Raw genomic sequence first — 57,671 nt, forward strand, 5'->3', positions numbered from 1 at the left:
AGTTCCCGTTTCGGTCCGCGCACCACCCGCGCGCCGCGGGCGAGCCTGCTGCCGATGGCGAGGTCGGAATGCCCGGACAGCAGCGGTGCGACAAGGGGACCGAGGGCGGCCAGATCGGTCGAGAGGTCGACGTCCATGTAGGCCAGCACCGGAGCGTCCGAAGTGGACCAAACGGCGCGAAGCGCGCGGCCGCGCCCCTTTTCGTCCAGGTGGCGGACTTCGACGTCGTCGAACTCGCGGCTCAGCCGTTCGGCGACGCGCAGGGTGCCGTCGGTGCTGGCGTTGTCGGCGACGGTGATCCGGAACGGGTACGGGAACTGCTCCACGAGGTGGTCGTGCAGTCGCCGGACGCACGGTTCGAGGTCGGTTTCCTCGTTGTAGACCGGGATGACGACGTCGAGAACGGGGGAGCCGGTCGGGGCGATGGCGGGGCGGCGGCCGGTGTCGGCGCCGGGGAGGATCGCGGCTGTCATACCGTCAATCTCGGCCATCGCGCTGAGTCCGCCTTGTGCCCCGCCTGTGCCGTCGCTGTGTTCCGTCACGGGATTCACCGGCTCAGGTCGTAGACGGTGACACCGTCCACAGTGGTCGGTGAGTAGGTCTCCACGACCCAGGCGGCGATGCGTTCGGCGGCATCGCTACCGGTCTCACCGCGCATCATCATGCCCTCGCCGAGGAAGTAGTGTATCTGTCCACTTCGGACATACTCCTGGAACCGTTCCAGCGTGGGAGCCGGATCCGTGCCGTTGAACCCACCGACGGCCATCACCGGCGCCCCGCCGCCGAGCTGATGGCCCGCCGCGTTGTTGGAGCCCACCGTCGCGGCCGTCCACCTGTAGTTCGCGCTGTCCTGCCGCAAGAGTGCGGCGAGGTTCTCACCGGGCGGGCTCGTCCCCAGCAGGCCGCCCGGGCCGCCCATGCGTACTCCCCGGCCCGTCTCGGGGCCCGCCGACGGGAGCGCGCCGGTATGCGGGGTGGCCGCGGTCGCGACCGTGTACGCGCCGGTGCCGGTGAGAACGGTGATCAGCGCGCCGACGGCGACCGGACGCCGCACGGCACCAGGTAGCCGTGCGGCGAAGAAGACCAGGATCGCGCACAGGAGACCGGCCACGAGGATCGCGATCGACAGTCCCGGCAGCCAGTCGGATTGCCGTGACAGCAGGAGATACGCGGTCAGGGCGGTCAGGCCGATCCCCGCGCTCAAGGTGCCCGCGGCGGCCGGATTCCCCCTGGCACGCCACAACTGGGTACCCGCGATCCCGACGAGTGCGGCGATCGCCGGGGCCAGCGCGATCAGGTAGTAGGCGTGGATGATGCCGCCCATGTAGCTGAACACCACGGCGGTCACGAGGAACCAGCCGCCCCAGACGATCAGTGCCGCACGGCCGCGATCGGTGCGCGGGGCACGGCGGGTGAACCACAGCCCGGCGGCCAGCGCGACGACGGCGGCCGGGAGCAGCCAGGCGATCCCGCCCGCCATTTCGCCGCCGAACAACCGGTCCCAGCCCGTGCCGCCCCAGCCACCGTTGGGGCTTCCGCCGACACTGCCGACCTCGTCGCCGGTGAGGCGGCCGAAACCGTTGTAGCCGAAGGCGAGTTCCCACAGGCTGTTCTCCTGCGAGCCGCCGATGTACGGCCGGTCGGCGGCGGGCCACCAGGCGACGACGGCGAGGTACCAGCCCGCCGCGACGATCGTCGCGATCAAAGCGCCGCACAGGTGCGACAGGCGTTTGCCCAGCGACGTCGGCGCGGCGATCAGGTAGGCGAGCCCGAACGCGGGCAGCACCAGGAACGCTTGCAGCATCTTGGCGAGGAAGCCGAACCCGACGGCGACCCCGGCCAGTGCCAGCCAGCGCGGACTCGCCTTCTCCAGCGCGCGGACGACGCAGTACGCGCCCGCGACCAGGAGGAGGACGAGCAGGGAGTCGGGGTTGTTGAACCGGAACATCAGCGCGGCGGCGGGGGTGAGCGCGAGGACGGCGCCCGCCAGCAGGCCCGCGGCCGGGCCGGACGTCCGGCGCACCGCGGCGTACAGCAGGGCCACCGAGCCGACGCCCATCAGCGCCTGTGGAACGAGGATGCTCCAGGCGTTGACGCCGAACAGGCGCGCGGAAAGACTCATCACCCACAACGCGGCCGGTGTCTTGTCGACGGTGATCGCGTTCGCGGCGTCGCTCGATCCGAAGAACAACGCCTTCCAGCTCAGCGATCCGGCCTGCGCCGCCGCCGAGTAGAAAGCGTTGGCCCAGCCGGATTCGCCGAGGTTCCAGAGATACAGGACGGCGGTCGCGAGCAGGAGCGCGGCGACGGAAGGCCGGACCCAGCGTGGGTCGGACGGCTGTTTCGCCGTCGCGGCGTCTTCGGTGTCTTCGGTGTCTGCTGTGTATTCGGCGCCATCGCGAGAGGCGAGGAGGATCATGGGTTCAGGGTCGAGTGCCGACCTGGGGGGTGGTTGTGCCGAAGCTGTGCACCCGCTGTGAGGACTCGATCACCGGCAGGGATACGGCGAATTCGGTGCGCCCCGGACGGCTGTGCGCCTCGATGGTGCCGCGGTGGGCCACCACGATCGCCGACGCGATGGCCATCCCGAGACCGGTGCTGCCCGCGGTGCGGGACCGCGAGGAGTCGCCGCGGGCGAAGCGTTCGAAGACGCTCGGCAGGAGTTCCGGCGCGATGCCGGGGCCGTTGTCGGTCACGGTCAGCACCGCGGCCCCGGTGTGGGAGCGGCTCAGCGCGGTGATCACCGTGGTGCCCGGCGGGGTGTGCGTGCGCGCGTTGGACAGCAGGTTCGCCAGGACCTGGTGCAGGCGCCGGACGTCGCCGGGGACGGTCAGCGGCCCGTCCGGGAGCCGCAGTTCCCAGCGGTGGTCCGGACCCGCGACATGCGCGTCGCCGACGGCGTCCGCGGTCAGCCGGGTGAGGTCGGCGACACCCGCTTCGAGCGGCCATCCGGCGTCGAGCCTCGCCAGCAGCAGGAGATCCTCGACCAGCGTCGTCATCCGGGCGGCCTCGGACTGGATGCGGTACATCGAACGCGCGACGTCCGGCGGCACCAGCGCGCTGCCGCGGCCGGCGAGTTCGGCGTACCCGCGGATCGCCGCGAGCGGGGTGCGGAGTTCGTGGCTGGCGTCCGCGACGAACCGGCGGACGCGGGTTTCACTGGTGTGCCGGGCTTCCAGCGCCTGCGCGATATGGCCGAGCATGAGGTTCAGCGCCGAACCGACCTGGCCGACCTCGGTGCGCGGATCGGTGTCGGCCTCGGGCACCCGCACGGAAAGCGCGACGTGCCCGCGGTCAAGCCGCATCGCCGACACCCGCCCCGCGGTCGCCGCGACCCGGTCGAGCGGCCGCAAGGTGCGCCGGACCGCGAACGCGCCGAGGAACCCCGCGCCCGCGACGCCTGCCGCCGCGACCCCGAAAAGGATCCACCCGACCGTCGTCAGCGTGTCCTGCACCGGCTCGAGAGGGAGACCCGTGACGACGACCCCGCCGGGGATCGAGACGGCCTGCACCCGGTAGTCGCCAAGACCGCCCAGCTTCATCGTCATCGGCCGCCGGTCCGCCGGGATGGCGAGCAGGCCGGACTCCTGTTCGGACGACAGCTCCTGGGGAAGACCTTGAACCGTGAGGACTCCCGCGTAGAGCACTCGTTCCCCGGAGAAGCGCATGCTCAACGTCCCCGACGCCTGGCCCGGCGCGTTGAGCGGATCGGGACCGAAGCCGGGCGAGTCGTCCGGCGGCCGGTTCGCGAAATCGTGGGCGCGGTCCGACGCGGCCGAGAGCTGGCCGTCGATCCGGTCGGTGAGGAACGACCGCAGCGCGCTCTCGCTGGCGACGCCGATCACCAGGCAGACGAAAGCGAGCAACAGCACCATCGAGCCGGTCAGCCTGGTGCGCAGGGAAAGCCGCCCGGGCCGGTACCACCGGCGCGGGCCGGTGGTCGGGACCGATCCGGATGCCATGCCGTCGAGCGTGCGCCGCGGTCGTAGGCGCGCGTTGTGTCCCGCCTGTGAGCCCGCTGTGCACGTGGGTCACAGAAACGTCTGACGCGCGGCACAGGCGGGATGCCGACGGTGGGGTCAACGACGAACCGGCAAGGTCTACACGATCGACTCGTCGAGACCCATTGGCCGCGCGAAGGGCTTCAGCGGTCGTAATCCACCGAAAGTTCGGGCGAGGTCGCCACCGCCCGGCACGTCAGGATCTGCCCCGCCGAGACCTCCTCGTCCCCGAGCGCGTAGTGCACGTCCATCCGCGCGCTGCCTCGCACCACCGTCGCCCGGCACGTCCCGCAAGCCCCGCCGACGCACGCGTACGGCGCGTCGACGCCATGCCGCAGCGCGGCGCTGAGCACCGTTTCGCCCACTGTCGCGGGGATTTGGGCGGTCTTGCCACCGGCGGTCACCGTCAGCACCGGGCCCGGTCGCCTCGAGGGGCGGACGGGAAGCGCGCCCTGGAACAGTTCGAAGTGGACGTTCTCCTCGGGGACGTCCTTGTCCGCCAGCGTCCGGCGGGCCATGTCGACCAGTTCACGCGGGCCGCACAGGAACCAGTCGTTCACCTTCGCCGGGTGCAGCCGCGCCTGGAGCAGCGCGCGGAGGCGGGTGCCGTCGAGGCGGCCGCGCTGGTAGCGCTCGTGCGAGATCGCCAGCGCTTCGCCGACGGTGTCGAACGGCTTCTCGGTCCGTTGCGGGCGCAGGTCCGGGTCGCGTTCGTCGGTGCGGTAGTGCACGACGTGCAACCGTCCGCCCAGTTTCGCGGCGAGCGCGCCGAGTTCGGTGGCGAACATCGTGCCGGCGCCGGAGGTGTTGACGTACAGCAAGGTCGCCTTGCTGTTCGGCTCGTTCAGCAGCGTCGTGGTCAGGATCGACAGGATCGGCGTGATCCCGCTGCCCGCGGCGAGCGCGACGTACCGGCCGCCGCGGCCTCGCGCCGGGGCCAGGGTGAACGCGCCGTCGGGCGGCAGTACCTCCAGTACGTCGCCCGCCGCCAGTTCGGTGGTCGCGAACGTCGAGAACGCGCCGCCGATCTGGTGCTTGATCGCGATCCGCAGCTGCCCGGAGTCCGGCGTCGAGCAGATCGAGTAGGCCCGCCGCACCTCTTCACCGTCGACTTCGGCGCGGATCACGAGGTGCTGGCCGGGAGTGAACCGGAAGGTCTCCCGCAGCCGCTCCGGCACGTCGAACGTCACGGTGACGGCGCCCTCGCACAACGGCCGGACCTCGGCGACCCGCAGCGAGTGGAACAGGCTCGGCTGCCGGGGAAGGGGAGCGGGCGGCTCCTCGTCGAACGCGCCGGTGAGCTGACGCCATTCGCGGTACTCCGAAGATGTCAGTTCACGGCCCCACGCGGTCGCGATCGGGACGTCCCTGGCGAGATAGGCGTCGCGATTGTCCTTCCAAGCACGCAAGTACCGGTAGAACGGGATCGCCGGGTGGAGATGGTGCACCAGATGATAGTTCTGGCACAGCATGATCGGCGTCATCAGCCATTCGAGCCCGACGCGGACGCGGGTGGCGCCGAACCGGTTCTGCCGCCGCGCGCCGAGGTCGTGATGCGGGAGCCAGTCGAACCACCAGGCCAGCACGGCAAGGCCGAGGCGCTGCGGGATCAGGTAGACCACCAGCGGTTCCCAGCCGTGACCGGACGCGATCAGCCAGGCGAACGCGGCGAGGGTCAGCGCGACCACGGCCGCGGTCTCGATCCGTTCCGACGGCGGCCGCGTGCGCTGCCGAGCCACGTAGAACCGGGCGTACCAGAAGTCGATGGTCAGCCACCGCAGCGGCAGTTGCCACCACGGGCCGTGCGCGGTCCAGGCGTCGGGATCGGTGTAGGCGTCCTCGTTGGTGTTGCGGTGGTGCTCCAGATGGATGTAGCGCACCAGGGGAAAGGAGCCGTAGGCGGCCACGAACGGCATCGCGAGCCTGCCGAGCAGTTCGTTGACCCAGGTGAGCTGTCCGGCCGCGTGATGCGTCGACTCGTGCAGCACGGTGAACATCGTGAAGGTGACCAGCGCGTGCAGCGGGATGGTCAGCCACAGCGGCCCCGCGTCGTCGACGACCAGCCAGGTGGCGCCCACCCAGACCATGACCCCGCCGAGGAACAGCAGGATCGCCGGCACCGAGACCACCGGAAGCGGGATCCTCGGATTGGGCAGACCACGTCCCGCCGGTCTTCCGGCCAGATCCCCCGTGCCCTCGGACCGGGTGGCGGCGACGGTCATCGATCGGTCCCCTCCGGCGATGGCTACCGGGACAAGCTGTCACACCGTAGACAACTGGTACTGGTTTGTAAACTTCAACGACCTGCTGAAAGGCCTCGTCACGGCGCCCGATGGTGAAGCGTGGCACGCATCCGTGTCCAGGACTGGGCGGCTTCGTGACAGAGAAGCACCGAAAACTGGTCCGATCGGGTGACCCGCGTGCTGTTCACCGGACGGCTCCCGAAACCGGTCTGCGAGCCTGTTCGCGGTCTGCGCGTCCAGGCGGTCCTTGACGGCACGGGCGGACGCGCCCGAGTGCGACCCCGGCCGGACGGCGATCCGCCCGCACCGCCAGGAACCACCTGGATCACGAACCCCATCGAACAGACCCACAGGACACGGCCTAGACTCGGACGGCCCGGTCTGCAAGCTGGCCAGGGCACATCCGCTGTCGACCGCATGCGGATGCTCAATCACATCGTTTACCGCTCGAGGAGAATACGTTGAAGAGCACCGTCGAGCAGCTCAGCCCGACGCGAGTCAAGATCAATGTCGAGGTGCCGTTCGACGAGCTCAAGCCGAACTTCGACCGCGCCTACCGCAAGATCGCCCAGCAGGTGCGCATCCCCGGCTTCCGTCCGGGCAAGGCGCCGGCTCGCGTGCTGGAAAGCCGGATCGGGCGAGCCCCGGTGCTCGACGAGGTCGTCAACGAGGTCATTCCGGCCAAGTACATGGAGGCCGTGCGCGCGGGCGAGGTCCGCACGCTGGGCCAGCCCGAGTTCGAGGTGACCAAGCTCGAGGACCGTGAGATCCTGGAGTTCACCGCCGAAGTCGACATCCGCCCGGAGATCTCGCTGCCCGACCTCGAGGGCTTCGCGGTCAGCGTCGACGACGTCGACCTGACCGACGCCGAGATCGACGAGCAGCTCGACGAGCTGCGTGCCCGCTTCGGCACCCTGACCGGTGTCGAGCGCGCGGCCGAGAACGGCGACTTCGTCTCGATCGACCTCGCGGCCACCGTCGACGGCCAGGAGGTCGAGGACGCCTCGACCACCGGCCTGTCCTACGAGATCGGCTCCGGCCAGCTCGTCGACGGAATCGACGAGGCGATCATCGGCGCGAACGCGGGCGAGACCAAGACCTTCACCACGAAGCTGGTCGCCGGCGAGCACGCGGGCAAGGACGCCGACGTCACCGTCACCGTGCAGACCATCAAGCAGCGTGAGCTGCCCGAGGCGGACGACGAGTTCGCCCAGATGGCGAGCGAGTTCGACACGATCGACGAGCTGAAGGGCGACCTTCGCGAGCGCCTCGGCCGCGTCAAGAAGATGCAGCAGGGCGTCCAGGCCCGCGACAAGGTCCTCGAGGAGCTGCTCGAGCGCACCGAGGTCGCGATCCCGGAGAAGGTCCTCGAAGCCGAGATCGAGAACCGCAAGCACGACGCGATCCACCCGTTCGACCACGACGAGGCGCAGTTCGCCAAGGCGCTCGAGGCCGAGGGCAAGTCTCTCGAAGAGTTCGACACCGAGGTCCGCGAGGAAGCGGAGAAGGCGGTCCGCACCCAGCTGCTGCTGGACAGCATCGCCGACGCCGAGCAGACGTCGGTCAACGACGGCGAGCTCACCGAGCGGATCATCTACCAGGCGCAGCGCTTCGGCGTCAGCCCGGACGAGTACGTCCAGCGGGCGCAGCAGTCCGGTCAGCTGACCGCGATCTACGCCGACGTCCGCCGCGGCAAGGCGCTGGCCACCGTGGTCCGCAAGACCACCGTGACCGACGCGTCCGGCACCGCCGTCGACCTCGAGGAGCTTTTCGGCCCCGCACCCGAGGAGACGCAGGTCACCGAGGAGACCGCGAAGACTGCGGCCGAGTAGGGAATACGCGGCCCGCTCGAAGCGGACCGTAAAGCTGTAAGCGAACTTGGGCGGTGTCAGGCATTCTGCACCGCCCAAGTTCGTTAGGGTCGGTTGCAAGATCTTCAGCATCTGGACACAGCACAGCATCTGGACATAGAGCGGCGGCCGAGGTACGGCAGGCCGTCGTCGGCGGAAAAGGCAGGCAGACGTGACGCAGCACACGCCCGAGGCGCGGACCGGTACCGCAGGGCTCAACCTCACCGACTCGGTCTTCGAGCGGTTGCTCCAGGAGCGCATCGTCGTCCTCGGCTCCGAGGTCAACGACGAGGTCGCGAACCGGATCACCGCCCAGTTGTTGCTGCTCGACGCAGACGACTCCGAGTCGGACATCCGCTTCTACATCAACTCGCCGGGTGGCTCGGTCACCGCGGGCTTCGCCATCTACGACACCATGCAGCTGATCCGCCCGGACGTCGCGACCTACGCGATGGGCCTGGCGGCGTCGATGGGGCAGTTCCTGCTGTCTTCCGGCACGCCCGGCAAGCGGTACGCGCTGCAGCACGCGCGCATCCTCATGCACCAGCCCTCGGCGGGTGTCGGCGGCACGGCCTCCGACATCGCGATCCAGGCCGAGGTGTTCGGCAAGTGGAAGCAGGAGCTGGCCAAGATCACGGCCGAGCAGACCGGCCAGACCGTCGAGCAGATCGTCAAGGACGGCGACCGTGACCGCTGGTTCACCGCGCAGGAGGCGAAGGACTACGGCTTCGTGGACCAGGTCCTCACGCGCGAGAACCCGCTTCCCAACAGCTGATCCGCGCCGGCACACAGGAGAATTCCCATGAGCAACTTCCAGCTTCCGATCGGGTCGCAGGCGCCGGGGACGCAGTCGCGGCTCCAGCTGCCGCAGTCGCGGTACGTCCTGCCCTCCTATGTCGAGCGCACGAGCTACGGCATCAAGGAATCGAACCCGTACAACAAGCTCTACGAAGAGCGTCAGATCATGCTCGGCGTGCAGATCGACGACGCGTCGGCGAACGACGTGATGGTCCAGCTGCTGCACCTCGAGCACGAGGACCCGGACCGCGACATCATGATCCTGATCAACTCGCCCGGTGGCTCGTTCACCGCGCTGATGGCGATCTACGACACGATGCAGTACGTCCGCCCCGACATCGTCACCATGTGCATCGGCCAGGCCGCTTCGGCCGCCGCGGTACTGCTGGCGGCCGGTACCCCCGGCAAGCGGTTCACCCTGCCGAACTCGCGTGTGCTGATCCACCAGCCCGCCACCGAGGGCACCTACGGCCAGGTGTCGGACCTGGAGATCCAGGCCAACGAGATCCAGCGGGTGCGGCGCCAGATGGAGGTCATCCTGGCGAAGCACACGAACAAGGACGCCGACGAGGTCAAGAAGGACATCGAGCGCGACAAGATCCTGACGGCCGACGAGGCCAAGGCGTACGGGATCGTCGACGAGGTCCTCGAGTACCGCAAGGCGTCGAGTAGCTGATCGTGGCCGGACCGGTGCGTGTCGGGAGACGACACGCACCGGACCCCTGGTCTATGGTCAGCTTCTGGCGTGCTCAGATGTGACGTTGGTTCTCCCGTCGGCGGCATCGGGCGGGTACCGTCAGTGGCAGTGTGTGAGGCTCCGAGCGGTCATCCGTGACCGGGGCGGTAAGACAGTCAGGCGCGACATCGCGCCGGAGGGGACGAGGTCAACGGCCATGGCACGGATCGGTGACGGCGGCGACCTGCTGAAATGTTCTTTCTGCGGCAAGAGCCAAAAGCAGGTGAAGAAGCTCATTGCCGGCCCCGGGGTCTACATCTGCGATGAGTGCATCGATCTCTGCAACGAGATCATCGAGGAAGAACTGGCCGAAGCCGGTGAGGTCAAGCTCGACGAGCTGCCCAAACCCGCCGAGATCCACGAATTCCTCGAGCAGTACATCATCGGTCAGGACGACGCGAAGCGTTCGCTGGCCGTGGCGGTGTACAACCACTACAAGCGTGTGCAGTCCGACGACAAGGCCGGGCCGAAGGACTCCAAGGACGAAACCGTCGAACTGGCGAAGTCCAACATCCTGATGCTGGGCCCGACGGGCTGCGGCAAGACCTACCTCGCGCAGACCCTGGCGAAGATGCTGAACGTCCCGTTCGCGATCGCGGACGCCACGGCGCTCACCGAGGCCGGGTACGTCGGCGAGGACGTCGAGAACATCCTGCTCAAGCTGATCCAGGCGGCGGACTACGACGTCAAGCGGGCCGAGACGGGCATCATCTACATCGACGAGGTCGACAAGATCGCCCGGAAGTCGGAAAACCCGTCGATCACCCGTGACGTGTCCGGCGAGGGTGTGCAGCAGGCGCTGCTGAAGATCCTCGAGGGCACCACGGCGTCGGTGCCGCCGCAGGGCGGCCGCAAGCATCCGCACCAGGAGTTCATCCAGATCGACACGACGAACGTGCTGTTCATCGTGGCCGGCGCGTTCGCCGGGCTGGAGAAGATCATCAACGAGCGGGTCGGCAAGCGCGGCCTCGGTTTCGGCGCGGAGATCCGCACCAAGGCCGAGATCGACGAGAGCGACATCTTCTCCGACACCATGCCGGAGGACCTGATCAAGTTCGGGTTGATCCCCGAGTTCATCGGCCGCCTCCCGGTCGTGGCGACGGTGACCCACCTGGACAAGGACTCGCTGGTCAGCATCCTCACCACGCCGCGCAACGCGCTGGTGAAGCAGTACAAGAAGCTCTTCGAGATGGACAACGTCGAGCTGGAGTTCACCAAGACCGCGCTCGAGGCCATCGCCGACCAGGCCGTGCTCCGCGGCACCGGCGCCCGTGGCCTGCGCGCGATCATGGAAGAGGTCCTGCAGCCGGTCATGTACGACATCCCCAGCCGCGACGACGTCGCGAAGGTCGTCATCACCGAGCAGACCGTCCGCGAGAACGTGAACCCGACGATCGTGGCGCGTCAGCCGTCACGCCGTCGCAGCAGCGAGCGAGGCGAGAAGTCCGCCTGAGCGGCTCATGCGAAAAGCGATGCCCCGGCCGGAAGTTTCCGGCCGGGGCATCGCTTTCTCCGGTCCGCGGCGTGTCTCTCGACCGGAGGTCGACCGGTGGGCGAGACCGGTTGATGCCGCGGCGCGGCTGCGGAAATCCGATAGCGCGCTTTGAGAAACACAGTCCGGTCCGGCCGGGGACCGGACCGAGATAGGATGTGACGGTGCCGCTGACTCCCACGAAGGACGAGAACGAGGCTCCCGAACTGGCGGCCGCGAGTCCACGCGAGGTCAGGGGACTCGTCGAACTCACCGAGCGCATCGTCATCGGGGCCTATCGCCGTCATGCGTGGCTTCCGCGCGCGCTGACGATCGCGCTGGGCGTGCTGGTGGCGACCTGCCTGGTGGCCGGGGTGGTCCGGTTGTCGCCGCTGCCGCTGATCCCGCTGCCGTTGTTCGCCGTTTCGGCGTACGCGCTCATCCGGATCAAGGCGGCGCGAGGCGCGGACGCGAACAACGCGCTCGTCAGGTGGACCGGGTTGTTCACCGGTGCGACGCTTGTCGGCTTCTGGTTGATCTCGATGGCGGGACGCTGGCTCAGCTGATCGGCCCGGGACCGTTTTCGGATTTTCCTCCGTTAGCAGGGTTTCAGAATCGCCAAGACGGGGTAAGACGAGTCCGTGACAGTCACCCCTGGGCTCTTCTCCCATGTGGGCCTGCTCTACTCCGGTGACTCCGAGTACCTGGACGGTACGATTCCGTACATCCTGGAGGGCCTGAAGCTCGACGAGTCCGTCGCGGTGGCCGTGCCGGGCCGGAACCTGACGCTCATCGAAGAAGCCCTGGGCGATTCGGCCGCCGAGGTCGAACTCATCGACATGTCCGAAGCGGGCCGCAACCCGGGCCGCATCCTTCCCTGCGTGCTTCTCGCGTTCGCGGACAGCCGTCCCGGACCGGCCCGGATCATCGGCGAGCCGATCTGGGCGGAGCGCTCGGCCATCGAGTACCCGGCGTGCGCGCAGCACGAGGCATTGATCAACTTCGCTTTCGGTGACCGCGACCTCGGCATCCTGTGCCCATACGACCGGGCCCGGCTCGAAGACGACGTCCTCGCCGACGCCGAGCGGACCCACCCGACCCTCTCCGGCGCCGGCGGCGACCACCGAAGCGAGGACTACGCACCCGACGCCGTGGTCGAGAAGTACAACCTGCCGCTACCTGAACCGCGGGCGGCCGACGCGTTCCGTTTCGATCTCTCCAGGCTCGCCGCGGTGCGCCAGTTCGCGCAGGAACGGGCCGAGGAGTGCGGGCTCGTCCCGGACCGCGTCGAAGATCTCGTGCTCGCCGTGGCGGAACTGTCCGCCAACAGCGTGCTGCACGGTTCGGGCCACGGTGTCGTCCGTGTCTGGCGCGACGAGGACCACGTGCTCTGCGAAGTCATCGACGAAGGGACGCTGAGCGATCCGCTCGCGGGCCGCCGTCCCGCGTCGCCAGGGCAGATCGGCGGCCGTGGCCTGGTGCTGGTGAACCAGGTCGCCGACCTGGTCCGTCAGTACCGGAGGCCGGGCTCGACCGTCACCAGGATCTACTTCCGCGTCTGACCCCGGGCGTGCGGCCTCGGGACTTGCGCCGGACCGGCCCGAGAGTCGCGAAATCGTGCGGTCTCGGATCTTGATCAACGGAGGATCGGGGACACTCGACGTCCCGAATCTCCCCGCCGGACCGAGGATACTCACGAGACCGGACCGACCCGGGGTCAGGCGTTCTTCGGGACGTGCTTGCCGAGAAAAGCGATCAGGCTCGGCACCACCGTGCGGTTGAAGGTGTCGCCGTGTTTGCCGCGCGCGGTGTGCGCGACCATCGGCCGCGCTTCGGAGATGAATTTCCGCACCCCGCCGATGAACGGGTCTTCGGTCCCGCACCAGACCCCGGTCGGCACGCTCTTGGTGACATCTATGTGGCGCAGCGGGTCCAGTGCGCCCCAGTCGGCGGCGTCGCGGAACGCGCGCCGCTTGCTCATCTCCGTCCACGACGTGATCAGCGCCGGCGCGAGCGCCGCGACCGCGGCGGGCGGGCGGCGGCGTTCCAGGCGTCGCCGGGTGTAGAGCAGCGCGCCGAAGCCGCCCATCGAAAGCCCGGTGGCGGCGAACGGCAGTCCGTCCCGGCCGCCGAGGCCGCGGGCGGCCAGCCAGCGGGGGACCTCTTCGAGGAGCATCGCCATCGGGTTGTCGCCGGGCTGGTTCTCGTGCCAGTAGTGGTCGCCGCCGTCGACCGCGACGAACCCGAACGGGGGCACCGCCTTGCGGGCGACGTCGCTGCCGAGTTGCTTGAGCAGTCCGCTGGGGGCCGCGTGCCGCGCGGTGCCGTGGAGGCCGTGCAGCATCAACGACATCGGCAGGCCCTTGGGCGGCGCCTTGGTCGGCAGCATCAGCACGAGGTCGACCTCGCGGCCGCGGGCTTCGGAGTAGACGCGTTCGACACGCGGGCTGCCCAGTTGAGTGGCCGGAGTCGGCGACGCGACGCCGAGTGCCCGCTGGAGGGCTTCGCTGAACGGCAGGGCACCGGAGGCCGTTCCGGCGGCGAGTCCCGCGACGCCGAGACCGGAGGCGCCGGCGATCAGCACGGAACGACGGCTCAGCCAGCGGCGGGCGCCATGCACCCCCGGCAGCGTCGACTGCCCCTGGTCGTCGTCGTTCACCCGTCCCCGTTCCCCCGGTCGATCTTCTACCAGGTCAGACGTGCGCTCCCGCCCGAAGGTTGCACGATTCACCGACCTGTGACCGGGGTATCGCCGGATCAGGTGCCGATGTTTCCCTCTTTCGCGCGCCATGCCTCGATCGAGACCTGGGCAGACCTGGTCGCGGCCTCGAGAGCGTCGCCGAGGCCGACCCCGAGGGCGGTGGCCAAGGGAACCAAGATGTGGTCCACACCATTCTCGCCGTCGCCGAAGTGGCCGGCGACCTCCAGCGTGATGTAGCCGTGCACGGCGCTCCAGAGCTGGGCGGCGACGGAGAACTCCGGGGCCGGGCGGAACCGGCCCGCTTCGATCACCCGCTTCGCGCCGCGGACGAGGTAATCGAAGGCCTCGATGCCCTCATCGCTGAGGTTCTGGCGGGTCTCCTCGTTGGTCATGTCGCCCAGCGCGGCCTTCTGCCCGTCGGGCTGGCTCTGGCCGAAGGTCACCGCGTAGAGATTCGGGTTGTCCACCACGGTCCGCCGGTACGCCAGCGCCAGGGTGAGGATGTCGGCCGCCGGGTCGTCGGTCTCCTCGACCTCGCCCAGATTCGCCGACAGGCGCCGGAATCCCTCGCGCGCGACCTCGTCCACCAGCGCGCTCATCCCGCCGAAATGGGTGTAGACGGCCATGGTCGACGCGCCGATCTCGGCCGCCAGCTTGCGGGCCTGGAGCGCCTCCGGGCCGCCGTCGGAGAGCAGCCGGATCGCCGCCTCGATCAGGTTGGCCTTGACCTCGGCGGCGGTGGGTTTCGGTGTCATGCTTGCCAGTATTCCATAACCCTGTTATAAATGTAGTCATAACCACGTTATGGTCACTGTAGTCATCAGATCCAGGGGGCCTGTGATGGGCAACAAGTTCCTCGAAGGCAACTTCGCTCCGGTCCGCCGTGAGCACACGAGCACCGAACTGGAGGTCACCGGGCACGTCCCGGAGTACCTGGACGGGCGCTATCTCCGGAACGGGCCGAACCCGCTGTCCGAAGTGGACCCCGCGACCTTCCACTGGTTCATGGGCGACGGCATGGTGCACGGCGTCCGGCTGCGCGACGGCCGCGCCGAGTGGTACCGCAACCGCTGGGTGCGCAACCCCGGGTTGTCGCGAAAGCTCGGAGAGCGCTGGGAAGGCGGATCGGCCGGGACCGCGTCCATGGGCGCCAACACGAACGTGATCGGCCACGCCGGCAAGACGCTCGCCCTGATCGAGGGTGGCTCCTCGAGTTTCGAACTGACCGACGAACTCGACACCGTCGGCGCCTGCGATTTCGACGGCACCCTGCCCGGCGGCTACACCGCGCACCCGAAACGCGACCCGGAGACCGGCGAACTGCACGCCGTGTCGTACTTCTTCGGCTGGGGCAACAAGGTCCAGTACTCGGTGATCGACGCGCGGGGCCACGCGCGGCGCAAGGTCGACATCGAGGTCACCGGTTCGCCGATGATGCACGACTTCTCCCTGACCGAGAAGCACGTCGTCTTCTACGACCTCCCGGTCACCTTCGACGCCGGACAGGCCGTCTCCGCGTCCGTGCCGCCATTCCTGCGCACACCCGCCCGGCTGGTGTTGTCCGCGCTGGTGGGCAAGGTGAGGGTGCCGGATCCGTTCAGCGCGAAGCTGCGCGAGCGGATGTCGGGCAACGCGGGCCTGCCGTACCGCTGGAACCCGAAGTACCCGGCGCGGATCGGCGTCATGCCGCGGGAGGGCGGCAACGGCGACGTCCGGTGGTTCGAGGTCGAGCCGTGCTACGTGTTCCACCCGATGAACGCCTACGACGACGGCGACGGCATCGTGCTGGACGTCGTCCGGCATCCGAAGATGTTCGACAGCGAACTGCGCGGCCCGGCCGAGGGACCGGCGACCCTGGACCGCTGGACCGTCGACCTCTCCGCGGGCAAGGTCATCGAGGAACGCCTCGACGACCAGGGCCAGGAGTTCCCGCGCGTCGACGAGCGGCTGGTCGGGCGACGGCACCGCTTCGGCTACTCGATATCCACCAGGGACGGAGCGGCGTCCTCGGGCGCTCTGTACAAGCACGACCTGGGGAAGGGGACCGTCGCGTCGAGAGAATTCGGTCAGGGCGGTCAAGTCGGGGAGTTCGTGTTCGTCCCGTCCTCTGTGGACGCGGCCGAGGACGAGGGCGTGCTGATGGGGTTCGTCTACGACGCCGCTACGCAGAAGAGCGATCTGACCATTTTGGACGCCGAGACGCTGGAGACCGTCGGTGCCGTGCACCTGCCGGACCGAGTCCCGAACGGCTTCCACGGGAACTGGGTGGCGAGCTGAGGGGATTTTCCCCGCCTAGGACGCAGCGTCCCGGCGAAGTCGAGGTCTTGCAGGTCAGGCAGCTATTCGTCACGGGGACATACCGGTTGCGGAGCCCCTCGAGCGGGGAGGATTTCGGACGTTCACCGTCCGGAATCCTCCCCGCTCGACCGTTGCGGGCAGCTTTGCCGGGACCCGGCATAAGACGCGGGGAAAGCCCCTTCAGCTCCCGAGCCCCAGGACTCGCTGCTCGCCGGTGTAGAGGTTCATGCTGTCGCCCCGCAGGAAGCCGATGAGGGTCATGCCGTTCTCCTCGGCCAGTTCCGCGGCCAGCGACGACGGCGCGGAAACAGCGGCCAGCAGGCCGATCCCGGCCATGGCGGCCTTCTGCACCAGTTCGAACGAGGCGCGGCCGGACACCAGCAGACCGGCGTCCGCCGCGGGGATCCGGCCCTCCTGCAACGCCCAGCCGAGGACCTTGTCGACGGCGTTGTGCCTGCCGACGTCCTCCCGGACGACGGCGAGGCCCCCCTCGGCGTCGAACAGGGCGGCCGCGTGCAGCCCGCCGGTGCTGGCGAAGACCTTCTGGTGGGCGCGCAGCGTGTCCGGGAGCTTCGCCAGCACGTCGGTGTGCACCGCGAACTCGGACTTCTCCGGTGAAAACCGGCTTTTCAGCTTGACCGCGTCGAGCGCGGCCTTGCCGCAGACACCGCACGAGGACGTCGTGTAGAAGTTCCGCTCGACGCCCGTCTCCGGCGGCGCGACGCCCTCGGCCAGCGCGATGTCCAGCACGTTGTAGGTGTTGCGGCCCTGGTCGTCGACGCCGTCGCAGTACCGGGCGACCGCGACGTCCTCGCGGGAGGCGAGCACGCCTTCGGACAACAAGAACCCGTGCGCCAGTTCGACGTCGTTGCCGGGTGTCCGCATGGTGACCGCGAGCGCCTTGCCGCCGACGCGGATCTCCAGCGGCTCTTCGGCCGCCAGCGCGTCGGGCCGTCGCACGTCCCGGGTCGCGGAGATCTTCCGCACCGGACGGCGCACTGTCACCCTGCCCACTTGTCCACCCTTCTGACCCGTCCTTCGACAGGCGAATACTGCAACGCCGGGTATTAAGTAATACATTCCCAGTGCCCACCCCCAGAGTACGGAGGCGCCGGATGGCCATCGGCTTCCTGGACCGTTCACGCATTGTCGCCCCGCCGGGCTGGAGCCGCTGGCTGGTGCCGCCCGCCGCGCTGGCGGTCCACCTGTCGATCGGGCAGGCGTACGCGTGGAGTGTCTTCAAACTCCCGCTGGAGAAGACCCTCGGGCTCACCGGCACGCAGAGCGCGCTCCCGTTCCAGCTCGGCATCGTGATGCTCGGGCTGTCGGCGGCGTTCGGCGGCACGCTGGTCGAGCGCAACGGGCCACGCTGGGCGATGTTCGTCTCGATGGTCTGCTTCAGCTCCGGCTTCCTGCTCTCCGCGCTCGGCGTGGCGACGTCGCAGTATTGGCTCGTCGTCCTCGGCTGGGGCGGGATCGGCGGCATCGGGCTCGGGATCGGCTACATCTCGCCGGTGTCGACGCTGATCAAATGGTTCCCGGACCGGCCGGGGATGGCCACCGGTATCGCGATCATGGGCTTCGGCGGCGGCGCGCTGATCGCCTCGCCGTGGTCGACGCAGATGCTGGGCGCGTCGCCGTGGACGATCGGGACGGTCGCCACGGCGTTCCTCGTGCACGGCCTGGTCTACGCGGTCTTCATGACACTCGGCATCCTGCTGATCCGGGTGCCCGCCGACGGCTGGAAGCCGAAGGGCTGGGAACCGAAGACCGACCACGGCAACGCGATGATCACCACCGCGAACGTGTCGGCGCGCAACGCCATCAGGACACCGCAGTTCTGGTGTCTCTGGGTGGTCCTGTGCTTCAACGTGACCGCGGGCATCGGCATCCTGGAGAAGGCGTCGCCGATGATCGCGGACTTCTTCCGCGAGACCTCGACCCCGGTCGGCACCGCCGCCGCGGCCGGGTTCGTCGCGCTGCTCTCGCTCACCAACATGCTCGGCCGATTCGTCTGGTCGTCCACTTCGGACCTGGTGGGGCGCAAGAACATCTACCGGCTCTACCTTGGCGCCGGCGCACTGCTGTACCTCGTGATCGCGCTGACCACCAACGCCTCGAAGCTCGTGTTCGTCCTGTGCGCCATGCTGATCCTGTCCTTCTACGGCGGCGGCTTCGCGACGATCCCGGCCTATCTGAAGGACCTCTTCGGCACCTACCAGGTGGGCGCGATCCACGGCAGGCTGCTGACCGCGTGGTCGATGGCGGGAGTGCTCGGGCCGCTGATCGTCAACGCCATCGCCGACAGCCAGAAGTCGGCGGGCAAGGTCGGCCCCGACCTCTACACGACGTCGCTGTTCATCATGATCGGCCTGCTGGTCGTCGGCTTCGTGGCCAACGAACTGGTACGGCCGGTCAACCCGAAGTTCCACGAGCCGGCGTCGTCCGGCGAGCCCGCGAGGAGTGAGGCCCGATGACCGAACAGGCTCCCGAACGCCGTCGCACCGGGCTGATGGTCTTCGCGTGGCTGTGGGTCGCGCTCCCGTTCGCGTACGGCGTCTACGAACTGTTCCGGAAGGTGGTTCAGCTCTTCGGTGGCTGACCCGCGTAGGGTCGGGCCGTGGGTGTCTTGGTGACCGGGGCGTCGCGCGGTATCGGCCGCGCGATCGCCCGCGCTTTCGCGGAAAAGGGCGACCGAGTCGCCGTCCACTACGCCTCGAACCAGGAGGACGCCGAGCGGACGTTCGGCGGGCTTCCGGGTTCCGGCCACGGTCTCGTCCGGGGCGATCTCTCCGATCCCGAAGTGGCACAACGGATCGCGGAGGAGGCCGAGGACCTGGTCGGCGGGGTCGACGTCCTGGTGAACAACGCCGCCTTCGCGCCGTCGCCCGCGTCGGCACATCCCGTCGCCGAAGTGTCCTATGCGGACTGGCAGCGGCTCTGGCGGCGGATGGTCGACGTCAACGTGCTCGGCACGGCGAACGTGACCTACTGCGTGGCACGGCACATGATCGACCGCGGCGTGCCCGGCCGCGTGGTCAACATCGGCTCGCGGGGCGCCTTCAAGGGCGAGCCCGAGTTCCCGGCGTACGGTGCGAGCAAGGCCGCGCTGCACTCGTTCGGGCAGTCGCTCGCCGTCGCTCTTGCCCCGCACGGGATCGCGGTGACCTCGGTCGCGCCCGGTTTCACCGCCACGGACCGGGTCGCGATCAAGCTCGAAGGCGAGAGCGGCGAGGCCCTGCGCGGGCAGAGCCCGTTCGGCCGGGTCGGCACGCCGGAAGAGGTCGCGGCGGCGGTGCTCTACCTCGCCTCGGCCGAGGCCGCGTGGGCGTCCGGCGCGATCCTCGACCTGAACGGGGCCTCGCATCTGCGGATGTGAAGTGGATCACTCATGCAGCAATGACGGTCTCCCGTGCGTCACAGGAGCGTGCACAAGCTGGGGAAGGTCCTCGTCGCCGCGCTCGCGGTGGCCGTGTTCAGCGGGACCGCGTATGGGTACTCGACGGTGAGTTCGCTGGACGGCATCACCCGCGAGGACGTGATCGAGTCGCCGGATCCGGGAGAACGGCCCGCCGACGGTTCGCTGGACATCCTGCTGGTCGGGCGCGATTCGCGGACCGACGACAACGGCAACCCGCTGTCCCCGGAGATGCTGCGTGAGCTGCGCGTCGGCGCGAACGGCGACGACTTGACCGACACGCTCATCGTGCTTCGCATCCCCAATGGCCAGAAGGCGGTGAAGGCCTTCTCGATTCCGCGCGACTCCTGGGTCGCGGAGCCGGGGACAAAGGACAAGACCAAGATCAACGGGATCTTCGGGCACGCCAAGTTCGCTTCGGCGAGTGCGCAGCGCGAGGCGGGCAAGACCGACAAGGCGGAGATCGACAAGGTGGCGATCACGGCCGCGCGGAAGGCGACCTTGAAGGCGGTCGAGGACCTCACCGGCGTCAAGATCGACCACTTCGCCGAGGTCAACCTGCAGAGTTTCTACGACATCAGCAAGGCCGTCGGCGGGGTCGAGGTGTGCTTGAACAGGGCGACCAAGGACCGCAAGTCCGGGGCGGACTTCCCGGCGGGCAAGCAGACGATCCAGGGCGCCGACGCGCTGGCCTTCGTCCGCCAGCGGGAGGATCTGCCTCGCAGCGACCTCGACCGGGTGCGCCGTCAGCAGGTGTTCCTCGCGGGGCTGGCGAAGCAGGTGCTCTCCGCCGGGACGCTCGCCAACCCGGCTCGCGTCTCCGAACTGATCGACGCGGTGAAACGTTCTGTCGTGCTCGACGGTTCGTGGGACCTGTTCGACTTCGTCCGGCAGATGCAGGGTGTCAGCGGCGGCGGCATCGCCTTCGACACGATCCCGGTGGTCAACCCCGACTACCGCTACAACCCCAAGCAGCCGACCGCGACCGCCGTGCAGGTCGATCCCGCGCAGGTGCGCGCCTTCGCCGCGTCGCTGATCGGCGCCCAGCCCACGACACCGCAGGCGCCGCCCGCCGGGCCGAAGGTCGACGTCGTCAACGCGAGCGGCAAGGACGGTCTCGCCGCTCGCGTCTCGGATGTCTTGGCGGAGAAGGGATTCGGCAAGGGCGAGATGACGGCCGAGGCCGGACGGCGGACCTCCGTCGTCCGGTTCAGCGACGCGTCCGGGCCCGCCACGGAGATCGCGAAACTGCTCGGCGGGCTGGAAACCCAGAAGGCCGATTCCGTCGCGGCGGGCCATGTCCAGGTCGTCCTCGGACAGGTCTACAAGGGACCGGGTGTCTCCGCGGGTGGCGGGGCGGCCGGGGTCCGGACCGACCAGCCCATCACCTCCGACGACACCGGGTGCATCAACTGACAGCTATTCCCCCGGCGGCATCTTGCCGTTCTTGGCGACAGGAAGACCGAGCTGGGTCGGCTCGGTGATGACGACCTCCTCGCGGATCAGCACGGTCCGAAACCGCCAAGCGGGCAGCCTAAGGTGCGGTCAACCTTCCTGACGCTTCGACGACTTCGGGCGCGGGGCCGTCCGGGCGAAGCTTTCGGCGCAACCGCACTATTTCCGCGATCGGGGCGCCGCCGGTGATCTCGATCGCGGCCAGCGACGGCAACGTGACCCCGGCGTCCAGCAGGCGCCGCACCTGTCCGTCGTCCAGCGTGAGCACGCGCAACGACGTCAGTTCGCCGACGCGTTCCAAATCCGGCACATCGAGACCGGCCAAATTCAGTCTGGTCAACGCGGGGAGTTCGGTCAGCGGCCCGAAATCGATCGGATGTGTCACCTTGGCGAGCGAAAGGCTCCACAGGGCCGGATGCCCGGCGAGCCCGGTGAGGTCCACCTTCGAGGCTTCGATGCTCGCCGCTTCGAGCACCGGGAACCCGGCGAGGTTCGTGACGACGGAATCGGCGCGGTTGACGCGAAGATGACGCAGCGAAGACAGCGGGTTCAGGACCGCCAGATCCACCGACCCGGGGTCGTTGAGATACAGCTCCTGGACGAGTCCGGGATCGGCGACGTCGCCGAGGTCCGTCGTCTCGGTCAGCACCTGGTCGTGCTCGCGGGCGGACTCGCGGTGGAAGGCGGCGTCGGCGACGAGATAGGGCGAGTCGGGCTTGTCGTCGTACTCGCCCGCTCGCAGCGCGCGGAGGACCTCTTCGATCATCTCGGTGATCGAGGCCGCGACGTACCGGATCGGGCCCCAGACGTTCCGTCCGTACTCCAGAACCTGGCCGCTCTGGCCGCTTTCCGCCGGATCGAGATCCACGGCGACGTAGTCACCGGCGTGATCACTGCCGAAGGTGATCCACCAGTCGTCGCGGGACAACCGTTTCACCCGGCCCGCGGGCGGGGTCTCGAAGACGACGCCTTCGTCGAGAACACGGTCTTGCCAGCCACCGGAACCGGGATCGCCGCCGAAGTACTGTTCGACGAGCCGGTGCAGCGGATCGTGGGAGTACCGGCCCAGCAGTCCGGATTCGTTGTCCCAGCCCGTCACGCGGTACAGCGCGCGAAGATCTTCGGGCAGCCGCGCGCCGATCCGTTCCTCGGCTTCGGCGAGTTCGGCTTCCGTGCGGCCGGGCTCCCACTTCGGCGCGTGCCCCTTGATCTCCTTGTACAGCCCGGAGAATTCGTCGGCGAGCGCGGTGACCCGCGCGAGCACGGCCGGGTCGGTCGGCGCGCCGGTCGGCCGTGACCGCTCCGGCAGCGGGAGACCGGGCAGCGGATGCCCCGGATAGCGGAAGTCCTGATCGAAGACGAGCCACGCGGGCGACATGCGGCCCACGTCGGGCGTCGCGATGAAGGTGTAGTCGCCGGTGCGGCTCAGCCGGAGTTCGTAGACCGACGCAGGCAACGGACGGACCAGGTCCGACAGCGCCATCATGTCGGGATTCAGGTACCGGCCGCTCCCCGTCTCCGCCTGCAGCGAGAACCCGCCGCCGGTGTGGTCGATCCGCAGTACCGCGGTGGTCCAGTCCGATTTGATGCACGCGTACAGCACTCTCGCCATTTCGCGGGCGACGTCCCCAGGAATCATGGGGTGGAATGTAGCGGCTCCAGCCGGACCACGATCGCCTTCGACACCGGGGTGTTCGACTTGTCGGCCACCGAATCCAGCGGCACCAAGGCGTTCGCCTCGGGGAAGTACGCCGCGGCGCAGCCTCGTGCCGTGGGATACGAGACCACGCGGAAGCCCGGGGCCCGGCGGTCGCCGTCCCGCCACTCCGAGACGAGGTCGACCATCGCGCCGTCGGCCAGTCCGAGCGAGACCAGGTCGTCGGGGCTGACCAGCACCACGCGCCGGGCGTCCTCGATCCCGCGGTAGCGGTCGGAAAGGCCGTAGATCGTGGTGTTGTACTGGTCGTGGCTGCGTATCGTCTGCAGCAGCAGCCTGCCCTCGGGCACCTTGGGGTACTCGAGTTCGGAGACGGTGAAGTTCGCCTTGCCGTTGGCGGTTCCGTTGAACTGCCGGGAGTCGCGCGGCGCGTTCGGGAGGACGAATCCGTCGGGCTCGCGGACACGGGCGTTGTAGTCGTGGCAGCCGGGGACCACGCGCGCGATCCGGTCGCGGACGAGGTCGTAGTCGGCGTGGAAATCCCGCCACGGCACGGCGTGCCCGGGACCGAAGAGCGCTTCCGCGAGGTGGCAGATGATCGCGACCTCCGAAAGCAGGTGCTCACTGGCGGGGGTCAGCCTGCCGCGTGAGGTGTGGACCTGCGACATGGAGTCCTCGACGGTGACGAACTGCTCGCCGCCGGCCTGGGTGTCGCGTTCGGTGCGGCCGAGGGTCGGCAGGATCAGCGCGGTCTCGCCGGGGACGACGTGCGAACGGTTCAGCTTGGTCGACACGTGCGCTGTCAGCGAGCACGACTTGAGCGCCTTCTCGGTCAGCTCGGTGTCCGGTGTGGCGGAGGCGAAGTTGCCGCCGACGGCGAAGAAGACCTTGCCCTTGCCGTCCCGCATCGCGCGGATCGCGGCGACGGTGTCGTAGCCGTGCTCGCGCGGGACCTCGATGCCGAACTCTTCGTCGAGGCTGTCCATGAACGACTCCGGCATCTTCTCCCAGATGCCCATCGTCCGGTCGCCCTGGACGTTGGAGTGCCCGCGCACCGGGCACAGGCCAGCGCCCGGCTCGCCGATCATGCCGCGCACCAGCGCCAGGTTCGCGACCTCGGAGATGGTCTGCACCGCGTGCTTGTGCTGGGTCAGGCCCATCGCCCAGCAGTAGATGGTCCGCCGCGACGTCGCGATCATCCGCGCCAGCCGCTCGATCTGCGCACGCGGCAGCCCGGTCGCGGTACCGACCTCGGTCCAGTCGATCTCCCGCAGATGCTCCGCGTAGTCCTCGAACCCTTCGGTGGACGACTCGACGAACGCGCGGTCGACGATCGTGCCGGGCGTCTCCTGCTCCCATTTCAGCAGAAGATGTCCGATCGCCTGGAACAGCGCGAGATCGCCGCCGAGCCGGATCTGCGCGAACTCGTCGGCCAGCGGGGTGCCCTTGCCGATCACGCCCCGGACGTTCTGCGGGTTCTTGAACCGCATCAGACCGGCTTCGGGCAGCGGGTTGACCGCCATGATCTTCGCGCCGTTGCCCTTGGCCTCTTCCAGGGCGGACAGCATGCGCGGATGGTTGGTGCCCGGATTCTGGCCGACCACCACGATCAGGTCCGCCTTGTGGATGTCGGCGAGCGTGACCGAGCCCTTGCCGATCCCGGTCGTGGCCGCGAGCGCGGCGCCGGAGGACTCATGGCACATGTTGGAGCAGTCGGGGAGGTTGTTCGTGCCGTAGGAGCGCACGAGCAACTGGTAGAGGAACGCGGCCTCGTTGCTGGTGCGGCCGGAGGTGTAGAAGATCGCCTCGTTCGGGTCCTGGAGCGCGCGGAGTTCGTCCGCGACCAGGGTGAAGGCGTCGTCCCAGGAGATCGGTTCGTAGTGCGAAGCCCCTTCGCGCAGCACGAACGGCTCGGTGATCCGGCCCTGCTGGCCGAGCCAGAAGTCGGTCTTCTCCGCCAGGTCCTGGATGGAGTGCTCGGCGAAGAACTCGCGGCCGACCCGGCGTTTGGTCGCCTCCTCGGCGACCGCCTTGGCGCCGTTCTCGCAGAACTCCGCGAGCTTGCGGTGCTCGCCGTCGACCTCGCGCGGCTCCGGCCAGGCACAGCCCGGACAGTCGAAGCCGTCGCGCTGGTTCAGCAGGCGCAGCGTCTTGACCGTGCGCGCGGCGCCCATCTGCTCCACGCCGCGCTTCAGGGAGACGGCGACCCCAGGTATCCCGGCCGCCCAGCCCTTCGGTTTCCCGACTTCGAGCTGGGTCTCGTCAACGTCGTTCGCGGGTGCTTCGCGGGTCATGCCCCCATCGTGCGCCTTACCGCTCCCGCGCGCGACCGAGGGGTGTCGTCCGTCCAAGCACGCGTGTTTGCCATTCAGGCACGCGTGATCGCCGTCCAAGCACGGGTGATCGCCGCTAGGCGTCCGTGACGCTCCGTGTGATCTGCGATTCGTCCAGCGGGAACCAAGGCGTGTCGTTGACGCCGCGCTCCTGCACCGCGTTCACCGTCACCGCGGCCGCGACCAGCACGACGAGGCCGACGATCGCGGCGATCCCCGGCCACCGGTTCGAACCCGGCTCCCGGTAACCGCCACCGGATACCCCGGCCACCTTGCGCTGCTTACGGCGCTTCTTCTTGAGTTCCTTCTTCGCGCCGAGCCAGGCGTCCAGTTCGGCGTGCTTCTGCCAATTCGGGTCGACCAGGTCCGGATGGGTCTCGATGCGCCGGTCTTCTTCGTCCATCTCGGTCCTCTTCCCCCGGTTCGGCTACTCGCAGTCGCCCGTCGACGGGTTTGCTCTTGTCAGCGTACTGGGGCGCGAGGATGCCGGCCTTGATCGCGTCACACGCCATGTTCGAGGCCCTGTTCGTCGCGAAGGAACGGGACGATGTCCGACGGCGTCCGGGCTTCGCTCGGAAGGGCGTCGAAGGCGTAGGCGCGGTCGTGTAGCTGGCGTGGACGATCAGCTCGCCCTCCCCTCATCGGCTGGGAAGGGCGAGCGTTACGGCCGGTGAGGAACTCGCCAGTGAGGGTTCGTAGACTTGACAATGTGACCGAGAACGCCCAGCCGCAGCAGACCGACCTACCGGGTGCCTGGAACCCGGCCGACGAAGAAGCCTCGCTCTACCAGCGTTGGGTGGACGCCGGGTACTTCACGGCCGACCCCACGTCGGACAAGCCGCCGTTCACGGTAGTCATCCCGCCCCCGAACGTGACCGGCTCGCTGCACATCGGGCACGCGTTCGAGCACACGCTCATCGACGCCATCACCCGCTACCACCGCATGCTCGGGGACGAGACGCTCTACCTGCCGGGCATGGACCACGCGAGCATCGCGGTCCACGCGCTGGTCGAGAAGCAGCTCCGCGCCGAAGGCACCAGCCGCCGCGAGCTCGGCCGCGAGGCCTTCGTCAAGCGCGTCTGGCAGTGGAAGCAGGAGCACGGCGGCCGGATCCTCGCCCAGATGAAACGCCTCGGCGAGGGCGTCGACTGGACCCGCGAGCGGTTCACCATGGACGACGGCCTGTCCAAGGCCGTCAACACGATTTTCAAGAAGCTCTTCGACGACGGCCTGATCTACCGCGCCGAGCGGCTGGTCAACTGGTCGCCGGAGCTGCGGTCGGTGCTGTCCGACGCCGAGGTGAAGCACGAGGAGGTCGAGGGCGAACTCGTCTCCATGCGCTACGGCGACGGGGACGACGCGATCGTCGTGGCCACCACCCGGATAGAGACGATGCTCGGCGACACCGCCGTCGCGGTCCACCCGGACGACGAGCGCTACACGCGTCTCGTCGGCACCGAGGTCGAGCTGCCGCTGACGGGGCGCAAGATCCCGATCGTCGCGGACAAGCACGTCGACCCGGAGTTCGGCACCGGCGCGGTCAAGGTGACCCCCGCGCACGACCCGAACGACTTCGAGATCGGCCAGCGCCACGACCTGCCGATGATCACGATCATGGACGAGCAGGGCCGCATCGACGGCACCGGCACCGAGTTCGACGGCATGGACCGCTTCGAGGCCCGTGTCGCGGTGCGGGAGAAGCTGCGCGAGCAGGGCCGCATCGTCGCCGAAAAGCGTCCGTACCTGCACAGTGTCGGGCACTCGGAGCGGTCGAAGGAACCGATCGAGCCGCGGCTTTCGCTCCAGTGGTTCGTCAAGGTCGGCCCGCTCGCGAAGGCCGCCGGCGACGCGGTGCGCGACGGCCGGGTGAACGTCCACCCGCCGGAGATGGAGAAGCGTTACTTCGACTGGGTCGACAACCTGCACGACTGGTGCATCTCGCGCCAGCTCTGGTGGGGCCACCGCATCCCGGTCTGGTACGGCCCGAACGACGAGGTCGTCTGCGTCGGACCGGACGAGGAGCCGCCCTCGGGCGAGGGCTGGATCCAGGACCCCGACGTCCTCGACACCTGGTTCTCGTCGGGCCTGTGGCCGTTCTCCACCCTCGGCTGGCCGGAGAAGACCCCGGATCTGAACAAGTTCTATCCGACGTCCGTGCTGGTCACCGGCTACGACATCCTGTTCTTCTGGGTCGTGCGGATGATGATGTTCGGTCTCTACGCCACCGGCGAGGCGCCGTTCAAGACCATCGCGCTGCACGGCATGGTCCGCGACCAATTCGGCAAGAAGATGTCGAAGACCGCGGGCAACGGCGTCGACCCCATCGAGTGGATGGACCGCTACGGCACCGACGCCCTGCGCTTCACCCTGACGCGTGGCGCCAACCCGGGCACCGACGTGCCGATCGGCGAGGAATGGGTCGCCGGTTCCCGGAACTTCACCACGAAGCTCTGGAACGCCACCAAGTTCGCCATGATGAACGGCGCCGACGCGAACGCCCCGCTGCCCGCGCCCGCCGAGCTCACCGAGGCCGACCGCTGGATCCTCGGCAGGCTCGGCAGCGTGGTCGAGGACGTCACCGGCTACCTGGCGGACTACCAGTTCGCGAAGGCCACCGACACGCTCTACCAGTTCACCTGGACGGAGCTGTGCGACTGGTACCTGGAGCTGTCGAAGGTCCAGGTCTTCCAGGGTGACGAGGCCCGCGTGACGGCGACGCGCGCGGTGCTGGGGCACGTGTTCGACACGGTGCTGAAGCTGCTGCACCCGTTCATCCCGTTCATCACCGAGAAGCTGTGGACGGCGCTGACCGGCCGCGAGTCGCTGGTCGTCGCCCCGTGGCCGGTGGCGGACGGCTCCTACGCCGACGAGGTGGCCGGCAAGCGGATCGCGGACGTCCAGAAGCTGGTCACCGAGGTCCGCCGGTTCCGCGCGGACCAGGGGCTCAAGCCCAGCCAGAAGGTGGCCGCGCGGCTGTCCGGCGACGGCTTCGCCGAGATCACCGGGCACGACGAGCCGATCCGCGCGCTCGTGCGGCTCACCCAGCCGGAGGACGGCTTCGCGCCGAGCGCGTCGCTGGAGGTCGGGCTGTCGGCCGGCGTCGTCACCGTCGAACTGGACCTGTCCGGCACGATCGACGTCGCCGCGGAGCGCAAGCGTTTGCGGAAGGATCTCGGCGCGGCGGAGAAGGAATTGGCGCAGGCCGAGGCCAAACTCGGCAACCAGGCCTTCATCGACAAGGCGCCGGAGCCGGTGATCGGCAAGATCCGGGCCCGCAAGGAGACCGCGGTCGCCGACATCGAGCGCATCAACGCCCGGTTGGCGACGCTGTCCGCCTCCTGACCCGTGTTATGAACGGACCTTTCATAACAGAATTTGTTATGAAAGGTCCGTTCATAACATTCAGCGAAGGTGGCGAAGGATCACCGTGGCCACGCCCGCCATCCCGGTCCGATACGGATGATACGCCGCCGCGGCGAGCAGCTTCGTGTGCTGCCCGTTGATCCACGCGGCCCCGTTGGGCGCACAGGCGTCATGTCCGGCCGACGGGCCGAAAGTGTCCACGAAGGAAGCCTTGCCGTCGGCCGCGACGGCCTTCTCGATCGCCGAGTTCAACGCCTTTTCGACGTCGTTGAGCCACGCGTAGTCGCCCTCGGCGAAGGGCAGGATCTTCGGGCAGTAGCCGGATTGCGGCGCGATCCGCGGGTAACCGATGACGAGCACGTCGGCGCGCGGCGAACGGGCGTGGATCCCGGCCAGCACCTTCTCGACGTTCTTGCCGGTGTCGGCGATCTTGGCCTTCACGGTGTCGACGCCGCCGACGGTGAACTTGTCCTGGCAGGGGTTCCCGGTGGGGTCGCTCGCCCGCAGCGACGGGCAGGTGCCGACCAGGGTGCCGAAGACGCCGTAGTCGTTGCCGCCGATGCCGACGGTGATCAGGTCGGTGTTCGCGCGCAGGGCGCTGAACTGCGGTAAATTGCCGCCGAGGAACACGCTCTGCGGTTGCGTCATGTTGGTGGTGTCCGCGCCACCGCAGCTGATGTCGGTGTAGGAGCGGACCCGCAGCGCCGCGGCGAGGATCGACGGATAGTTCTGCGTCGATTTCCCGCAGAAGAGTGGATCGAGCCGGGGGAGCGGGATGAGCGGTCCGGACGTGTAGGAATCACCCAGCGCGACGTAATTCCGGTAGGACCGCTCGGCGGCGGTGGCCGCCGTGGTGGAGGCGATCAGCAGGACGATGGTCGAGACGGCCGCGAACAGGACGCGTCTGAAGCGCATGAGGACCCCGATCTCCGGACTGGATGACCCTTCCAAAATGAACCGGATCCAGCCGGGCGGGTGCCTCCGATCGGGTAGTCGCACGTGAGCTTCACCCGCTTGGGGTGTGTCACATCGAGAGCTCATCTTCCGGTCGGCGGTAGACCAGCAGATAGCGATAAAAGAGCAGGTTCCGGATCCTGCTCCCCGGCAGCAGCCTGGCCGCGTCGCGCCGGATCCGGTGCATCGGCGGGAACGTCTCCACGACCGGCGCCGTCGGCAGCGGATCGATCCCGCCGTTGAGCCGCTCGCCCGCGTACACGATCACCCTGGCCAGCGCGTTGATCGGCGAGGCGATGAGAGCGCGGGCGTAGTCGGCGGGAGAGCTGGGTTTGCCGAGCCCCAGCACGACCAGGACACCGCCGGGGACCAGTGCGTCCCGCAGCTTCGTGACCGTGTCGAACGGCACATGATGCAGGGAAGCGAGGCAGGAAACGTAGTCGTAGGCCTCCGTCGGCAGTTTCTCGGTGAGGACGTCGGCCTGCCGGTAGGAGATCGTGCCGGGACCCGGCGAGCCCGCCGCTCGGGCGACGTCGATCATCGGGCCGGACCGGTCGATGGCCTCGACGTGCATCCCCGTCGCGGCGAGCCGCCGGGCGAACCGGCCACCGCCGCAGCCGACGTCCAGCGCCACGCCGGGACCGGGAGGGAGCTGGTCGAGCAGCAGCGGGTGGTAGTGGTCGTTGTGGTTGAACCCCATGCGTCGAGAGTGCCAGCAAAAGCCGCACGTAGACTCGGAACGACAAGCAAGGGTTAGAGGAGAGTTCGTGCCGCGAGGTGACGGCCGGGATTCCGAAGAATTCGCAGAATCCCCGGACCTGGCAGATCTGGACAGTTTCGCCGGTGTGGACGAATTGGGGGCGCGTGCCCACGATCCGTCCGACGACACCGACCCGGATCTGGACGCACCCGACGCCGCCTATCAGGCGGGCGGCGGTGCGGGCGGTGGCATCGGCGGGATCGGGCAGCTGGGGGACAACCTCGCGCTCGGCCCGGTGCCGGACCTCGTCGCCCCCGAGGACCTGGAACTGCACGAACTGGACGACCAGGGCGCCGAGTTCGCCCCGGCCGACCCGGACGGGCAGCAGGCACGCCGCGAACTGCTCGCGGTGGAGGCCGAGCTGAACCTGCGCTGGCCCGAGACCAAGATCGAGCCCTCCCTCGCCCGGATCGCGGCACTGGTCAACCTCATGGGTGAACCGCACCGCGGCTACCCGGTGGTGCACGTCGCCGGGACCAACGGCAAGGGCTCGACCACGCGGATGATCGACGCGCTGCTGACCCGGATGGGTCTCCGCGTCGGCCGGTACACGAGTCCTCACCTGCAGTTGGTCACCGAGCGGATCGCGCTCGACGGCGTCCCGATCTCCGCCGCCGCGTACGTCGACCTGTACCGCGACGTCGCGCCGTACGTGACCATGGTGGACAACGCGGGCGGGCCCGACGCGGTGCCGATGAGCAAGTTCGAGGTGCTCACCGGGATGGCGTTCGCGGCGTTCGCCGACGCGCCCGTCGAGGCCGCGGTCGTCGAAACCGGGCTCGGTGGCTCGTGGGACGCCACCAACGTCGTGGACGGCGACGTCGCCGTCATCACGCCGATCGGCGTCGACCACGTCGAGTACTTCGGCGGCGATCCGGCCAAGGCCGCGGTGGAGAAGTCCGGGATCATCAAGCCCGGCAGTGTCGCGGTCATCGCCGAGCAGGACCCCGAAGTGCAGAAGATCCTGCTGGAACGCGCCGTCGAGGTCGACGCCAGCGTCGCCCGCGCGGGCAGCGAGTTCGGCGTGCTGGAACGGGAGGTCGCCGTCGGCGGGCAGATGCTGAAGCTGCAAGGCCTCGGCGGCGTCTACGACGATATCTTCCTGCCGCTGCACGGCGCGCACCAGGCGGCCAACGCCGCGCTCGCGCTGGCCGCCGTCGAAGCGTTCTTCGGCGCTGGCAAAGACCGGAAGCTGGTCGTCGAAGCCGTCCGCGAGGCCTTCGCCGAGGTCGAGACCCCCGGCAGGCTGGAGCGGGTCCGCGCCGCACCGACCGTACTGCTGGACGCGGCCCACAACCCGCACGGCGCCAAGGCGCTCGCCGCCACCGTCGCCGAGGAGTTCGCCTTCCGCCGCCTCGTCGCCGTGGTCGGCGTCATGGCCGAGAAGGACGCGCGAGGCATCCTGGACGCCCTCGAACCCGTCGTCTCCGAGATCGTCGTCACCAAGAACTCGTCACCGCGCGCGATGCCGCTCGACGAACTGAACGACATCGCCATCTCGATCTTCGGCGAGGACAGGGTGGTCGCTGAAGGCAGCCTGGACACCGCGCTCGAAACCGCCATCGGCCTCGTCGAGCAGAGCGACGACCCCGAAGAACCACTGGCGGGCGGAGGCGTGCTGGTCACCGGCTCGGTCGTCACCGCGGGCGAGGCGAGGACCCTGTTCGGTAAGGAGCCGGCGTGACCGACGAGGCCCCGAAGCCGCCCGCGAAGGACCCGATGAAGTCCTTCCGCGGGGTGATGGCAGGCTCGCTGATCATGGAGGGCATCACCGTCGCGCTCGCGCTGCCGGTGGTGGCGAAACTCGGCGGCGGTGTCGGTTCGTTCACCGGCTGGTCGGTGATCGTGCTCGCGGTCGCGCTGATCGCGCTGTGCGGTTTCCTGAAGAAGCCTTGGGCGGTGCCCGCGGTGCTCGTCCTCCAGGTCGCGCTGATCGCGTTCTTCGTCGCGCTGCCCGCCGTGGCGATCCTCGGGGCGGTCTTCCTCGCGTTCTGGCTGTGGCTGCTGTGGCTGCGGCGGGACGTGGCGCGGCGGATGGCGGCCGGAACACTCCCGAGTCAGCAACAGCAACCGCAGCCGTAGGACAGCGAACTCCTCAGCCAGTCAGCCGTTCCATCTCCTCGTGGCTGATCGCGAGGTAGCGACTGTTGTCGAAGCCGGTCAGCGTCCGCTCCGCCGGTATCCAGCCGACGGACCGGACGAACTTCTCCTCGACATCGCCCCTGCGCCGCAGCACCAGTTGTGCCTTGGCGAGGTCGAAGGCGGCCGACTGGGTCGGGAAGATCGCGAAGTACTGGATCTCGTCGTTCCGGTGTGCGACGCCTCGCGTGAGCCTGGCGGACCAGAACCTGCGGGCGACCATGCCGATCTCGTCCACTTCGCCGACGTACCATGTCAGCTCGTTGGGCAGCCGGGCGAGCTGGTCGGACGGCTCCCAGCCGAGATCGCGGGCGGATTCTTCGGTGGTCGCGGTGAGCCGGACCAACGCGACAGGTCCCCGCTCGCGGCAGCGGAACTCGAGGTAGCGGGGCTCGACGGCGGCGAGTCGTCCGGTGATCCGGTCCAGGTCGGCCTCGCCGATCGCCAGCGTGTGCTTGTCCCGAGGGCCCCCCGACGGCAACCATTCCCCAGAGCGCAGGAACATCTCCCACCGCTCCGGCTCGTCCGCCGTCCGGCGGATCACCATGTACGCGTTGTTCACGTCCGTCGTGGCTCCGATGTTCTCGAAGACCGCGAAATAGTGGTGTTCACCTACAGCGGCGGCGTGTCGCTTCGCATCCCTGACGTGGAGGCGGGACGCGAGACGTGCTGACTCCATCGAGGACAGCGGCAGGACCACCTCGTGCTCGGGCCCCGGCTCCCGGACGATCGCGTACGCCGAGTCGGGATCGAGCACGTCGGTCGGGTGGTGGAACACCGCGTAGCCGCCTGGCGCCTCCCGGTCGACCCTCCGCCGCCGGACCAACTCCGCCATGATCCGCAGGGCGGTGCCGAAGTCGGTTTCCTGGAAGCTCGACGCCGATAGCTTGCCCAGCAGCTCGGTCTGCCGGAACAGTCCCTCACCGGTGAACTCTCGCGGCTGCGCCCGCGACTCCGGGTTCTTCGCCACCACAACCACGGCGTACGGCGTGCCGTCGGCGAAGGAGACGACGTGATGGCGCCACAGATTCGCCCACCCCGCGTCGATCTTCCGCCTGAGGAGCCGTGTCCCGGCCTCGCTGATCGCGATGTACTCCTCGGTCCAGTCCCGGCCGCTGTCGAGCCGGTAGAGCTTGTCGGTGTACTCCCACAGGTTGTGCCCGGCGTACGCCTCCTCGCGGTGGGCCTCCGGTCGCCGGACAAGCATGTAGGCCTTGTCGAGGTCGACCACGTCCGCGGCGTTCTTGAAGACCGCGTAGTACTTGTAGACGCTCAGTTCCGACTCGTGCCTGGCCGCGCCGACTTCACGCACCATCTGGACCAGGAAACCGTTGGCGTACCCGGTGTTGGCTTCACGGGCGGTCCACCGTGGTTCGCCCGGCAGGCGGCTCAGGAGGTCGGACGGTTCCCACGTCAGGTTGTGGGTGAAGGCTTCTTCGGTGGTACCGGTCAGCCTGACCACGGCGTGCGGTAGCCGTTCTCCTTCAACGAGAATCACGAGGTAGCGGACGTTCGGATCTTCGTCGCCCGCGTAGTAGTCGCGCAGGCCCCAATCGGTACTACTCATGCGATCGCCCCCAGTTGATCTTTTCGCGAGCCTACTTCAACCGGGCTCTCACGAGACGCGCCTCACTCGTTCACCACCGCGCAAGCCGCAGTTGGCCCACCGGCCGTGGCCGCGGGATAGAACCACGCCATGACCGCAACCCACCACAACCGCCGCACGCTGCTCAAAGCCGGTCTCACCGGTGCCGGGGCCGTCGCGGGCGGACTGCTCCTCCCCGGAACCGCGACCGCGGCGCCGGGCGCTGTCCCGCTGCTCCGCGGCGACCGCCCGGTGCTCACCCACGGTGTCCAGTCCGGCGACGTCACCACCGGCTCCGGCATCGTCTGGTCGCGCGCCGACCGGCCTTCGCGGCTGATCGTGGAGGTCTCCAGGGACCCTTCGTTCCGCCACGCGCGCCGCGTGCGCGGACCGGTGATGAGCCCGGAGACCGGCGGCACCGGCAAGGTCCGCGTCGCGGGTCTCCTGCCGGGGACCGAGATCCACTACCGCGTGACCGCCGAATCCCTCGACGGCCGTGTCCGCGGCGAGCCCGTCACCGGCCGGTTCGCCACCGCCCCGTTCGGCCGCTCGGACGTCCGCCTGGTGTGGTCCGGTGACGTCGCCGGGCAGAACTGGGGCATCAACCCCGAACGCGGCGGGATGACGATCTACCGCGCGATGGCCGACCGCCGCCCGGATCTGTTCCTCCACTGTGGAGACACGGTCTACGCCGACGCGCCGCTCACCGAGACCGTCGCGCTGCCCGGCGGGCGGGTGTGGCGCAACATCGTCACCCCGGAGAAGTCGAAGGTCGCCGAGACGCTCGACGAGTACCGCGGCCAGTTCGCGTACAACCTCCTCGACGACAACCTCAAGCGCTTCACCGCGAACGTGCCGTCCTACGTGCAGTGGGACGACCACGAAGTCGTGAACAACTGGTACCCGGGCGAGATCCTCGACGATCGCCCCGAATACACCGAAAAGCGCGTCGACGTGCTCGCCGCCCGCGCGTTCCAGGCGTTCCACGAATGGCACCCGATCGACCGTCGCCAGGCCGTCGACGGCCGCGTGTACCGCAACTTCCGGCACGGCTCGCGCGCCGAGGTCTTCGTGCTGGACATGCGGACCTACAAGGACGCCAACACCGCGGACCAGAGCAAACCGGGCCGGATCCTCGGCGACCGCCAGGCGCGCTGGCTCGTCGACGCGCTCGACCGCAGCACCGCCACCTGGAAGATCGTCCAGGCCGACCTCCCGATCGGGCTCACTGTCCCGGACGGCAAGAACATCGAGGGCGTCGCGAACGGCCTGCCCGGCGCGCCCGGCGGCCGTGAGACCGAACTCGCCTGGGTGCTGCGGGAGATCTCGCGGCGCCGCGTGCGCAACGTCGTCTGGCTGACCGCGGACGTGCACTACACCGCGGCACACCACTACTCGCCGGATCGCGCGTCGTTCACCGACTTCGACCCGTTCTGGGAGTTCGTCTCCGGCCCGCTCAACGCCGGCGCGTTCGGGCCGAACACGCTCGACCCGACCTTCGGGCCGGAAGCGGTGTTCGTGCACGCCCCGCCCGCCGCGAACACCTCGCCCGCGGACGGGTTCCAGCACTTCGGAGAGGTGAACATCGACGGACGGAGCGGTGCGCTCACGGTCGATCTGCGCGACGCGACGGGTGCTTCGCTGTGGTCGAAGACCCTGTGGCCCCAACGCTGAGCAGTTCGGTCAGGACCGCGATGCTGCGGTCGCCGTGCCCGGCCTCGGCGGCCCGCCGCACGAGGTCGTGCATCGGCAGCTGCCACCCGACGTCGACGCCTTCCCCGGCCAGTTCGAGGTCGGCGGCGGCGCCGGCGTGGAAGATGTCCACCGAGGCGGCGGGACCGGAGTAGTCGCCGCTGTCGATTTCCTTGGTGTACATCGGAAGCACCGAGATGATCATCTCGAACCACTTGGTGGCGTAGGGCAGCAGCGTTTCCGCTTCGAGCCCGCGTGACCGGAGCAGGGCGGCACCCTGGAAGAACCCGATCAGCGCGGGCAGCAGGGTGCCGCCGACGGCCGTTTCGTACAGCGCCGCCAAATCGGTGTCCTCGCCGAGGTGGACGGTGTCGCCGCCCAAGACCCGCAACGTGTCCAGGTGCTCGTCGAAGACGGTCTTGTCGCCGCCGTAGTACAGCAACGTGTCCGGTGCGCCGACGGCCGACGGCACGTTCTTGATCGCGCCGTCGAGGAACCTCGCGCCGCGCTCATCCGCCCAGGCGGCCATCCGGCGCGCTCCCGCCGGTGAGCCGCTGTTCAAGGTGACCAAGGCGCGTCCGGTCAGCGCGGCCGGTGCCAAGGCCGCGACCGTGTCCTCATAAGTCGTCAGGCAGGCGATGATCAGCGGGCTCGCCCGCACAGCGTCTTCGACCGTTCCGGCTCGGCGGGCTCCCTGTGCGACAAGGGGATCGGCCTTCGAGGCCGTCCTGTTCCACACCGTCGTCGGATGCCCGGCGGTGAGGAACGCGCTCGCCAGGGCCGAGCCCATCGAGCCGAGTCCGACGACGGTCACCGGCGGTTTCGTCATTTTCGCTCCAGTCAAAGGAATCCGGGGGATGACTCCATGCTGGGGCGTCACGTACATTTGCTCAAGTACCTACTATTTTGCCGGGTACCGACAAAGAGGTAAGTGTGACGATGACCAGGAACCGCACGTTCACCTGCGGGCTCGACGCCGCGATCGCCGTCATGGGCGGAAAATGGAAAGGGCTCATCCTGTTCGCGCTCCAGGACGGGGCGCTGCGCTTCGGGGAGCTGCGGCGCGCGGTGCCCGGTATCAGCGAACGGGTCCTGATCCTGCAACTGCGTGGGATGGAGGCCACCGGACTGCTGCGTCGCGAGGTGTACCACCAGGTTCCGCCGAAGGTGGAGTATTCGCTGACCGCGTTCGGGGATTCGCTCAACACCGCGATGGCCGCACTCGGGGAGTGGGGCGAGGAACACATCGAGCGTATCGAAGCCATTCCCTGGTCCGACGTGAAGTGACCGGCGATGCACCCAGTAGGCTCCGGGCGAATAGCACGAAACCCACCCAAGGAGAAACACCGTCGTGACTGAACGCACGCTGGTCCTCGTCAAGCCCGATGGCGTCGCGCGCGGCCTCGTCGGCGAGGTCATCTCGCGCATCGAGCGCAAGGGCCTGAAGCTCGTCGCCCTCGAACTGCGCACCGTCGAGCGCTCGGTCGCCGAGGAGCACTACGCCGAGCACAAGGAGCGCCCGTTCTTCGGTGACCTCCTCGAGTTCATCACCTCGGGCCCGCTGGTCGCGCTCGCCGTCGAGGGCCCCCGCGCCATCGCCGCCTTCCGCCAGCTCGCCGGCGGCACCGACCCGGTCGAGAAGGCCACCCCTGGCACCCTGCGCGGCGACTTCGCCCTGGAGACCCAGTACAACCTGGTGCACGGTTCGGACTCCCCGGAGTCGGCCGAGCGCGAGCTCAAGCTCTGGTTCCCCGAGGTCTGACACACTCGTGGACGGCGCGCGATCTCCGCGCCGTCCACGAACCTGGGGGTTTGTCGATGACACCGGACGAGTACCTGGCACGGCTGCGGGAGCTGACGGCCGGTTTCGCGCAGGTGGCGCGCACCGGGGACCACACCGCGCCGGTGCCGTGCTGCGGCGCTTGGCTCCTGCGTGATCTGGTCGTCCACCTCGGGAACGTGCATCGCTGGGCGGCCGGGATCGTGCGCACCGGCGACCCCGGTCCGCAGCTTTCCGAAGTCGAACCGGACGCGGATCTCGCCGCCTGGTACGGCGATCGCGCGGACGGCCTCATCGGGGCGTTGCGCGAGGCCTCGCCGGACGACGGCGCCTGGAACTTCACCGCCATCGCCAAGACCAAGGCCTTCTGGTTCCGCCGCCAGGTCCACGAGACCGCGGTGCACCTGCTCGACGCGCACCGCGCGGCCGGGACCGAGTACATCCTCGACCCGTCCATCGCCGCCGACGGCGTGGACGAGGTCCTCATCGGCATGCTGCCGAAGGTGAGGCGCTGGCACACCCCGCCGGTGGTCACCGTTCCGCTGCTGCTGAAGACATCCGACACCGGACACGCCTGGTTGATCACACCACCGGGCGAAGACGGGATCCCCGGTTCGCGGCGGGCCGAGCCCGCCGAAACCGCGGAAGCCGTCGTCGAAGGGCCCGCGGAAGGCCTGGATCTGCTGCTGTGGCAACGGGTCGGGCTCGCCGGATCGGGTCTCGGGATCACCGGTGACCTCGCGGCGGCCGAGACCTTCCTCGCCGGGCCTTTGACCCCCTGATCTTCGGCGCCCTACGCCGTTCGGTTCACGTTCACCTCGGGGTCTTCTCCTGGCGGCTCGCGTCCGCTGTGCTGACCTGAGCCGCCTGTCACTCGATCGTGGGGTATTTCGTGAGAAGATCACGCCTGGTATTGCTCGCTGCCCTGCTGCCCGGATTGGTCGTCGCCGCACCGGCGGCCGCCGATCCGCTGGCCGCCCCGCTCGGTCCCGCGCCCGTCGAAGCCGCCCCTGCGGCATCCTCGGCGAAGGAGGGCCCCTCCGCGTACGCCGTGGCCGCACCCGACGACGGTCTCGTCACCACCAGCGCGACTTCGCGCGTGGCGCCAGGCCTGAGCCTCACCGAGTTCGACCGCTACGACCCGGCGGGCTGGATCCGCGGCGACACCCTCGCCGTCGATCTCACCAGCAAGACGCTCAAGCCGACGTATCTCAGCCCCGGCACGGTTTCCGCGCGGACGCCGCTCTCGCAGCAGGTCGCCGAGACCGGGGCGGTCGCCGGGGTCAATGGCGACTTCTTCGACATCAACGCGACCGGAGCGCCGATCGGGGTCGGCGTCGACGCCGGGAAACTCCAGACGGCGCCCGCCCGCGGCCACAACCTGACCGCCTCGATCACCGAGGAGGGCAAGGCGCGGCTCGCGGAGGTGTTCCTCGAAGCGTCGGTCACCTTGCCCGACGGCAAGATCGTGCCCGCGTCGAACTTCAACAGCCCGGTCCTGAGCGGGAACGCGATCGGCGTCTACACGCCGCTGTGGGGGGCGGCGTCGCGGCGGACTTCGGTGGCGGGCGCCCAGCACGTCGTCGAGATCGAGCTCCGGGACGGTGTCGTCACGCAGGTGCGGCCGCGGCCCGCGGACGGCCCGATCGCCGCCGGTGCGACGGTCCTGCTCGCCCGTGACGGCGGTGTGGATTCTTTGTCCGGCTTGAAGTCCGGCGACCGGGTGGGCGTCGCGTACGCGCCGAAGAGCGACGCGGGCAAGCTGTCGGTCTCGATCGGCGGGAACAAGATCCTGCTGCGCGACGGCGCTGTCCAGCCGGTCGACAACGTCGCCATGCACCCCCGGACCGCGGTCGGGTTCTCCGCCGACGGCACGAAGATGTGGCTGGCCACGGTCGACGGCCGCCAGGCCGACAGCCGCGGCATGACGGAACTGGAACTCGCCCGGCACCTGAAGTCGCTCGGCGCGGACGACGCCATCAACCTCGACGGCGGCGGCTCCTCGACCATGCTCGCCCGCGAGGAAGGCGAGAGGGCGCCGCTGGTGCGCAACTCGCCGTCGGACGGCGGGGAACGCCTGGTACCCAACGGGATCGGTGTCACCACCGTGCCAGGCAGCGGACGCCTCACCGGGTTCTCGCCGCGTCCCGCACAGGACACCGCCGACGCGACGCGGGTGCTTTCCGGGCTGACACGGAAACTCACCGCCGGCGCGCACGACGAAACCGGTGCCGCCGTCGAGGCTTCAGCGCGATGGATCAGCACGAATCCCTTCCGCGGCACCGTGACCGACGGCGTCTTCACCGCGCACGCCGACCGGTTCCGGCCGGACGCGCCCGCGAACGTCGACGTTCTCGCGAAGCGTGGCGGTGTCCTGGGCAAGACGACGCTGAACGTACTCGGCTCGCCGGTCCGGCTGGGTACCAGCACCGAACAGGTCGCGCTGTCCGGCGAAGGCGCGAAGAGCACGTTCAAGGTGTTCGGTTACGACGCCGACGGCTACGGCACGTGGATCGAGCCCGACGACGTCAAACTCGACTACGACCCCGCGGTGGTGCGGATCGAGCCGACCGGCGACGGGTTCGCGGTCACCGCGCTGAAGGCGTCGGGTGCCTCGGCGATCACCGCGACCGCCGGCGGGAAGGCGACACACCTCGCGGCGTCCGTCGGCACGGAATCCCGGGTGGCGGCGTCTTTGGACGGCCCGGCGGGCTGGTCCGCCAGTGTCTTCCCCGCCGTCGTCGGAGCCGCGCTTTCCGAGGCCCCCGGCCGTGAAGGCGGACGTGGGCTGGCGCTGGACTACCGGCTGAACGGGACCAACGCCACGCGCGCGGCCTACCTCAACTCGGCGGCGCCGATCGCGGTGCCGCCCGGCACCCAGCGGGTCGGCCTGTGGGTCAACGGTGACGCGAAGGGTGCTTGGCTGCGGGCGGAACTCCGCGACGCCGCCAACGTTCCGTCCATTGTGGACTTGGCGCTGAGTGTCGACTGGACGGGCTGGCGTCACGTCCGCGCGGCGATCCCGGCCGGACTCCCCGACGGGCAGCGGCTCACGAAGTTCTACGCCGTCGAGAACGTCCCGGATCAGCAGTACGAGGGGCGGCTGGTCTTCGACGACCTCACCTTCGAGGTCGCGCCCGCGGCCGCTGTCCCGGCCGATCCGGCGCCGCGCGACCCGGCCCTGATCACCGACGGCACGGCGACCGGCGGACCGCGGATCGCCGTGGTCAGCGACGCGCAGTTCACCGCCGACGACCCGAACGGCCCGCTGGTCGCCCAGGCACGGCGGGCGCTGCGCGAGGCGGTGGCGGCGAAACCGGATCTCGTGCTGATCAACGGTGACTTCGTCGACCGCGGCACGACCGCCGATTTCGTACTGGCCCGGTCGATCATCGATCAGGAACTCGTCGGCAAGGCACCCTGGTACTACGTGCCGGGCAACCACGAAGCCGATGGCGGGCACGGGATCACCGAGTTCAAGGCGGCGTTCGGGGAGACCCACCGCGTCGTCGACGTCGCCGGGATCCGCCTGGTACTGATGGACTCCTCGCGCGGATCACTGCGCGCGGGCGGGTTCGACCAGATCCGGATGCTGCGCGAGGCGCTCGACGGCGCGAAGACCGACAGGCGTGTCCGCGGCGTGGTCGTCGCGATGCACCACCCGGTCAAGGACCCCAGCCCCACCGGGAACTCGCAACTGGCCGACCGCAAGGAAGCCGCGATGCTGACCGGCTGGCTGACCGCCTTCGAACGCGAATCGGGGAAGCAGGCGGCCGCGATCGCTTCGCACGCGGGCGTCTTCAATCTGTCGCGTGTGGACGGTGTGCCGTATCTGGTGAACGGCAACTCGGGGAAGTCGCCCGCGGCGGCCCCCGGTGACGGCGGTTTCGTCGGCTGGACGATGGTCCGGTTCGAGCCGGGCGACAAGGCGCAGCCGGTGCGGTTCGAGACACGGCCGAACGTCGACGCGCTGACGCTGTCCGGGCCCTCGTCGCTGGCGCGCGGGGAGAAGGCGGACATCCGGGCCGTGGTCGCGCAGGGAGCGCGTCAGGTTCCGGTGTCGTACCCGGTCAGCGCGGACTGGAAGGGCGGCCGGGGCACGCACGTCGCCGACGGTTTCCTGCCCGCGATGCCGTGGGACGTCGCGTCCTTCGACCCGGGGACCGGAGTGCTGACCGCGCTGCGGCCGGGAGTGGCGAGCCTCTCGGTCACCGTCAACGGGGTGACGCGGGCCCTCTCGGTCACCGTCCGCTGATGTTATGAACGGACCTTTCATAACAAAATTTGTTATGAAAGGTCCGTTCATAACAACCGTCAGGCGGCTTCGTACGCCTCTTCCACCGTACCCGGCAGCGCCGGACCACGCGGCGGGATCGCGTCGGCCTTCGCCGGGTCCACCTTCCGCACCGAACCGTCGGCCGCGGTCTTCGCGATCGCGAGCATCGAGGCCAGCGCGTCCTGGATCTGCTGCTGCTCCCGCTCCGGGATGAGGCTCAGTTCGATCAGCACACTGCCGTTGCCGAGCAGCCCGTACCCGTTGCGCGCGATGCCCTGGTAGTCACCACCGGGGTATTGCGAGACGTAGCCGCCGTTACCGTCGATCGACCGCTGCACCACGACCGCGATCTGCTTCGCGAAGTCCACATCGGACGGTTTCACGCCCGGATGCGTCGGCCACAGCGTCGAAGCGGTGATCTCCTTGCCGTCAGCGTCCCGGTACCGGCCCTGCATGTGGTAGTCGACCATGATGTCCGGGTTGAACGACGCGTTCCGCCGCTGGATCAGGCCCGCCTCGGTGGCCGGGTTGTCCTTGGGCGCGACGGCCGGGTCGTGGTACCGGTTGATGTCGTAACCCTTGCCCTTCTCGCCGTACTCGGGAGTGGCGTCGGGGTCGTGGTTGTAGCGCCAGTCGCGCTCGTGTCCGTCCGGATTGGCGCGCACGACGATGTCGACGGTCACCTTCGAGAGCAGATCCCGCTGCCATGCGCCGTGTTCGACGCCGACCTTGCGCAGGAACTCCAGCGCGGCGGGCGTGCCGAGCGGCTCGTCGCCATGCTGCTGGGTGACGTACTGGATACGCGTCTTGCCGTGGCCGACCCTGGCCGCCCACACCGGACGGCCCTCGTTGCTGCGGCCGATGCCGCTCACCCGGATCTTGCCGTGGCTGAGCAACGCCAGCTTGTGCAGTTCGAAGGCGAGCTTGCCGGTGGACGGACGCGGGTCGACGGTCCGGCCGTCCACAGTGGTCTCGGCCGCCTGGGAAGCGGGAGCCACCAGCAGCCCGGCACTGACAAAAACGGACAACAAGGCGATTCGGGACTTGAGACTCATGGTCGGTGAGTATCGACCAGCCGCGACCGTCCAACAAGGGTCGGTTAAACCGGTCGAATTTTGTCGGTGGCAGGTCCTAGGGTGCCTACCGTGGGTGACTCAGAGCACGAACCGGCGATGGTGCAGGCGAAGGCGTTGGTCAAGCGTTTCGGCGACTTCGAGGCCGTACGCGGGATCGACGTCGAGGTCCGCCCGGGGGAGGCGTTCGGCTTCCTCGGGCCGAACGGCGCGGGCAAGTCCTCCACCATGCGGATGATCGCGAGCGTGTCCCCTCGCAGCGACGGTGACCTGCGGGTCCTCGGCATGGATCCGGACGTCGAGGGGCCGAAGATCCGGGCCCGGCTCGGGGTCGTGCCACAGCAGGACAACCTGGACACCGAACTCACCGTCCGCCAGAACCTGCAGATCTACGGCCGCTACTTCGGGCTGTCCCGCTCGCACGTGCGGAGCAAGGCCGAGGAGCTGATGGAGTTCGCCCAGCTCACCGACCGGGCGGAGGCGGAGGTCGATTCGCTCTCCGGCGGGATGAAGCGGCGGCTGACCATCGCCCGCTCCCTGGTCAACGACCCGGAACTGCTCCTGCTCGACGAGCCGACGACGGGGCTGGACCCCCAGGCCCGGCACCTGTTGTGGGACAGGCTGTTCCGGCTCAAGGCAGGCGGGACCACCCTGATCATCACCACGCACTACATGGACGAAGCAGAGCAGCTGTGCGACAGGCTGGTCGTGATGGACAACGGCCGCATCGCCGCCGAAGGCTCGCCCGCCGACCTGATCAGCCGGTACTCCACTCGCGAGGTCGTCGAACTGCGCTTCCCGAACGGCGAGCAGGAGGCGGCGGCGAAGCAGATCGAGGGCCTCGCCGAACGCGTCGAGGTCCTGCCGGATCGCGTCCTGCTCTACACGATGACCGGCGAAGCCACCCTCGAACAGGCGCACACGCGCGGGCTGCGTCCGCTGTCGAGCCTGGTCCGCCGCAGCTCGCTGGAGGACGTCTTCCTCCGCCTCACCGGCCGGACGCTGGTGGACTGATGACCACGACGAAGACGAAGGCGTCCACGGGCCGCGTGGTCTCGTCCTGGGCGGGCGCGTGGCTGCGGGTCGAGGGCCACTGGATGTGGTACCGCCGGTATTGGCTGTCCACGTTGTATTCGACAGGCCTGCAACCGGTGCTGTTCCTGGCCGCGATGGGCCTCGGATTCGGCTCGCAGGTCCAGGCGGGTGCCGCGACAGGCGGGTTCTCGTACCTGGAATACGTCGCCCCCGCGCTGCTCGTCGCCGGCGCGGCGCAGCTGGCGGTGGGGGAGTCCAGCTATCCGGTGCTGTCGGGGTTCAAGTGGCAGCAGGACTACGTGGCCGTCACCGCCACCCCGATCACCCCGGGGCAGGTGCTCGGCAGCCAGATCATGTGGGTGAGTCTCCGGCTGACCCTCGCCGGGTCGATCTACGCCGTCATAGCGGCGCTTTTCGGCTCCTGGACGAGTTTCGGCGTGCTCGTGGTCATCCTGATCGGCGTGCTCACCGGCATCGCCTGCGGCACCCCGGTGATGGCGCTGGCCGCCACCACCTACGACGAGGGCACCCGGTTCGGCCTGGTGTTCCGGTTCGTCCTGATCCCGATGACGTTGTTCTCCGGTACCTTCTTCCCGATCTCGCAGCTGCCGGACCCGCTGATGTGGATCGCCTGGATCTCCCCGCTGTGGCATGGGAACGAGGCCGCGAGGGCGATCAGCCTCGGCACCGTCGGCCCACTCGCCACCCTGGGGCACCTCGCCTTCCTGGTCGTGCTGGCCGGAGTCGGCTGGGCGCTGGCGCACAAGTACTTCTACCGACGGCTGGTGGTCTGAAGTGGCTGTTCTCACCGAGCCGCCGAGGCGCGGGGTGCTGCTGCGCATCCTGCCGTCGGCGCTGTACAGCGGCCGGTCCACGGCGGTGCTGGAGCGGACTTTCCTGACCTATTCGCACGCCTGGATGCTGTTCGTGTCCGGCGTCTTCGAGCCGCTGTTCTACCTGATGGCCTTCCAGCTCGGCTTCGGCAAACTCGTCGGCGAGGTCGTCGGCCCCGGCGGCCAGGTCATGAGCTACGTCGCCTTCGTCGCGCCCGGGCTGCTCGCGGCGTCGGCGATGAACGGCGCGATCCTCGACTCCACGTACAACCTGTTCTTCAAACTGAAGTACGCGAAGCTGTACGACGCCATGCTCGCCACCCCGATCGGGCCGCTGGACATCGCGCTCGGCGAGGTCGGCTGGTCGGTGTTGCGCGGCGGGATCTACTCGGTCACCTTCCTCGGCGTGATGACCGCGATGGGGCTCAGCGGATCCTGGTGGGCCGTGCTGATGATCCCGGCGGCACTGCTGATCGCGATGGCGTTCTCGGCCATCGGGATCGTGCTGGTGACCTTCCTGCGGTCGGTGTCGCAATTCGACTACATCAACCTCGTGCTGATGCCGCTGTTCCTGTTCTCCACGACGTTCTACCCGCTTTCGGTCTACCCCGAGGCTGTCCAGTGGATCGTGAAGATCTTCCCGCTCTACCACGGGATCGAGCTGATGCGCGGGCTCTCGGTCGGCGTGCTGTCGTGGGGGATGCTCGGGCACGTGGCGTACCTGCTGGCACTGGCGGCCGTCGGGATCTACGCGTCGTCGAAGCGATTCGGCAAGCTCCTCCTGCGCTGATCCGTCGCGCAGGGCAGAGGTGGCGTCGGTGAGGGGTGTGTGGATTTCGGGTCATCCAACGCCCCGAAACCCACACAGTGAAGGACACGGTCCGGCACCCCGCCCGGACACGACACTTCGCTTGCCGCCGAAGTCCCCCGCTCGGCCCTTGCGGCGTCGCGAAGGTCCAAAGCGGCCGCAAGTAGAGGACTACTCGCGACGGCGCACTCACCGGGCCGGGTTCGGCCCCGTCACCCTCGGCGCCACCGCGGCCAGCGCGTCGACCATCCCGTGCCCGTAGAAGCCGTTGAACCCCGCGTACCCGGTGCAGTACGCGTCCTGCGAGCCGTCGCCGGTCAGGTCGTAGTCGGCGGGACACGCGATCGGCGTCGCCTGCGCGTCCAGCGTCCGCTTCAGCTGGCGGGCGCCGTAGCCGGGATGCGCCGAAGCGAGCAGCGCCGCGACACCGGCGACGTGGGGCGCGGCCATCGACGTCCCGCACAGCGGCGCGTACCCGCCGGGAACGGTCGAAAGCACACACCGCCCGGCCTCGCCGCCGGGTGCGGTCACGTCGATCACGCTCAGCCCGTACGAGCTGTAACCGGCCTTGACCCGCTCCGCGCTCACAGACGACACCGCGACGACGTCACGCAGGCCGGCGGGCAGCGCTTGGCAGCCGTCGGCTCGGACCCTGACCCCCGAGCGTGGCGACGGCACCAGCCCGACGGCTTCGTTGGTCGCCGCCGCGACGTTGAGCGTGCCCGCCGAGGTCGCGTACTCGACGGCACGCGCCATCACCTCGTTCACCACACCCCGTTCGTCGGCGTGGGCGCACGAGAGCGACGACGGGTCGACGAAGTAGCTGCTGTTCGTCACGGCCATACCCTGTGAGGCTGCCCACATCAACCCGCAGACGGCGGCCTCGGGGTCGGCGTACCCGCGGTCGTCGATCACCTTCACCGAGGCGATCCGCACGCCGGGCGCCACCCCGGTGACGCCCTTGCCGTCGTCGGCCGCGGCGATGATCCCGGCGACATGGGTGCCGTGCGCCGACGTCGTCGCGGCCCAGTTCCGGTCGGGTGCGCCGGTCAGGCAGCCCGCGGACTTGTCGGGGTCGAGCGCGGTCGTCAGGTCGGGATGGGCCTCGTCGACGCCGGAGTCGAGGACGCCGACGACGACGTCCCGGCTGCCCCGTTCGATCGGGTGGGCCTTGTCGGCGCCGATCGCGCGCATGTCCCACTGCTCGCCGGTGCGGTCGGCGGAGGGCACCTTCGCCGGATCCGTCGGTTCGAGTTCGGCGCGGGAGGGGGCGGATCTGGCCGACGGGGTGCCGTTGGCCCGGTGCACCGCCAGCCGCTCCGCCTGCGCGCTGAAGGCGACGGCGGGCCGGACCAGGTCGGCGAAGTCGCGGTCCGCCGAGGTCGCCACGGCCACCGCGATCTGCGGATAGTAGATCGTGGTGCTCCCGCAGCCGCCGGTGATGGCCGCCCTGGCCTCGGCTTCGGAGGTGCCCCGGTCGAAGGCGACGACGTACCGCAGCGCCCGGCTCTCGGGATGGCACGATGGCACCGCCTCGGCCGTCGCGACAGCGGCGACCGAACCGCAGAGCACCGTGAAGGCGCACACGGCCGCTCGCAGGGACCGCCCCAGCAGGGACACCGGACCTCCCACCGGAGAACAGAGGGACCACGAGGGGCGCCGCGGCCTGGGCATCGGCACCCCCCGAGCGGCACGCTAGCCACCCTCGGCCGGGTCGACAAGCTCTCGCGCGAAGTTCGCTCGGCCGGTGGTCGCGGCGCGCCCGGGAGTCAGGCCTGTGGCACCGAGTACACCGGAGTGGGGCCGGGGTGTGGGATACTCGCGTTGGCCGCTGGCCGACGGGCACACGTGAGAGGTGGCGCTCGCGGTCTCGTGGCCCGGTGGTGTGCTGCACATCCTCCACACGCGTCGCTGCTTCACGCGGCTCGACGACGTGGCGGGCGGCCCGATGTCGCGAACGTGGCCAGCGCTCCGCCGAGCAGACCTTCAGCCGTATGCGGCGCCCGGGCAACCCCGGCGCCGTCGCGGTGCCGGGCAAGGATTCCCGCTGCTGGTGACCACCACGGCGGAACGAACAGAAAGGGGCCCCTGCGCGGCCGCGTCGAGCCGGTGTGAGCCAGCCGACGCGCCCGGGGGCGGAGGAGATATATGTCGAACGCGGACACACCCGCCGTCACCGGCGGGAATACCGCCACACCCATCGCAGGTCAGCTGGCCGAGCTGCCGCCCCGGATCCGGGTGCACGCACTGGCGAAGCTCCTGGGTTCCAACAGCCGTGAACTGATGACCAAGCTCGGTGAGCTCGGCGAGACCGTCCGCAGCGCGCAGTCCAGCGTCACCCGCGATGTGGCCGTCAAGCTCGCCGAAGCCCTCTCCGGCGGAGACGAGCCCGAGACCACCGAAGCGGCTCCCGCCGCTGAGGCGCCTGTCGAAGAGACTCCGAAGGCTCCTGAGCCCGAGGTCAAGTCCGAGGCCGAGCCGGAGCCCGCTCCGCAGGTGGAGGCGCCTTCGCGGCGTGTTCCGCCCGCGCTGGCCGCCCCGGTGACCCCGGAGCCGCCGCAGCGGACGACCCGCCCGTCGAGGGCGGCCGTGCACGTCCCGGTGTTCGCGGCGCCGTCGCCGGTGTTCCTGCCGCCGGAGCCGGTCGCGGCGAGGCCCGCGCGCAAGTCGGAGCCTGCCTTCACGCAGACCGAAGAGCCCGCCTCCGACGAGGACGAGACGCAGACCGACCAGTCCGATCGCCAGGACGGTGACGACGACGGTGACGACGCCAACGGCCGTCGCCGTCGCCGCCGCGGCCGTCGCGGCCGTGGCCGGGGCAAGGGTGGCGACGAGAACTCGGCCGAGTCCGAGAACGACGACGAGCAGCCCGAGCCCCCGCGCGGCCGTCAGCCGCGCGGCAAGGACCGGAACGACAAGAACGAAAAGGACACCGACGCCGAAGAGGCCGAGTCCGAGACCGCCGAAGAGGCGTCAGCCGCGGCTGATTCAGCCGAGGCCGATTCGGACAACGACGGCGATTCCGACAACGGCAGCAAGCGCCGCCGTCGCCGCCGCCGTCGCAAGGGCGGGGACGACGACAACGCCGAGGCCACCACCGACGACCCACCCAACACGGTCGTCCACGTGCGCCAGGCCAAGGCCGCCGAGGCCGAGCGTCCCGCCAGGGACGAGGTCCGCAGCGTGCGCGGCTCGACCCGGCTCGAGGCCAAGCGCCAGCGCCGCCGGGACGGTCGTGAGGCGGGCCGCCGCCGCGCGCCGATCCTGTCCGAGGCCGAGTTCCTCGCCCGCCGCGAGTCGGTCGAGCGCACCATGGTCGTCGCCGAGAAGGGTGAGTCCACCCAGATCGGCGTGCTCGAGGACGGTGTCCTGTGCGAGCACTTCGTGACCTCGTCGGGCACCGGCTCGATCGTCGGCAACGTCTACCTCGGCCGCGTGCAGAACGTGCTGCCGTCGATGGAGGCCGCCTTCATCGACATCGGCCGCGGCCGCAACGCCGTGCTCTACGCCGGTGAGGTCGACTGGGACGCCGCCGGTCTCGAGGGCAAGGCCCGCAAGATCGAGCAGGCGCTCTCCACCGGCGACTCCGTGCTGGTCCAGGTCACCAAGGACCCGGTCGGGCACAAGGGCGCCCGGCTGACCACGCAGATCTCGCTGCCGGGCCGCTTCCTGGTCTACGTGCCCGCGGGCGGCGCCACCGGCATCTCCCGGAAGCTCCCGGAGAACGAGCGCCGTCGCCTGAAGGACATCCTCAAGCGCATCGTCCCCGAGGACGCCGGTGTGATCATCCGCACCGCCTCCGAGGGCATCAGCGAGGAAGAGCTGGACCGTGACGTCCGCCGCCTCAAGGCGCAGTGGGACGTCATCAAGGAGAAGGCCGGAACGGGCAACGGCGGCAAGAAGAACAGCGCCCCCGTCATGCTCTACGAAGAGCCGGACCTGCTGGTCAAGGTCGTGCGCGACCTGTTCACCGAGGACTTCGCCAAGTTGGAGATCCAGGGCGACAAGGCCTGGGACACCATCTACAACTATGTGCAGCACGTGGCGCCGGACCTGGCCGACCGGGTCAAGCGGTACACGGGTACCGGTTCGGCCTTCGCCGACCACCGGATCGACGAGCAGATCACCAAGGCACTGGACCGCAAGGTCTGGCTGCCCTCGGGTGGGTACCTGGTCATCGACCGCACCGAAGCGATGACGGTCATCGACGTCAACACCGGCAAGTTCACCGGATCGGGTGGCAACCTCGAGGAGACGGTGACCAGGAACAACCTGGAGTCGGCGGAGGAGATCGTCCGCCAGCTCCGGCTCCGGGACATCGGCGGCATCATCGTCATCGACTTCATCGACATGGTGCTCGAATCCAACCGCGAGCTGGTGCTGCGCCGCCTGACCGAATGCCTCGGCCGGGACCGCACCCGGCACCAGGTGGCCGAGGTCACCTCGCTGGGCCTGGTCCAGATGACCCGCAAGAAGATCGGCACCGGGCTGCTCGAGGCGTTCTCGACGCCGTGTGAGCACTGCAAGGGCCGCGGTGTGGTCGTCTCGACCGAGCCGCAGCGCACCGCCGGCGGCGGCAACGGCCACAGCCACGGTGGTGGCAGTGGCAGTGGCAGTGGCAGTGGCAGTGGCAGTGGCGGCGGTAAGGAGCAGCAGGGCGGCTCCCGCCGGTCCCGTGGCCGCGGCAAGAGCGAAGACCAGGGCCAGAACGAGCCCGCGGCGGCGAAGACCGAGGCCCCGCCGGCTTCCGGTCAGCGTGAGTCGGTGGTTTCGGCGGTCCACGCCGTGGCCAACGCCGCCGCCAAGGCGGCCAAGGGTGAGCACCCGCACGAGGTCACGGAGAACGTCGAGAGCGCCGCGCTCAACGGCCACGCGCCACAGGCGGCTGAACAGCCCGCAGAGCCGGCGAAGGAAATTTCGGAGCCCATTTCCGAGGCGACCGTCGAGCAGGCGGCCGAGGCGGCGGCTGAGCCGGTTTCCGAGCCGGTCGCCTCGGCGCCCGCGACCGAACTCGCCGGTGAACCGGTGACGACTTCGGACGACGAGGCCCCGGCCGTGCGCGAAGAAGAGATCTCGGTCGTCGGGGAATCGGGCCCGAAGCCCGAAGCTCCCGAGGTGCCGGTGACGCCTGAGGTTGTTGCGGCAGAAGAGGTTTCCGAGCCCGAGGTGGACGTTCCGGCCCCGGCCGTGCGCTCCACCACCCGCCGCCGTCCGCGACGGGCGGCTTCGCGCCCGGCGGGTCCGCCGGTCGAGGCGTCGGAAAAGAGCTAGTGAACACCGTGAGGCACCCCGGTGTGATCGCACCGGGGAGCCCCACGTAACCTGTAGAACGGCCCGCCACCTAAGGCGGGCACCTTGCGCAGACCCTGGACCGCCGAGAGAGATCCGGTGGGCCGGTCACGCAAGCCCCACCCGTTGTCGAGTAAGCAGGAGCTTCCGTGTCGGCGTACGCGATCGTCAAGACTGGCGGCAAGCAGTACAAGGTGGCCGTCGGCGACGTCGTCGAGGTCGAGAAGCTCGAAGGCGAGCCGGGCACCGAGCACACCTTCCCCGCGGTCCTTTTTGTGGACGGTGGCGACGTCACCACGGACGCCGACGCGCTGGCGAAGGTCTCGGTCACCGGCAAGGTCGTCGAGCAGACCAAGGGTCCGAAGATCCGGATCCACAAGTTCAAGAACAAGACCGGCTACCACAAGCGCCAGGGTCACCGGCAGAAGCTGACCCGCGTCGAGGTCACCGGCATCTCCAAGTAGGACTTTCTCCGGATCTTCGTCAGAAAGAGGATTGAGCCATGGCTCACAAGAAGGGTGCGTCCAGCTCCCGCAACGGTCGCGATTCGAACGCGCAGCGACTGGGCGTCAAGCGCTACGGCGGCCAGGAAGTCAACGCGGGCGAGATCTTGATCCGCCAGCGTGGCACCAAGTTCCACCCCGGCGTCAACGTCGGCCGTGGCGGCGACGACACGCTGTTCGCGCTGGCCGCCGGTGCGGTCCAGTTCGGCGAGAAGCGTGGCCGCAAGACGGTCAACATCGTGCCGTCCGAAGCCTGAATTTCGGCTTCGAGTTAGAACCTCTGACGAGGGGTGGGGCCGGAATATCCGGGCCCACCCCTCGTTTGTTTTATGTATCCCTTTTCGCGAGTGAATAGAGGCAAGTCATGGCGTCCCGTTTCGTGGACCGTGCGGTGATCCACCTGACCGCCGGTGACGGTGGGAACGGCTGCGCCTCGGTGCACCGCGAGAAGTTCAAGCCCCTCGGTGGCCCGGACGGCGGCAACGGCGGCAACGGCGGCGACGTCCTGCTGATCGTCGACGGAGGCGTGCACACCCTGCTCGACTTCCACTTCCGCCCGCACGCCCGCGCCGGCAACGGCAAGATGGGCCAGGGCGGCAACCGCTCCGGAGCGGCGGGCGACACGCTGGAGATGCGCGTCCCGTCGGGCACCGTCGTGATGACCGAGGACGGCGAGATCCTGGCCGACCTGGTCGGCTCCGGAGCCACCTTCGTCGCCGCTCAGGGCGGTCGTGGCGGCCTCGGCAACGCGTCGCTGGCCTCCAGCACGCGCAAGGCGCCCGGATTCGCGCTGCTGGGCGAGCCGGGGGAGAGCCGGAACCTCGTCCTGGAGCTGCGTTCGGTCGCCGACGTCGGCCTGCTCGGCTTCCCGTCCGCGGGCAAGTCTTCGCTGATCTCGGTGCTGTCCGCGGCCAAGCCGAAGATCGCCGACTACCCGTTCACCACCCTGGTGCCGAACCTGGGCGTGATCACCGCTGGCTCGACCGTGTTCACCATGGCCGACGTCCCGGGCCTGATCCCCGGCGCGAGCGAGGGCAAGGGCCTCGGCCTCGACTTCCTGCGGCATATCGAGCGGTGCGCGGTGCTGGTGCACGTCATCGACTGCGCCACCTTCGAACCCGGGCGCGATCCACTGTCCGATATGGACGCTCTCGAAGCGGAACTCGCCCGCTACACCCCGAGCCTCGGCGGCGACCTCGCCGACCGGCCGCGGGTGGTGGTGCTCAACAAGATCGACGTCCCGGACGCCGCCGAACTCGCCGAGTTCGTGCGCCCGGAACTGGAGGCCCGCGGGCTCAGTGTGTTCGAGATCTCCACGGCTTCCCGCCAGGGGCTGAAGGAATTGACCTACGCGCTCGCCGCCGTGGTCGAGAAGTACCGTGCCGAGCAGCCGGAACCGGAGCCGGAGAAGGTCGTGCTGCGGCCGATGGCCGTCAACGACGCGGGCTTCACCGTCGAGGTCGATCCCGAGGAGGAGGGCGCTTTCATCGTGCGCGGTGTCCGCCCGGAGCGGTGGATCCGCCAGACGACCTTCGGCAACGACGAGGCCGTCGGCTACCTAGCGGACCGGTTGCAGCGTCTCGGCGTCGAAGAGGCACTGGCCCGCAAGGGCGCCGTGCCGGGGAGCCCGGTCACCATCGGCGACGTCCAGTTCGAATGGGAGCCGTCGACCCCGGCCGGGGTCGCGGTGCACATGTCGGGCCGGGGCACCGACGTCCGGCTGGAGAACAACAGCCGGATCGGTGCTTCCGAGCGCAAGGAAGCCCGCCGGATCCGCCGCGACGGCCCGGACGGTGTCGAAGACGGAACGGACGACGAGTGAGCTCGACTCGGACGGCGATCGCCGACGCGAAGCGGGTGGTCGTCAAGGTCGGTTCCTCCGCGCTGACCACCGCCGGCGACGGTCTCGACGTGACCAGGCTGGACGCGCTGGTCGACGCGATCGCCGACCGGGTCGCCCGCGGCACGCAGATCGTGCTGGTGTCCTCGGGGGCGATCGGCGCGGGTCTGGCGCCGCTCGCCCTCGGCAAGCGACCGCGTGACCTCGCCACCCAGCAGGCCGCGGCCAGCGTCGGGCAGCTCGCGCTCGCCCACGCCTACGCCGAGTCGTTCGGCCGGTTTTCCCTGACCGTCGGCCAGGTGCTGCTGACGTCGGACGACGTCGTGCGCCGCGCGCACTACCGCAACGCGCAGAACACGTTCACCCGTCTGCTGGCCCTCGGCGCGGTTCCCGTGGTCAACGAGAACGACACCGTGGCCACCGAAGAGATCCGCTTCGGCGACAACGACCGGCTCGCCGCATTGGTCGCCCATCTGATCGGCGCCGACGCGCTCGTCCTTCTGTCCGATGTGGACGGTCTGTACGACGGGGATCCCCGTGACGGCGCGACTCACAAGATCGCCGAGGTCGCCGATGAGTCCGATGTGGACGGGATCACCGTTGGCATGTCGAGCTCCGGGCTCGGTACCGGCGGCATGGTCTCGAAGCTCGCCGCGGCCCGTACCGCCGCCAGCGCCGGTATTCCGGTCCTCCTCGCCGCCGCTTCCGAGGCCGCCCGCGCCCTGACCACGGCCGAGGTCGGCACGGCTTTCGTCGCCGCGGACTCCCGCCTGTCGGCCCGCCGGTTCTGGCTGGGTTACGCCGCGGGCGCGTCCGGGAAGCTGCATCTCGACGACGGTGCCGTCACGGCCGTCGTCCGCCGCCGCCGTTCCCTGCTCGCCGCCGGGATCACCGGCGTCGACGGTGACTTCCATGCGGGCGACGTCGTCGACCTGGTGGATCTCCGGCAGCGCACCGTGGCTCGGGGCGTCGTCGCCTTCGATGCTGGGGAACTGCCCGACCTCATCGGCCGTTCCAGCCACGACCTGCCCGCCGATCAGCGGCGCGAGGTCGTCCACGCCGACGACCTCGTCCCCCTCCGCCGTTAGGGCACCAGCCCCGGGGTCAGGGCGATTTCACGAAGCTGGGCTTCGCTCAGCGGGGGAAGTTCCCGCTGCGCCGGTGGGTCCGGCCGTTCGTCTGTGCTCGCTTCGGTGCTGTTGGATGAGGTGATGCTGACGATGGCCTGCTCGGTCCGGTAGGCGGCCTGGTAGAAGACGAAACCCGGGCTGCCGGGCTTCTTGGTCGTCGACTCCACCAGGGTCCCGCCGCGGATCAGGCTCGCCGAGCAGGTGGTCGGAGCCGGGACCTGGACTTCGCAGGCGGTTCCTGCCGAAAGCAGTGTGCCGTCGTTGGTCACCAGTTCGACGAAGACCGAACCCGTCCGATCGCCCACGTCGGACGACAACAGGTAGAGCATTTTTCCGGGCGTCGGGTAGGCCTCCAGCCTGAGGGGGTCGGCCGGAGTGACATAGGCGCGGATCGCTCGTTCGAGCAGGCAGGACAAGCGCACCTTGGCCGCCTCGGGGCTTTCCTCGGGTGACTTTTCGCCGCAGGGCGAAGTCGCCGCAGGCTCGCTCCGGTCGGGATACGCGACGGAAACGATCCCCATCGGAATCCCCGCCGCGGCCACCGCGGCCACCGCGACTGCCGTCGTCAGGCGGCGCCGCCGTGAGCGTCGGCCCGCGGCGAGCACACCTTTCCCGGTGAGCCCGATCGGCGGCTCGGCTTCGGACACATGCTCCTGCAGCGCGGAGCGGACATCCTGGTCTTCCATGGCTACTCCTTGCTCGTCGGGGAGGGCAGGACGGCGCGCAGAGCCTCGACCCCGCGGGCGGTCTGGCTTTTGACGGTGCCTTCGGCGACACCGAGCAGCGAAGCCACTTCAGCGACCGAAAGGTCCTCAAGGAAACGAAGAACGACCATCGCGCGTTGGCGCGGTGTCAGGCCGCTCAGTACCCGCTCGAGGTCGATCCGCTCATGACTGTCGTGACCCGGTGGCGCTGCCCGCTCGGGCGGCGACGAGGTCACCAGCTCCTTGCCGCGTTTGCGCCGTCCGGTGAGGAAGGCGTTCAGCAGGATCCGGCGCGCGTAGGCGTCGACGGTGTCCGGCCGGACGCGCCGCCAGCGCCGGTACAACTGGATGAACATGGCCTGCACCAGGTCTTCGGCGCCGTGCCAGTCGCCGCACATACCGAACGCGAGTCGCCGGAACCGCTGTACGCGGGCCTCGAAGTACTCGCTGAAGTCGTTGTCTCTCGCCTGTCCCATCGGCCGCCTCCCCCTCTACGTCCTGTCCTCTCTAGGCAGGAAGGTGCTCGGAAGGTTCAAGCGACAGCAGGGGACCTTTGCTATCGCTTCCCCGGTTCGGTGAGGTGCCCGACGAGCCGCGCCAGCTGTTCGCCGTAGGCGTCGGCGAATTCGGCCGAGTTCGGGTCCTGGCCCGTGACCGCCCGCACGACGCGAGGGAGTGCCAGCGCGGCACTCGACGCGGCCATGAAAATCACCAGCAGGAACGCGGGATCGAGATCGGCGGGGAAGTCGCCCGCCGCCTGCCGTGCCTGGACGTACTCCACCTGGCGCTGAAGGAATCCGCGCTGGCCTTCGACACCGATCGCGTCGGGCGCGCCGTCGGTCAGGTTCTCCCAGAGGAACAGTTTGGCGAGATCGTGGTCCCGCACCCCGGACTGGGCGAAGAAGCGCACGACGTCGGCGAAGGGCATGTCGTGCTCGGAGGCCGCGACGTAGTCGTCGTACATCGTCGCGGTCAGCGCGTTGTACAGCCCTTCCTTGCCTCCGAAGTAGTACGAGATCAACTGCTTGTTCACACCAGCTTTCGCGGCGATCTCGCTGACGCGTGCCGCGGCGTAGCCCTTCGCGCCGAATTCGACCTTCGCCGCCTCCAGAAGTTGCGCCTTGGTGCGCTCGGGATCGCGCTGGCGTTCGGCGGGGGCGCGGCGAGGGCTGCGCGGGGTGGCTTCGGACATGGGTTCACCTTAACCACTGACTCTATCAAACGTACGGTTGACTTTATTACCCGTTCGGTTGATAGTGGGCGTCAGAAGAAGGAGGTCCCATGACCACGAGAATCGCGATCATCGGCGGCGGCACGGGCGGGCTCTGCCTGGCGCAAGGGCTGCGCAAGGCGGGCGTCGACGTGTCCGTCCACGAGCGCAGCCGTACCCGGACCGAGCGGCTGCAGGGCTATCGCGTGCACATCAACCCGCACGGCTCGGCTGCGCTGCACGAATGTCTGCCGCCCGAGTTGTGGGAACGGTTTTTGGCCACGACCGGTACGACGAGCGGGGCCTTCACCTTCGTGACGGAGCGGTTGAAGGAGCTGATGGTGATCGACAGTGAATTGACGTGGAGCCCGGATCCCGCGTCGAACCATCATTCGGTCAGCCGGATCAGCCTGCATCAGGTGCTGTCCGCCGGTCTCGACGGAGTTCTCCACCATGGCAAGGAATTCGCCGGCTATCGCCGCGAGGGGGAAGTGGTCGTCTGCGAGTTCGCCGACGGGAGCACCGTCGAGGCCGACCTGGTCATCGGCGCCGACGGGGCCAATTCCCGGGTACGTGAACAGTTTCTGCCCGGCGCCGTCCGGGTGGACACCGAAATCGTCGCGATCGCGGGCAAGCATCCGCTGACCGAAGAGGCGCGCAAACGCTTGCCCGCCCGGCTTACCGACGGCCCGAGCATGGTGATCCCGCGTACCGGCGCCGGATTGTTCAGCGCACCGCACGAGCTGAACGGCGCCTTGTCGGTCAACGACGAGACCGCCGACTACGACCCCGTCCTGTTCGACAACACCGCGAGCTACCTCATGTGGGCGTTCGCGGCGGACAACCGGCGCTATCCCGATCATTTGTCCTCATTGGACGGTGAAGCTCTCCGCACTCTTGTGCTGGACCTGATCGACGGCTGGGATCCCGCGTTCAAGGAACTGGTCGCCGGCTCGCCCGCCGGTTCGGTGTCCCGGCTGCCGATCTTCACGTCGAAGCCCGTCGAGCCGTGGCCGACGGGCAACATCACCCTGCTCGGCGACGCGATCCACAGCATGACGCCCTTCCGCGGCATCGGCGCGAACACCGCGCTCCGGGACGCGCAACTGTTGTGCCGCAACCTCGTCGCCGCCCGGGAGACCGGCGCGGTGCGCCCGGCGATCGCCGACTACGAGCAGCGAATGCGGGACTACGGCTTCGCGGCGGTCCGCGACTCGGAGCGCAGTGCACGCCGGTTCGTGTCGCGAAACCGGGCGGCCCGCACGATGGCACGGGGAATGTTCCGCTTCTTCCAGGCCGTCCCTCCGTTGAAGCGCAAGGTCTTCAGCGACCTCGGCGACTCATAGCCTGTCAGGGGTCGAGATGCCGAGCAGGGACAAGCCCAGCGTCAGCGTCTTCGACGTGAGTTCGGCCAGCAGCAGCCGTGAGTCGCGGACGCCGGGACTCTCCGCGTCCAGCACCGGGCACTGTTCGTAGAACCGCGAGAACACGACCGCCGTTTCGTAGAGGTACGTGCACAGCTTGTGAGGGAGATACCCGGCGGTCGCCGCGCCGACCGCCTCGGGGAAGCGGATCAGCGCGAGCGCCAGTGCCCGTTCGGCTGGATGGCCGAGCAGAACCCGCACACCGGCGAGATCCTGATCCGCCCTCGCCAGCACGGAACGGATCCGCGCGTTGGCGTACTGCAGATAGACCGACGTGTTCCCGTTCTTGGCGAGCATCCGTTCCCAGGAGA

The 57,671-nt window shown here is 69.1% G+C and carries 48 protein-coding genes (1 of these 48 running past the window's edge); 28 read left to right on the top strand and 20 right to left on the bottom strand.

The window, feature by feature from the left end; genetic code table 11:
• The 4 genes from BS329_RS44855 to BS329_RS33265 form a co-directional block, all read right to left on the bottom strand.
• Window positions 1-473: glycosyltransferase (locus BS329_RS44855; protein ID WP_244197408.1), on the bottom strand; the 473-nt coding region annotated here is incomplete at its 3' end.
• 74 nt (window positions 474-547) lie between these two features.
• Complete coding sequence (locus BS329_RS33255; protein WP_084750501.1) at window positions 548-2,419, bottom strand: ArnT family glycosyltransferase; 1,872 nt, start codon at window positions 2,417-2,419, stop codon at window positions 548-550.
• A 4-nt stretch (window positions 2,420-2,423) separates the two neighbouring features.
• Complete coding sequence (locus tag BS329_RS33260) at window positions 2,424-3,962, bottom strand: sensor histidine kinase (RefSeq protein WP_076166107.1); 1,539 nt, start codon at window positions 3,960-3,962, stop codon at window positions 2,424-2,426.
• 182 nt (window positions 3,963-4,144) lie between these two features.
• Window positions 4,145-6,157 carry a fatty acid desaturase gene (locus BS329_RS33265; RefSeq protein WP_076166620.1) on the bottom strand — a complete coding sequence of 671 codons (2,013 nt, stop codon included), beginning with the start codon at window positions 6,155-6,157 and terminating at the stop codon, window positions 4,145-4,147.
• 548 nt (window positions 6,158-6,705) lie between these two features.
• On the opposite strand from BS329_RS33265, the gene tig reads away from it, so the two are divergent.
• The 6 genes from tig to BS329_RS33295 all read left to right on the top strand — a co-directional run bounded on the left by tig (window position 6,706) and on the right by BS329_RS33295 (window position 12,661).
• Entirely contained in the window at window positions 6,706-8,076 is a 1,371-nt protein-coding gene (tig, locus tag BS329_RS33270; protein WP_076166110.1) for a trigger factor, read from the top strand.
• 190 nt (window positions 8,077-8,266) lie between these two features.
• Window positions 8,267-8,869: a ClpP family protease gene (locus BS329_RS33275; RefSeq protein ID WP_076166113.1), complete on the top strand. Its 603-nt coding sequence runs from the start codon at window positions 8,267-8,269 to the stop codon at window positions 8,867-8,869.
• Window positions 8,870-8,896: 27 nt separating this feature from the next.
• A complete protein-coding gene (locus tag BS329_RS33280) occupies window positions 8,897-9,568 on the top strand; it encodes an ATP-dependent Clp protease proteolytic subunit (protein WP_076166116.1) in 672 nt (223 codons plus the stop codon).
• Window positions 9,569-9,785: 217 nt separating this feature from the next.
• On the top strand, window positions 9,786-11,081 hold the full coding sequence (gene clpX / locus BS329_RS33285) for an ATP-dependent Clp protease ATP-binding subunit ClpX (protein WP_016332355.1): 1,296 nt from the start codon (window positions 9,786-9,788) through the stop codon (window positions 11,079-11,081).
• A gap of 203 nt (window positions 11,082-11,284) precedes the next feature.
• Complete coding sequence (locus tag BS329_RS33290; protein ID WP_076166623.1) at window positions 11,285-11,665, top strand: hypothetical protein; 381 nt, start codon at window positions 11,285-11,287, stop codon at window positions 11,663-11,665.
• A gap of 75 nt (window positions 11,666-11,740) precedes the next feature.
• Complete coding sequence (locus BS329_RS33295) at window positions 11,741-12,661, top strand: anti-sigma factor RsbA family regulatory protein (RefSeq protein ID WP_279628226.1); 921 nt, start codon at window positions 11,741-11,743, stop codon at window positions 12,659-12,661.
• A 155-nt stretch (window positions 12,662-12,816) separates the two neighbouring features.
• Here BS329_RS33295 and BS329_RS33300 read toward each other — a convergent pair whose 3' ends face one another.
• Both BS329_RS33300 and BS329_RS33305 read right to left on the bottom strand, forming a co-directional pair.
• On the bottom strand, window positions 12,817-13,758 hold the full coding sequence (locus tag BS329_RS33300) for an alpha/beta hydrolase-fold protein (protein ID WP_076166121.1): 942 nt from the start codon (window positions 13,756-13,758) through the stop codon (window positions 12,817-12,819).
• A 98-nt stretch (window positions 13,759-13,856) separates the two neighbouring features.
• The gene (locus BS329_RS33305) at window positions 13,857-14,555 is read right to left on the bottom strand and encodes a TetR/AcrR family transcriptional regulator (protein WP_076166124.1); all 699 of its coding nucleotides are present in this window, start codon (window positions 14,553-14,555) and stop codon (window positions 13,857-13,859) included.
• Window positions 14,556-14,640: 85 nt separating this feature from the next.
• On the opposite strand from BS329_RS33305, the gene BS329_RS33310 reads away from it, so the two are divergent.
• Window positions 14,641-16,077 carry a carotenoid oxygenase family protein gene (locus BS329_RS33310; protein WP_076166127.1) on the top strand — a complete coding sequence of 479 codons (1,437 nt, stop codon included), beginning with the start codon at window positions 14,641-14,643 and terminating at the stop codon, window positions 16,075-16,077.
• A 201-nt stretch (window positions 16,078-16,278) separates the two neighbouring features.
• On the opposite strand, the gene fdhD is transcribed toward BS329_RS33310, so the two are convergent.
• Entirely contained in the window at window positions 16,279-17,112 is an 834-nt protein-coding gene (gene fdhD, locus BS329_RS33315) for a formate dehydrogenase accessory sulfurtransferase FdhD (protein WP_076166130.1), read from the bottom strand.
• Between the two features lie 101 nt (window positions 17,113-17,213).
• Between fdhD and BS329_RS33320 the strand changes: the two genes are divergently transcribed.
• From BS329_RS33320 to BS329_RS33330, 4 genes are read left to right on the top strand one after another with little or no spacing between them, the layout of a single operon-like run.
• Window positions 17,214-18,575 carry an L-lactate MFS transporter gene (locus BS329_RS33320; protein ID WP_076166133.1) on the top strand — a complete coding sequence of 454 codons (1,362 nt, stop codon included), beginning with the start codon at window positions 17,214-17,216 and terminating at the stop codon, window positions 18,573-18,575.
• Window positions 18,572-18,700 carry an MFS transporter small subunit gene (locus BS329_RS45255; protein WP_255355414.1) on the top strand — a complete coding sequence of 43 codons (129 nt, stop codon included), beginning with the start codon at window positions 18,572-18,574 and terminating at the stop codon, window positions 18,698-18,700. Before BS329_RS33320 ends, BS329_RS45255 begins: the two co-directional genes overlap by 4 nt.
• A gap of 18 nt (window positions 18,701-18,718) precedes the next feature.
• A complete protein-coding gene (locus tag BS329_RS33325) occupies window positions 18,719-19,477 on the top strand; it encodes an SDR family NAD(P)-dependent oxidoreductase (protein ID WP_208619315.1) in 759 nt (252 codons plus the stop codon).
• A 48-nt stretch (window positions 19,478-19,525) separates the two neighbouring features.
• Entirely contained in the window at window positions 19,526-20,932 is a 1,407-nt protein-coding gene (locus tag BS329_RS33330; protein WP_076166136.1) for an LCP family protein, read from the top strand.
• Window positions 20,933-21,050: 118 nt separating this feature from the next.
• Here BS329_RS33330 and BS329_RS33335 read toward each other — a convergent pair whose 3' ends face one another.
• The 3 genes from BS329_RS33335 to BS329_RS33345 all read right to left on the bottom strand — a co-directional run bounded on the left by BS329_RS33335 (window position 21,051) and on the right by BS329_RS33345 (window position 25,364).
• Window positions 21,051-22,610 (bottom strand): SMI1/KNR4 family protein, encoded by a 1,560-nt coding sequence (locus BS329_RS33335; RefSeq protein ID WP_076166139.1) that lies wholly within the window; start codon window positions 22,608-22,610, stop codon window positions 21,051-21,053.
• On the bottom strand, window positions 22,607-24,922 hold the full coding sequence (locus BS329_RS33340; RefSeq protein WP_076166143.1) for an FdhF/YdeP family oxidoreductase: 2,316 nt from the start codon (window positions 24,920-24,922) through the stop codon (window positions 22,607-22,609). Before BS329_RS33340 ends, BS329_RS33335 begins: the two co-directional genes overlap by 4 nt.
• Window positions 24,923-25,037: 115 nt before the next feature.
• Window positions 25,038-25,364, bottom strand: a complete 327-nt coding sequence (locus tag BS329_RS33345; protein WP_076166146.1) for a hypothetical protein — start codon at window positions 25,362-25,364, stop codon at window positions 25,038-25,040.
• Window positions 25,365-25,670: 306 nt separating this feature from the next.
• Between BS329_RS33345 and BS329_RS33350 the strand changes: the two genes are divergently transcribed.
• Entirely contained in the window at window positions 25,671-28,304 is a 2,634-nt protein-coding gene (locus tag BS329_RS33350) for a valine--tRNA ligase (RefSeq protein ID WP_076166148.1), read from the top strand.
• Between the two features lie 60 nt (window positions 28,305-28,364).
• On the opposite strand, the gene BS329_RS33355 is transcribed toward BS329_RS33350, so the two are convergent.
• The gene (locus BS329_RS33355) at window positions 28,365-29,240 is read right to left on the bottom strand and encodes an SGNH/GDSL hydrolase family protein (protein WP_076166151.1); all 876 of its coding nucleotides are present in this window, start codon (window positions 29,238-29,240) and stop codon (window positions 28,365-28,367) included.
• A gap of 109 nt (window positions 29,241-29,349) precedes the next feature.
• Window positions 29,350-29,979, bottom strand: a complete 630-nt coding sequence (locus BS329_RS33360; protein WP_076166153.1) for a class I SAM-dependent methyltransferase — start codon at window positions 29,977-29,979, stop codon at window positions 29,350-29,352.
• A 67-nt stretch (window positions 29,980-30,046) separates the two neighbouring features.
• On the opposite strand from BS329_RS33360, the gene folC reads away from it, so the two are divergent.
• Together folC and BS329_RS33370 are read left to right on the top strand one after the other, a co-directional pair.
• The gene (gene folC / locus BS329_RS33365; protein WP_076166157.1) at window positions 30,047-31,723 is read left to right on the top strand and encodes a bifunctional tetrahydrofolate synthase/dihydrofolate synthase; all 1,677 of its coding nucleotides are present in this window, start codon (window positions 30,047-30,049) and stop codon (window positions 31,721-31,723) included.
• A complete protein-coding gene (locus BS329_RS33370; protein WP_076166159.1) occupies window positions 31,720-32,121 on the top strand; it encodes a DUF4233 domain-containing protein in 402 nt (133 codons plus the stop codon). Before folC ends, BS329_RS33370 begins: the two co-directional genes overlap by 4 nt.
• 13 nt (window positions 32,122-32,134) lie before the next feature.
• On the opposite strand, the gene BS329_RS33375 is transcribed toward BS329_RS33370, so the two are convergent.
• Window positions 32,135-33,745 (bottom strand): hypothetical protein, encoded by a 1,611-nt coding sequence (locus BS329_RS33375; RefSeq protein ID WP_076166162.1) that lies wholly within the window; start codon window positions 33,743-33,745, stop codon window positions 32,135-32,137.
• A 129-nt stretch (window positions 33,746-33,874) separates the two neighbouring features.
• On the opposite strand from BS329_RS33375, the gene BS329_RS33380 reads away from it, so the two are divergent.
• Window positions 33,875-35,437, top strand: coding sequence for an alkaline phosphatase D family protein (locus tag BS329_RS33380; RefSeq protein WP_076166164.1), 1,563 nt, complete (start codon window positions 33,875-33,877; stop codon window positions 35,435-35,437).
• Here the strand turns inward: BS329_RS33380 and BS329_RS33385 are convergent.
• Window positions 35,370-36,284 carry an NAD(P)-dependent oxidoreductase gene (locus BS329_RS33385; RefSeq protein ID WP_076166167.1) on the bottom strand — a complete coding sequence of 305 codons (915 nt, stop codon included), beginning with the start codon at window positions 36,282-36,284 and terminating at the stop codon, window positions 35,370-35,372. The genes BS329_RS33380 and BS329_RS33385 overlap by 68 nt on opposite strands.
• Before the next feature lie 110 nt (window positions 36,285-36,394).
• Between BS329_RS33385 and BS329_RS33390 the strand changes: the two genes are divergently transcribed.
• From BS329_RS33390 to BS329_RS33405, 4 genes are all read left to right on the top strand, one after another.
• Entirely contained in the window at window positions 36,395-36,742 is a 348-nt protein-coding gene (locus BS329_RS33390) for a winged helix-turn-helix transcriptional regulator (RefSeq protein ID WP_076166628.1), read from the top strand.
• A 64-nt stretch (window positions 36,743-36,806) separates the two neighbouring features.
• Window positions 36,807-37,217, top strand: a complete 411-nt coding sequence (ndk, locus tag BS329_RS33395) for a nucleoside-diphosphate kinase (RefSeq protein WP_020629465.1) — start codon at window positions 36,807-36,809, stop codon at window positions 37,215-37,217.
• 56 nt (window positions 37,218-37,273) lie between these two features.
• Window positions 37,274-38,017, top strand: a complete 744-nt coding sequence (locus BS329_RS33400; protein ID WP_076166170.1) for a maleylpyruvate isomerase family mycothiol-dependent enzyme — start codon at window positions 37,274-37,276, stop codon at window positions 38,015-38,017.
• 110 nt (window positions 38,018-38,127) lie between these two features.
• Entirely contained in the window at window positions 38,128-41,490 is a 3,363-nt protein-coding gene (locus BS329_RS33405) for a phosphodiester glycosidase family protein (RefSeq protein ID WP_076166173.1), read from the top strand.
• A 59-nt stretch (window positions 41,491-41,549) separates the two neighbouring features.
• On the opposite strand, the gene BS329_RS33410 is transcribed toward BS329_RS33405, so the two are convergent.
• Window positions 41,550-42,566 (bottom strand): M14 family zinc carboxypeptidase, encoded by a 1,017-nt coding sequence (locus BS329_RS33410; RefSeq protein WP_076166175.1) that lies wholly within the window; start codon window positions 42,564-42,566, stop codon window positions 41,550-41,552.
• 117 nt (window positions 42,567-42,683) lie between these two features.
• Here BS329_RS33410 and BS329_RS33415 point away from each other — a divergent pair, with 117 nt between their 5' ends.
• Genes BS329_RS33415 through BS329_RS33425 form a run of 3 tightly spaced genes read left to right on the top strand, consistent with a single transcriptional unit; the run spans window position 42,684 to window position 45,242 of the window.
• Window positions 42,684-43,598 (top strand): ABC transporter ATP-binding protein, encoded by a 915-nt coding sequence (locus BS329_RS33415; RefSeq protein ID WP_076166178.1) that lies wholly within the window; start codon window positions 42,684-42,686, stop codon window positions 43,596-43,598.
• Complete coding sequence (locus BS329_RS33420) at window positions 43,598-44,413, top strand: ABC transporter permease (RefSeq protein ID WP_076166181.1); 816 nt, start codon at window positions 43,598-43,600, stop codon at window positions 44,411-44,413. Before BS329_RS33415 ends, BS329_RS33420 begins: the two co-directional genes overlap by 1 nt.
• A gap of 1 nt (window position 44,414) precedes the next feature.
• Window positions 44,415-45,242 carry an ABC transporter permease gene (locus BS329_RS33425; protein WP_076166184.1) on the top strand — a complete coding sequence of 276 codons (828 nt, stop codon included), beginning with the start codon at window positions 44,415-44,417 and terminating at the stop codon, window positions 45,240-45,242.
• Window positions 45,243-45,449: 207 nt separating this feature from the next.
• Here BS329_RS33425 and BS329_RS33430 read toward each other — a convergent pair whose 3' ends face one another.
• Window positions 45,450-46,880 (bottom strand): S8 family peptidase, encoded by a 1,431-nt coding sequence (locus BS329_RS33430; RefSeq protein WP_076166188.1) that lies wholly within the window; start codon window positions 46,878-46,880, stop codon window positions 45,450-45,452.
• Window positions 46,881-47,408: 528 nt separating this feature from the next.
• On the opposite strand from BS329_RS33430, the gene BS329_RS33435 reads away from it, so the two are divergent.
• From BS329_RS33435 to proB, 5 genes are all read left to right on the top strand, one after another.
• Window positions 47,409-50,531 carry a translation initiation factor IF-2 N-terminal domain-containing protein gene (locus BS329_RS33435; protein WP_076166191.1) on the top strand — a complete coding sequence of 1,041 codons (3,123 nt, stop codon included), beginning with the start codon at window positions 47,409-47,411 and terminating at the stop codon, window positions 50,529-50,531.
• A gap of 167 nt (window positions 50,532-50,698) precedes the next feature.
• Window positions 50,699-51,013 carry a 50S ribosomal protein L21 gene (gene rplU, locus BS329_RS33440; protein WP_005158538.1) on the top strand — a complete coding sequence of 105 codons (315 nt, stop codon included), beginning with the start codon at window positions 50,699-50,701 and terminating at the stop codon, window positions 51,011-51,013.
• Between the two features lie 38 nt (window positions 51,014-51,051).
• The gene (rpmA, locus tag BS329_RS33445; RefSeq protein ID WP_003067129.1) at window positions 51,052-51,309 is read left to right on the top strand and encodes a 50S ribosomal protein L27; all 258 of its coding nucleotides are present in this window, start codon (window positions 51,052-51,054) and stop codon (window positions 51,307-51,309) included.
• A gap of 107 nt (window positions 51,310-51,416) precedes the next feature.
• The gene (obgE, locus tag BS329_RS33450; RefSeq protein ID WP_076166192.1) at window positions 51,417-52,874 is read left to right on the top strand and encodes a GTPase ObgE; all 1,458 of its coding nucleotides are present in this window, start codon (window positions 51,417-51,419) and stop codon (window positions 52,872-52,874) included.
• On the top strand, window positions 52,871-53,980 hold the full coding sequence (proB, locus tag BS329_RS33455; protein WP_076166194.1) for a glutamate 5-kinase: 1,110 nt from the start codon (window positions 52,871-52,873) through the stop codon (window positions 53,978-53,980). The genes obgE and proB overlap by 4 nt, the downstream gene beginning before the upstream one ends.
• On the opposite strand, the gene BS329_RS33460 is transcribed toward proB, so the two are convergent.
• From BS329_RS33460 to BS329_RS33470, 3 genes are all read right to left on the bottom strand, one after another.
• Window positions 53,977-54,708 carry a hypothetical protein gene (locus BS329_RS33460; RefSeq protein ID WP_076166195.1) on the bottom strand — a complete coding sequence of 244 codons (732 nt, stop codon included), beginning with the start codon at window positions 54,706-54,708 and terminating at the stop codon, window positions 53,977-53,979. The genes proB and BS329_RS33460 overlap by 4 nt on opposite strands.
• Window positions 54,709-54,710: 2 nt before the next feature.
• A complete protein-coding gene (locus BS329_RS33465; RefSeq protein ID WP_076166197.1) occupies window positions 54,711-55,202 on the bottom strand; it encodes a SigE family RNA polymerase sigma factor in 492 nt (163 codons plus the stop codon).
• An 80-nt stretch (window positions 55,203-55,282) separates the two neighbouring features.
• On the bottom strand, window positions 55,283-55,918 hold the full coding sequence (locus BS329_RS33470) for a TetR/AcrR family transcriptional regulator (protein WP_076166198.1): 636 nt from the start codon (window positions 55,916-55,918) through the stop codon (window positions 55,283-55,285).
• 89 nt (window positions 55,919-56,007) lie between these two features.
• Here BS329_RS33470 and BS329_RS33475 point away from each other — a divergent pair, with 89 nt between their 5' ends.
• Window positions 56,008-57,282, top strand: coding sequence for an FAD-dependent oxidoreductase (locus BS329_RS33475; protein WP_076166200.1), 1,275 nt, complete (start codon window positions 56,008-56,010; stop codon window positions 57,280-57,282).
• Here the strand turns inward: BS329_RS33475 and argS are convergent.
• Window positions 57,277-57,671: the 3' portion of an arginine--tRNA ligase gene (argS, locus tag BS329_RS33480; protein WP_076166201.1), read on the bottom strand. 1,330 nt of this gene lie beyond the right edge of the window; the window shows 395 of its 1,725 coding nt (coding positions 1,331-1,725); the start codon falls outside the window, past its right edge; the stop codon is at window positions 57,277-57,279. The two genes, BS329_RS33475 and argS, sit on opposite strands and share 6 nt — an antisense overlap.

Source organism: Amycolatopsis coloradensis (genome assembly GCF_001953865.1).
GTDB classification, from domain to species: domain Bacteria; phylum Actinomycetota; class Actinomycetes; order Mycobacteriales; family Pseudonocardiaceae; genus Amycolatopsis; species Amycolatopsis coloradensis.

Bases quoted from the DNA above. Each gene is read 5' to 3' on its own strand.
- BS329_RS33255 (WP_084750501.1), bottom strand. From the start codon at position 2,419: ATGATCCTCCTCGCCTCTCGCGATGGCGCCGAATACACAGCAGACACC.
- BS329_RS33260 (WP_076166107.1), bottom strand. From the start codon at position 3,962: ATGGCATCCGGATCGGTCCCGACCACCGGCCCGCGCCGGTGGTACCGG.
- BS329_RS33280 (WP_076166116.1), top strand. From the start codon at position 8,897: ATGAGCAACTTCCAGCTTCCGATCGGGTCGCAGGCGCCGGGGACGCAG.
- clpX (WP_016332355.1), top strand. From the start codon at position 9,786: ATGGCACGGATCGGTGACGGCGGCGACCTGCTGAAATGTTCTTTCTGC.
- BS329_RS33305 (WP_076166124.1), bottom strand. From the start codon at position 14,555: ATGACACCGAAACCCACCGCCGCCGAGGTCAAGGCCAACCTGATCGAG.
- BS329_RS33310 (WP_076166127.1), top strand. From the start codon at position 14,641: ATGGGCAACAAGTTCCTCGAAGGCAACTTCGCTCCGGTCCGCCGTGAG.
- BS329_RS33320 (WP_076166133.1), top strand. From the start codon at position 17,214: ATGGCCATCGGCTTCCTGGACCGTTCACGCATTGTCGCCCCGCCGGGC.
- BS329_RS45255 (WP_255355414.1), top strand. From the start codon at position 18,572: ATGACCGAACAGGCTCCCGAACGCCGTCGCACCGGGCTGATGGTCTTC.
- BS329_RS33335 (WP_076166139.1), bottom strand. From the start codon at position 22,610: ATGATTCCTGGGGACGTCGCCCGCGAAATGGCGAGAGTGCTGTACGCG.
- BS329_RS33340 (WP_076166143.1), bottom strand. From the start codon at position 24,922: ATGACCCGCGAAGCACCCGCGAACGACGTTGACGAGACCCAGCTCGAA.
- BS329_RS33345 (WP_076166146.1), bottom strand. From the start codon at position 25,364: ATGGACGAAGAAGACCGGCGCATCGAGACCCATCCGGACCTGGTCGAC.
- BS329_RS33355 (WP_076166151.1), bottom strand. From the start codon at position 29,240: ATGCGCTTCAGACGCGTCCTGTTCGCGGCCGTCTCGACCATCGTCCTG.
- BS329_RS33360 (WP_076166153.1), bottom strand. From the start codon at position 29,979: ATGGGGTTCAACCACAACGACCACTACCACCCGCTGCTGCTCGACCAG.
- BS329_RS33375 (WP_076166162.1), bottom strand. From the start codon at position 33,745: ATGAGTAGTACCGATTGGGGCCTGCGCGACTACTACGCGGGCGACGAA.
- BS329_RS33380 (WP_076166164.1), top strand. From the start codon at position 33,875: ATGACCGCAACCCACCACAACCGCCGCACGCTGCTCAAAGCCGGTCTC.
- BS329_RS33385 (WP_076166167.1), bottom strand. From the start codon at position 36,284: ATGACGAAACCGCCGGTGACCGTCGTCGGACTCGGCTCGATGGGCTCG.
- BS329_RS33390 (WP_076166628.1), top strand. From the start codon at position 36,395: ATGACCAGGAACCGCACGTTCACCTGCGGGCTCGACGCCGCGATCGCC.
- BS329_RS33400 (WP_076166170.1), top strand. From the start codon at position 37,274: ATGACACCGGACGAGTACCTGGCACGGCTGCGGGAGCTGACGGCCGGT.
- BS329_RS33410 (WP_076166175.1), bottom strand. From the start codon at position 42,566: ATGAGTCTCAAGTCCCGAATCGCCTTGTTGTCCGTTTTTGTCAGTGCC.
- BS329_RS33415 (WP_076166178.1), top strand. From the start codon at position 42,684: ATGGTGCAGGCGAAGGCGTTGGTCAAGCGTTTCGGCGACTTCGAGGCC.
- BS329_RS33420 (WP_076166181.1), top strand. From the start codon at position 43,598: ATGACCACGACGAAGACGAAGGCGTCCACGGGCCGCGTGGTCTCGTCC.
- BS329_RS33435 (WP_076166191.1), top strand. From the start codon at position 47,409: ATGTCGAACGCGGACACACCCGCCGTCACCGGCGGGAATACCGCCACA.
- rpmA (WP_003067129.1), top strand. From the start codon at position 51,052: ATGGCTCACAAGAAGGGTGCGTCCAGCTCCCGCAACGGTCGCGATTCG.
- obgE (WP_076166192.1), top strand. From the start codon at position 51,417: ATGGCGTCCCGTTTCGTGGACCGTGCGGTGATCCACCTGACCGCCGGT.
- BS329_RS33460 (WP_076166195.1), bottom strand. From the start codon at position 54,708: ATGGAAGACCAGGATGTCCGCTCCGCGCTGCAGGAGCATGTGTCCGAA.
- BS329_RS33465 (WP_076166197.1), bottom strand. From the start codon at position 55,202: ATGGGACAGGCGAGAGACAACGACTTCAGCGAGTACTTCGAGGCCCGC.
- BS329_RS33470 (WP_076166198.1), bottom strand. From the start codon at position 55,918: ATGTCCGAAGCCACCCCGCGCAGCCCTCGCCGCGCCCCCGCCGAACGC.
- BS329_RS33475 (WP_076166200.1), top strand. From the start codon at position 56,008: ATGACCACGAGAATCGCGATCATCGGCGGCGGCACGGGCGGGCTCTGC.